The following is a 55,477-nucleotide window of genomic DNA, read 5'->3' on the forward strand; positions in this document are numbered from 1 at the left end:
CGGCGCGTACCGCGGCGTTGGCGCGCGCAAGCTGCGGGAAATGCGCTTCGTCCCGCGTCGCGACGGTCTGCGCGGCGCGGGCGCGGTGCGGCAACTTGCGGTCGCGGCCCAGCCCGAAATCCCCTTGCAATTCGCGATTTCGCCGCGCCGCTCGCATTGACTTGCCGGCGAAGCCGATGCAAGGCTGGCCCGGTGCCTGGACGGCACGGGCGGGACGAAACACCGACGCGGCGATCGCGCCGCTCCGTCCATCGGGGTCTTCAGGCATGCAAGGAAGTGTCCTCGTAACGTACCCGAACCAAAAAGCAGTGCGTGTCATGCACGATGGCGATCTGGTCGCAATGGCGAATCCATTTCCATGGGACCTCCATCTGCTCGGGGGCGGCACGATCCAGTGCCGCCGAATCGTTGAATTCCGATAATGCTCCACAAGGAGAAATCGTTATGGCGATGGATAAGCAAGCCGCGGATCTGACGATCGCGTGGCGCAGTCAGGCCGGCGCCGATCACCCGGCCGGGCCGTTGTTCTCGAGCGGCGAGTTCGCGCAGGCGGACCTGGTGTTCGACAGCGTGGACGGCTGCACCGCGTCCCTCTGCACCGGGTCGTGCACGGTCATGTGCTGCATCTTGGGTTGATGTGGCGTCGGTAGCGGACACACGCGGTTTCGAAGCATCGCTGGGCTGCCTGACCTCGTCCGCGCTGGACGATCTGGCAGCCCAGCTTCGTTCCAGCCCCGGCCTGCGCACCGACGAAGCCGAACGGGTGTTGCGGGCGACCCGCGAGTCGTTGACCGCGGTGGTGCACGCCAAAGTAGGGCGGTTGCTGCTGCTGGAGCTCAACGCCGCGCGCGTGACCGGCCGGCTGGGCGAGGACGGCAGCGCGCAGGAACGTTGGGAGCGCTTCATCGAACTGGCGTCGCAGCGCGGGTTCTGGGACGGGCTGCGTCCGCACTATCCGACCCTGTTGCCGCGGGTGCGGCGCATCGTCGAGCATCGCTGCGCGGCCTCGCTGTCGTTCGCTCGGCGTTGGAGCGAAGACCGGTCGCGCCTGGCCGAACTGTGCGGAGGCGACCCCGGCGAATTGCAGTCGTTGCGTTTCGGCGCCGGCGACAGCCATTGCCAGGGGCTGACCGTGGCCGTAGTGGCGTGCGAGAGCGGCCAGGTGGTCTACAAGCCGCGCTCGTTGGCGATCGACATCGCGTTGCGCGGGTTCCTGCAGACGCTCGAGCGCGCGCACGGCGAAGCCTTGCCGATCGCGGTGCCGCGGGTCGTGGATCGCGGCGGGCACGGCTGGAGCGAATTCGTCGCCCATCGCCATGCGGCCGGCGAAGACGAACTGTGCAGTTTCTACCGGGGCATCGGCCACTGGCTGGCGGTGATGCGCCTGCTCGGCGGCACCGATCTGCACGCCGAAAACCTGATCGCGCACGGCGGCCGTCCGGTGGTGGTGGATTGCGAAACCCTGTTCACGCCGAAGCTGCCGGCGATGGCCTCGGGGCTGGGCGATGGCCACGACCGCGCCGTCGACCTGGTCTCCGGGACGGTACTCAACATCGGCCTGCTGCCCATGCGCGGCGCGGGCCTGGGCTGGCGCGGCATCGACAATTCCGCGGCCGGCATGCTGCCGGGCCAGCAGCCGATGATGAGCCTGCCGGGCATCGTCGACGCGGGATCGGACCAGGCCCGGCTGGGCCGGCTGCTGGTGGCCGCGCCGGTCGCGCAGAATCACCCCAGCGCCGAGCCGGTGCTGCACCGTTATTGGCCGCAGGTGCTGCAAGGCTTCGACGCTTCGACTTCGACGCTGCTGGAAATGGATGCGCGCGGCACGCTGCGCGCGGCGCTGGCGGCATTCGCCGATTGCCAGGTGCGGGTGGTGCCGCGCGCCAGCGAGGCCTATGCCGAGATCGGCCGCATGCTGTGGCATCCGGTGTCGTTGCACGACGAAGCCAAGGCGCGGCGCACCGCGCACGAACTGCTGGCCAAGATGGCCGCCAACGTCTCGGTCGCGCCCGACGATCCGCACGTGATCGACGCCGAGATCGACGACCTGCTCGACGGCGACATTCCGCTGTTTTCCACCCGGGTCCGCGAGGGGCGCCTGCAGGGGCCGCGCGGCACCCGGTGGCTGGCGCCGAGCGATCTGGCGGAGGAATCCTGGCGGCGCTGGAAAGCGGCGGATTTCGAGATGGAGCGGCGCTTCATCGGCGCCTCGCTGATCAGCGCCTACGCCAACGATGGCTGGATGCCCGACACCTCGCAGCTGCGGGTCGAGCCCCGCGCCGAGGATCTCGACCGGCGCCGGCGCGAACAGGCCGCGCGCATCGTCGGCCGCATGATCGACAACGCCATATTCGGCGACGACGGCACGGTCGCGTGGGTCGCGCCGGGTTTCACCGCCGCCGGCTGGGCGGTGCAGCCGCTGGGCACCGATGTGTACAACGGCGTTTCCGGCATGGCGCTGCTGACGGGCGCCTATTTGCGCGAGGTTGCGGCGGGACGGGCGGGCCGGCTCGAAGGCGTGGAACCCCTGTTCGCCGCGAGTGTGCGCACGCTCGCGTTCGCCGAAGCCCGCCGCGCCGAGCAGCGGCGCGGACGGCTGAAGCTGCGGCCGCGCACGCCGGGCGCGTACGTCGGCCTGGGTTCGCAGATCTGGACCTGGCTGCAACTCGCGCGCTGGGGGCTGGACGATGGCGAAGGCCTCGCGCGCGCACGCACGCTGGCCGAGGAAATTCCCGAATCGGTCGCGGCCGACGACGTCAACGATGTGCTGATGGGGACCGCGGGCGCGATCGCGCCGCTGCTGATGCTGGCGCGCGCCAGCGGCGACGCCGGCTACGCCGATCTGGCCAGCGAGCTGGGCCGGCGCCTGGTCGAGCGCGGGCGACGCCAGGACGGCCGCCTGTTCTGGACGCACGAGCGCTGGCCGCAAGGCCTGGGCGGGTTCTCGCACGGCGCCAGCGGCATGGGCTGGGCGCTGACGCGGCTGGCGCGCGAGACCGGTCGCGCCGAGCATCACGACGCCGCGCAGGCCGCGTTCGCGTTCGAAGACGCCTTGTTCGACGCGCAGGAAGGCAACTGGCGCGACCTGCGCATGCTGCCGGGAGTGACCGCCTCGACCGCGTGGTGCCACGGCTCGGCCGGCATCGGCTTGGCGCGCGCGGACCTGGATCGGCAGTGCCGGCAGCCGCAGACGCGCGAAACCTTGCGCGCGGCCGCGGCGGCGACGTGGCGCGCAGGCCTGGGCTGGAACCATTGCGCCTGCCACGGCGATGCCGGCAACGGCGAATTGCTGGCGCAGGCGATCGATGCCGGCGTTGGCCCCGAGGGCGTGAGCAGGACCGACCTGCTCGCCGCGCTGGTGACCGGGCTGGAGCGGCACGGCGCGTACTCGGGCGGTCCGCGCGAGGTGTTCTCACCGGCGCTGTTGCCCGGCATCGGCGGCATCGCGTATCAGTTGCTGCGCGCGCATCCGGCCAGCGATTTGCCGACGATCCTGCTGCCGGCGGTCGATTAGCGCAGCGGACGCGACCGGCGCCCGCGAAGCGCACGGACGCGGCTGCGTCAGTGCGCGATGCGCATCACCAGATCTTGATCCGCTGCTCCGGCGCCAGGTACAGCCGCTCGCCCGGCTTGGCGCCCCAGGCGTCGTACCACGCGTCGATGTTGCGCACGGTCTGCGCGCGCTGCGCGGCGGGGGCGTGGCCGTCGGTCAGGATGCGCTGGCGCAGGGCGGCGTCGCGGATCTTGCTGCGCCAGGTCTGGCCGTAAGACAGGAAGAAGCGCTGGTCGCCGCTGAGGCCGTCGATCACCGGCGCGTCCTTGCCGCCGAGCGACTTGCGGTAGGCCATGTAGGCGATGGTCAGGCCGGAGACGTCGGCGATGTTCTCGCCGGAAGTCAGCTTGCCGTTGACGTGCAGGCCCGGCAGCGGCTCGTACGCGCTGTACTGGGCGGCGAGCTTTTGGGTGGCTTCGGCGAAGTGCTTGCTGTCTTCCGGCGTCCACCAGTTGTGCAGGGTGCCCTGGCCGTCGAATTCGGCGCCGGTGTCGTCGAAGCCGTGGCTGATCTCGTGGCCGATCACCGCGCCGATCGCGCCGTAGTTCGCGGCCGGATCGGCGGCGGGGTCGAAGAACGGCTTGTCGAGGATCGCCGCCGGGAAGTTCATCGCGTTCTGCAGCGGCAGCTGCACCGCGTTGACGGTCTGCGGCGTCATCCACCATTCGCCGGCATCGACCGGCTGGCCGAGCTTGCCGATCTGGTGGCGGTATTCCTGCAGTTCCGCGCGCAGGCGGTTGCCGAGCGCGTCGTCGGCGCGGATCTCCAGCTTGGCGTAATCGCGCCAGCGCTCGGGATAGCCGACGCCGACGCGCATCGACTTGGCCTTCTCGCGCGCCTTGGCCTTGGTCTGCGCCGACATCCAGGCCAGCGAATCCACGCGCTCGTCGAACGCGGCGAGGATGTTGTGCACCATCTCCTCGACCTTGGCCTTGGACGCGGCCGGGAAATACTTCTCCGCGTAGAGCTTGCCGACCGCGTCGCCGAGCGCGGCGCTGGTCGCGTCGAGCGCGCGCTTGCCGCGCTCGCGCGCCTGCGGCGTGCCGGCCAGGGTGGTGCCGTGGAAGCCGAACGCCAGGTCGGTGTAGGCCTTGGGCAGTTCGCCGGGGCCGCGCAGGGGTTCGTTCCAGGCGGCGTGGTCGAGCGCGTGGAAGGTCAGGTAGTCCTGCCACGCCGGCAGCGGCTCGCTGCCGACCAGGCGGGCGATGCCGGCGATCGCGCCGGGCTGCCAGGCGACGATGGTCTTCTGCGGCGCCAGCCCGGCCGCGTCGAAGAACGCGGTCCAGTCGATGCCCGGCGCGCGCTGCGCGAACGCGGCGGCCGGCCACGGGTTGTTCGACTTGTGCACGTTCTGCGAATCGATCACCGGCGCGTGCGCCTTGGCGATCTTGGTCTCCAGCGCGAGGATCGCCTTGGCCTTGGTTTCGGCCTCGGCGACGCCGGCCTGCTTCAACAGCGCGGCGACGTAGGTTTCGTAGGCGGCGCGGGTCGCCGCCATTTCCTTGTCCTGCGACAGGTAGTACTCGCGGTCGGGCATGCCCAGGCCGCCCTGCATCAGGGTGGCGACATACTCGGGCTGTTCCAGGCCCTTGGCGACGAACACGCCGAACAGGTTGTCGGTGTGGAAGTTGGTCGCGTTGAGCGGATCGGTGTCGGCGCGCACGCCGGCGCCGAGCACGCGCGAGAGGTCGGCGCGCGAGGCGATCGCCTTGATCGCATCCAACTGCGGCTGCAGCGACTGCAGGCCGCGCTGCTCGATCCCGGCCTCGTCCATGTAGGCGGCGTGGAAATCGGCGATGCGGCGCGCGTCGCTGCCCGGCGCAGGCTTGCTCGCGGCGAGCTGCGCGATCAGTTCGGCGTTGCGCTTCTCCGCGGTTTCCAGCAGCACGGTGAAGGCGCCGTAGTTGGAGCGGTCGGCGGGGATCTCGAAGTTCTTGCGCCAGCCGCCGTTGGCGAAGGCGTCGAAGTCGTCGCCGGGCTTCACCGACTTGTCCATGCCGGCCAAATCGACGCCCGACACCGGCGTCGCCGTGGCGGCGGCTGCGGCCGCGGGCTTGGCGGGCTCGGGCGCGGCCGCTTCGTTGCCGGCCGGCTTGCACGCGGCGAGGCCGCCGGCGAGCGCCAGCGCCAGGCCGAGGGAGAGGAGGTTGGGACGCAGGGACATGGGCGTGATTCCGTGGCGGAAGCGTAGGGACGCGGCCGACGGCTCCGGCCGGCGTGTCGCCGCCGTCCGTGCGGACGGCGCTGGGCCGGCGGTCGGCGCGCGGCCGGTCGCGGGGAACAGGCCGACAGGCGACGGCCTTCGAATAGCCGGCGCATTGTGCGCCAGCCGGTCCCGCGGCTGGAAGTGCACGAAGTCTCCAGGCCTTTTGCCGCCGCGCAGGCGCGACCGGCGGCCGGCGTTGCGCGGGCGCCGGCGATGGCCCCAGCGACGGCCGTGGCGCGATGAGGCGGCCTCGCTGCGACTCCGGCGACGGGCGCGGGCGCCGCGGCGAAACGGACAGACCGGGCAAACTGCGGGCCTGCCGATTCGGGTTCCGGCGACACGACCGCAGCCGCCGTACGCGCGACAAGACGCCGCCGGCAAGCGGCGGCCGACACCATGCAGCGCCGAGGCATGCGAGCGCGCCGGGCCGGCGACGATCCGCCGCCGCGCCCGGCGCGACCGCGGGCTGCGGCGTCAGTCGCCGTCGGAATCCTGCGACAGATCGCAGAAGCCGCCCTGGGCGTCGCACAGGTTCGGATACCACTTGCTGGCGGTGCCCTTTTCTATCTCCGGCCGCATCTCGGCGATCACGCTGTCGACCAGTTTCTTGATGTTTCCGGACTGGGTCAGGTCGAGCTTGCAGTCCTGGCCGTCGTTCTTCTTCTTCATGTAGCGCGCGTCGATCTCGGCGTTGTACTTGATGTGGCTGCCGCGATGGATCGGCAGTGGGGTGGCCATCGCGCTCTGGGTCGCGGCGTCGGACGGCAGGGCGATCAGGTTGGCGGCGCTGTCCGAATTCCAGACCTGGTTGAGCGGCGTCTTGTACGCATCGGGCAGCGCCCGCACCTGCGCCATCGGGAACACGTGGTGGGCCTGCATCTTGTCGTTGACGCTCAGGCCGAGCAGGGATCTGCGCCGCTCGCCGCTGGTCATGAGGTTGGGATAGCCCTGCAGGCCGGCGTTCTGCTCGGAATCGCCGAGCGGCCCAACCTGCGCGCGAGCGCGCGAAAGCGACGCTTCGCGCTCGAGCAGCGCCTGTTCGGCTTCGAGCACCTTCAACGGCGTGGGATCGCCGGTGTCGGGCCAGGCGGCGCAGTCCACCTGGGCCGGGGCGGCCGTGGCCGCGACGGACAGGGCGATGGCGACAACGAGGGCAGCGGTGGTGCGGTGGGTGAGGGTGGCGCGCATGTGATCTCCTTTCACATCGGGTCGGTGGCGAGCCGGAGCATCGCATCGGCGACCGCTTCGCGTCGGCGTTTTCGCAGCCCGCGCGGACGCGGCGCATGCAGCCCGGCCGAAGCGGCCGGCCGAAGACGGATTCGCGCCGCGATGTGCGGTGCGCGATGGCGTCCGGCGATTCGTTATCGGCAAGCGCGCGGCGAATGGCAACGACGCAGTTCACTCATTGGCGATCGGCATCATGAAGATCATGACTGCCGCGGCATTGCGAGCGCATTCAGCCGTGCCGGCGATGTTCGCGCGGGCTTCGCTTCATCGAGCTGAAGACGCGGCGGCCGTGGCGTCCACGGCAGAACGCGCACGATGCCGACCTGCGCGCTCGTGCGTGCAGGCCGGGTCCGTCACTGCGGATGAGAGGACGAAACGCGCGCGGCGCTCAACGCGCCGGATGCGGTCGTTCCGCTCGCGGCGGCGCCGAACGGCGCAGGCGCATCGGCTCGTACGGCGTCCAGTCCACGCACATCAAGCTGAAGTCCTGGTCGGCCGGCACCAGGGTGGCGCCCTGGTTGGCGGCGAAGGTGCGCACGGTGTAGACGATGTTGGCGTCGTAGTCCGCGCCGACGATGTCGAACATCGCCTTGGGCTTGACGCTGGGCTGGATCGAGATGCTCGAGGCCTGGGCGGCGCCGTCGCTGAGGCTCGCGTTGCAGATGCCCTGGGTGAACGAGTAGGTGTAGACGCCGGATTCCTCGTCTATCTCCGAGTCCAGCGGATAGCCGACGCCGACCCGATAGACGCCGGGGGCGACGCGGGTGGACGAAGTGCCGGCGTAGCAGTCGGCGCCGTTGCGGTAGGCGCGGACCGAGCCGTCAGCATTGATGTACGCCGCGCACTTGGCGTGCGCGAACGGCGCGGCGGCGGCGATGAGCAGGGCCAGAACGATCCGCGTGCGTAGTCCGCGGCCGCTGCGTCGCGGCGTCGCCGCCGGTGTGGTGTGCATGGTCGTGAGCCTCCTGGCCGAAGCGGCGCCGGATCGTCGGCCGGCGCGCGGCGTCAGTTGATGCAGAGCATCGAGAAATCCAGGTCGGCCGGAACCAGGGTTGGCCCCGGCCCGGCGGCGAAGGTGCGCACCGTGTAGGTGACCCGGCCGTTGTGCGTCGACGGAACCGGTTGCGGCGACGAGGTCGGCTTGAAGTCCGGGTACATCTTCACGCTCGCCGCGCCGGCGTGGTCGCTGCCGGCGCTGATCGTGCAGATGCCGGGGTTGAACGTGCGGATCGGCGCGCCGGTGATCGGGTCGGTGTCGTCCATGAGCGGATAGCTGACCCCGACCGTGTAGACCCCGGTGGCGATGCGCGCGGGCCAGTCGATCCAGCAATCGCCTTCGCCGCGCACGGCCTGGACGGTGCCGTCGGCGTTGAGGTAAGCGTTGCAGGTGCCGTAGGCGGACGCGAATGCCGGCATCAGCGCCGCCAGCGCAAGCGCGCATGCGGCGACGCGGCGCAGGCCGGCGCTGCCGGCTTTGCGCATCGGCCCGGGTGTGGCGTGCGTGGTTTTCATGCGCGCGTATCTCCCATCGATGTCGCCGCATCGACGGCGTCGGCGCGGCCACCAAGGTGCGCGGCGATCATGGTCGCGGGCGTCGCCCGTGTCTGTGATCGAGCGCCTCGTTGTCGGCCGCGGATTGCGCGTTCTGGGAGAGCGCTCGCCGTTTCTCTACGTCTGCCGATACGTCGGTCGATGCGTTTGCCGTTGCGTGCGCGCGCTGTGCGAGCGCCACAGCGCGGCGAATCCGCAAGCGCCCGCATCGCCGCACGCCGCAGCGACGTCAATCCGGCACGATCTGGTGGATCTCGAACCAGTTGTCGAAGCCGTTGTCCTGCGCGGCCGGGAAATCCGCGGGCAGGTCGGCCAGCACTTCGCCGCCGGTGGCGTTGTCCGCCGGCAACACGTGGCGGCCGTACATCGGCGTGGGCAGCGCGGGCAGGCGCAGGTCCGAGGGAAACGTCGCCACCGACTGCAGCGGGTAGCTGTCCATGTTCTCCAGCGCCTGCAGCGGCGTCTGGTCGTCGGGCTTGACGATGCGCACCGCGCACCAGTCGATGCGGATGAATTCCGGCGCGTAAGCGTACAGGTGCACGTCGTCGGTCTCGGACGGATCGGACAGCGGGCTCTTCGAGGCGCGCACGCAGTAGTACACGCCGTACCAGTGATCGCGCTGGATCTTTTCCTCGTAGCGGCGGCAGGCGTCGAGGTAGTTGTCGATGTACTGCTCGACTGTGGCGTGGTTGGGATTGGCGATGGTGGTCAGCGGCACCAGATTGCGCCAGGTATCGCCGCGCCCGTGCCAGCGGCCGTTGACCAGATGGCCGCGGATCCAGCCGGGCGGGCGGTCGTCGACGAAGGTGTCGGGCGGGCCGCCGGCCAGCGTGCGGTCCCAGGGCGCGCCGCCGACCGAGGGATAGTTGGTCTGCTGCGCGTCGGGCATCTTGAGGTCCGGTCCCAGCACCGCCGCCGCCCAGCTCGCGCCGAAGTCGGCGATCCGGCGCTGCGCGAGCGGGCCGGCGCCGCTGCGGATGTTGAGGAAGATCGGCGTGTTCGGGCTCCAGCGCTTGCGGTCGTAGACGATGCGGCTCATGGCGTCACCTGGGGTCGTGGGCGATCGGCCCGGCGGGCGATCGGCGCGGTTGGCCGTGCGCGGGAAACAGCGCGCCGCCGGCGGCGCGCGGCGCATCGCCGCGGACCCCGGGCCAGCCCGCGGGTCCGGCGGGCCGGCACAGGGAAAACGCGTGGGACGCCGCGGCGTGAAAACGGCCGTGCCCGGCGCCGCGTGCGGTCGCGGTTCGGGTCGCCGGCGGGGTCCGGCGCGGGCGCCGGTCGCGGCGGGGATGACAGCGCGAAGCCCGCCACTACAATGCCGCATCGCCTCCCTGGAACGCCGCAATGGAACCCCATGTCGACCCTGCCGCGGCGCCCGGCCCCGGCGCCGCTTCCACGCTGGCGGCGGTGTCGCTGAAGGCGCCGCCGGGGCGCATCGCGGCCTGGCTGTTCACCGCGGCGGCGCTGTTCCTGGTGCTGAAGTTCGGCCTGCTCAGCGCGCTGCTGTCGGGATTGCTGGTGTTCCAGCTGGTGCACACGCTCGCGCGCCTGGCCGACCGGCGGATCAAGGGGCAGTGGGCGCGGCTGTTCGCGGTGATGCTGATCGCGGCGCTGGTGGTCGGCGGCCTGACCCTGGCGACGCTGGGCCTGATCGCGTTCTTCCGCGCCGACACCGGCGGCGAACAGGCGCTGCTGGCGCGGCTGATGGACGTCATCGACGCCTCGCGCGCGCAGGTGCCGGCCTGGGCCCAGCCCTACCTGCCGGAAGACCTCAGCGACTTGCAGCGCGCGCTAAGCGCGTGGCTGGACGAGCACCGCGGCGAGCTGAGCCTGGTCGGCGCCGAAGCGGTGCAACTGGGCGCGCGGCTGGTGATCGGCATGGTGCTGGGCGCGATGATCGCGCTGCAGGACGAGCTGCAGCCGCTCAAGCTGGGGCCGCTGGGCTCGGAAATGCTGGCCCGCGCTGCGCGCCTGTCCGACGCGTTCCGCCGGGTGGTGTTCGCGCAGATCAAGATCTCCGCGCTGAACACCGCGTTCACCGCGATCTTCCTGCTGATCGTGCTGCCGCTGTTCGGCGTGCACCTGCCGATGGCCAAGACCCTGGTGGTGCTGACCTTCGTGGTCGGGCTGCTGCCGGTGGTCGGCAACCTGATCTCGAACACCCTGATCACCGTGGCCGGCCTGTCGGTATCGGTCTACGTCGCCGCGGCGGCGCTGCTGTACCTGGTGCTGATCCACAAGCTCGAATACTTCCTCAACGCGCGCATCGTCGGCGGCGAGATCCAGGCGCGCGCGTGGGAATTGCTGTTGGCGATGCTGATGATGGAGGCGTTGTTCGGCATGCCGGGGCTGGTGGCGGCGCCGATCTACTACGCCTACGTCAAGCGCGAGCTGGTCGAGCAGGGCTGGATCTGAGGCTGGCGCGGCGCGGGTCGCGCCTGCGCGGCGATACGGCGCCGAGCGGCCCGCCGATGAGGCGCGCGCCTGCGCCGGCAGGCGGTTTCATGCGAAACGAACCGCGGCGCGCGGGCGTGCGCGCTTGAGCGAATCGCGCTGCGCGCTGCGCGCACAGGAACGCTTCGAATCGCCACGGCGTTCAGTTTCTGTTTCGCAAAAGCCCCCTCATTCGAGTGGGGTATCGCGCAGAAAAAACGTTCTGGATATAAGACGGATCGCAATTTGTGATCTTCGTCGCTGGTACGCGCGGCCGATCGGCGGCGCAAGTTCATCGCGTTGCGCCGGCCGCACGATCCGTGCGGCGCGGCCGTAAGGAGATGCAGTGAATCCGAAAGCGCTCATCGCAGCGAGGGCGGTGCGGACCGGTGCGGCCGCGACGCGCGCATTCGCGGCCGAATCGGCCGCGGTCCGGACGATGGCGGCGGCGCGTTCGCGCGAGAGCGGCGGCGAACGCGCGCAGCCGCGCGCGGCGCAGGCGCGGCTCGACGACGCGCAATGGCGGGCGATCGCCGCGCGCCTGCCGCCGACGCTGATCCGGCGCGCGCAGCGCAACGCCGAGCGCTACCGGCGCTTCGTCGAGGACGTGTTGCAGGTCGCCGCCGGCGACCTGCGCTGGCGCGAGCTGGAGCCGAACGCCGGCAGTTGGCGGACCGTGTACATGCGCTTCCTGCGCTGGTGCGAGGACGGGGTCTGGGACGGCGTGATCGATGCCTTGCAGGCCGAGCCGGAGCTGGCGCGCGCGCTGCGCCGGCGCGTGGACGAGCATCGGCGCGCGAGCGGACGGCGGCGGCAGGATGCGGCGCCGAAGCCCGGCGAGGCGTCGCGCGCGCGTCGCGGCGACTGCGCGCGCTGACGCGCGGCTCGGCGGCGACGACGCGCATGCGCCGCGTATCGCGCAAGCAAATGTTACCCGGAATACATTTGCGCGCCGATGGTGGGGAGCGCACGGAGCCGGCGCGTTTCTAATCAGGACAACGCGCGCTTCGCCGGCGCGAGTGGTCCGGTCCGCGCTGGCGGCACCGTCCCGACAAGCGCCGACGCGCGCTGCGATGCGCAGCCGCGGCGCGGATACCATCCTCTGGAGATTACGAATGAAGCGTGCTTCCGCAATCGCGTTCGCCCTCGCGCTGGCCGTGCCCGGCTCGTGTTTCGCCGCCGACGGTACGATCCACTTCGAAGGCTCGGTGATCGCGCCGACCTGCGTGCTCACCAACGGGCCGTCGCCGGCCGACATCCGGGTCAAGCTGCCCGCGGTCGCGGTGTCGGCGCTGTCGGCCGCCGGCGAAGTCGCCGGCCGCACGCCGTTCATCATCCGCGTCGCCGATTGCGATGCCACCACCACCCAGGTCCAGACCTTCTTCGAGCCGGGCCCGACCATCAACACCAGCAACAACAACCTGACCCTGCAAGGCGGCGCCGGCAACGCCGGCAACGTCGAACTGCAGCTGCTCAACGCCGATTACTCGCAGGTGCTGCTCGGCAATCCGCTCGCGCTGCAGAACAGCCAGCAGGTTGCGGTCGATACCGGCGGCGCCGCGCTGCGCTACTACGCGCAGTACTTCGCCACCGGCGCCGCGACCGCCGGGGCGGCGAACAGCAGCGTCACCTTCACCATGATCTACCAGTAAGTCCCCCATCCCATCTGCGTGCCGCCCACGCCGGCCGGAGCGACGCTCCGGCCGCGACGGGCGCGGCATGTCCGGAACAACCCGAGGAGTTGGCGGTATGCGACAACATTGGAACAGGAAGACGGCGTTGTGCGTGGCGACCCTGGCCGCACTGTCGGCCGGAACGGCGCAGGCGCAGCGGGGCGATCCGCTGTATCGGTATCAGTGGCACCTGATGAACTACGGCCAGCAAGTGATCGGCGATACCCGGCCGGTCTCGGGCATCGACATCGGCATCGACGACCTGCACGACTACAACATCCGCGGCAAGGGCGTGATCGTCGGCGTGCTGGACCGCGGCATCGAGATCGCCCACCCCGACATCGCCGCGAACATGGTCCCCGACGGATCGTGGAACTTCATCAACCAGACCCACGATACGACCCCGGCCAACGGCGAAGCCCACGGCATGGCCGTCGGCGGCATCATCGGCGCGGTCGGCTGGAACGGCATCGGCGTGCGCGGCGTGGCGCCGAGCGCGCGGCTGAAGAGCTTCAACTTCCTCGATGCCGGCGGCTCCACCGACCAGGTCCGCTATGCATGGTGGGACGGCGCGCTGGCGAAGGACCTGGACGTCTCCAACAACAGCTGGGGGCCGACCTATCCGATCTTCCTGCCGTCGATCTCCGAGAACGAGCTGGCGGCCTGGGAAAACCCGATGTCGGCCACGCGCGGCGGACGCGGCGTGGTGTACGTCAAGGCGGCGGGCAACAGCTTCGCCTACGTGGGCGGGTCGTCCTTCCGCAACGGCGAGAACCTCTGCGCCGCGAACCGCCCGGCGGTGGGCTGCAGCCAGTCGATCTTCGCCAGGGAGTCCAACTTCTTCAACGTCATCACCGTGGCCGCGGTCAATGCCGCCGGCCGGCGCTCGAGCTATTCCACGCCGGGCGCATCGATGTGGGTCTCGGGCCTGGGCGGCGAGAGTGGATGGGAGCGCGCGACGCTGGCGACCCAGGCCACGCCGGCCCAGCTGGCGGGGCTGGGGGCGGACAGCTTCGATCCGGCGATCATGACCACCGACCTGTCCGGTTGCGCCAGGGGCTACAACACCAATCCGGTCCAGCCGGTCAGACTGTGGTCGCATTTCAATCTCAACCGACTGGAGTCGGATCAGTCGGCGATCGACAACACCTGCAACTACGCCGCCACCATGAACGGCACCTCGGCCGCCGCGCCGACGGTGTCGGGCGTGGTCGCGCTGATGCTGCAGGCCAATCCCAAGCTGAGCTTCCGCGACGTCAAGTACATCCTCGCCACGACCGCGCGGCAGATCGATCCGCAACAGGCGCCGGTGGTCGACGCCGACGGCAACGTGCTCGCGGCGGGCTGGACGCTCAACGCCGCCGGACGCCCCTTCAGCGCCTGGTACGGCTTCGGCCTGGCCGACGCGACGATGGCGGTGACCCGCGCCACCGGCTTCAAATCGCTGGGGCCGTTGGTCGACAGCGGCTGGCAGCGCGCGGCGCTGGCCCAGGCGCAACCGATCGGCAATGCCGCGGCGCCGGCGCGGGCGACCATCCGCATCGCCGGCGGCGCCGCCCGCATCGAAGGCGTGCAGATCGGTTTCGACAGCAGCGTGCCGGCCCGCGACGCGTATCCGTATGTCGCCACGACCGTGCGGATCACCTTGATCTCGCCGAGCGGAACGCGCGCGATCGTGCTGCCGCCGGGATCGCTGCCGGTCGGCAGCGGCGGCACCTTGAGCACGTCGCTGGCCTCGGTCAACGCCTTCCTCGACGAGCCCGGCAACGGCGACTGGACGCTCGAAGTGGCCGACACCGCGTTGGCGGCCAATGCCGCCGCCAACGCCAACCTGTCTTCGTTCAAGATCCGAGTCCTGGGGCGCTGAACATGAAAATCCAAACTCAAACCTTGTGCGGCGCGTTGCTGGCCGTCGCGTTCGCACCGGCCCTGGCCCAGAACGCCGCGTCGCCGGCCGAACTGACCCAGGCGGCGACCGGCCGGGCGTTCACGGTCGGCTCGACCGAGTTCCGTCTGGCGCCCTCGGCGGTGGTGCGCGCGGCCGACGCCAGCGCCGCCGGCGCGGGCATCGGCCTGCCCACCGCCGGCTACACCGTGGACCTGCCGGCGCCCGCGCCCGCCGCGCGCGCGCAGGCGCAGTCGGCCAAGAACCCGGCGGGGCTGGCGTCCGCGGCGCCCGCGGGCGGCGGCGAGAATCTCGCCGTCGCGGTGTCCGCTTCGGGCGGCACGGTGATCGTCAAGCCCGAGCTCGATGTCTACATCACCCACATCGGCGTGGTCGATGCCTTGGTCAAGGACAGCGGCGGCACGCTGCTGTACTCCTCGGACATCGGCGGCAAGGCGACCATCGGCTTCGGTTCGGTCGACCAGGCGATGGCGGCGCGCGAGCGGATCCTCGGCCGCGCGGGCGTCAAGGACGCGGCCCCGGTCTTGCTCGAGCAACGCCAGGTCGCCTGGTAAGGCGCCGTCCGCGGCGCCGGCCGCAGGGTCGGCGCCGCGATAACGGCAAGGCGTTCGCGTTCCGCCGGCAACCGCCCGCGCCCCGGTCATGGCGCGCGGGCGTGCGATGGCGCGGCTCGTGTGCGCGGCGAAGAGATCGATCGAGATGCATCGTCCAATCCAAATGCATGGCCCGCTCGAGAGGCAGGCCGAACCGCGCGCCGCGGCGCGAACGGGCGCCGACGATGAAGCCGGATTCGTCCGCCTGGGCGACCAGGAATGGGCGCAGTTCGTGGAGGTCGCCCGCACCGTGATCCACCTGCGCCCGGCCGAGGAGGACAACACCCGCCGCTTCGTCGAAGCGGTGCTGACGGTGATGTCGGGCCGGCGCTTCTGGGCGCAGCTGCCGAGCGAACGCTTCGGCAAGTGGTACCTGCACCATCATCGCAACCTGCGCTGGCTGGAGCGCGGGGTGTGGCTGGCGCTGGCGCAGCGCGAGGCGTTCGGCTCGGAGCGTTCGCGGCAGATGATCGGGTTCGTCGAGCGCCAGCGCGCCAGCCTGCAACGCCAGCGCGCGCGCAGGCGGGCGCGGCTGTTGTCGAAGGACGGTTGATCGCCGGCGTCGCTGCGTTGCGGCGTCGTCCATGCGCGCACCGGATGGCCGGGCGCGCGGCGTTCAGCACCCCAGGTTGCACGAGGCCGCGCAGTACGCGGCCTTCTGTGTGCGCGTGTAGAACGTCGATGCGCAAAAGCCGTTCGCGTTCCAGGTGCCGCAGCGGCTGTCCTTGTCCTGGCAGGCCGGCATCGGGTTGGGCAATTGCAGCCACGGATAGCCGCCTTCGGCGGCGTCGGCGGACGCATGCGCCGGCTGGTTCATGGCGGTCGCACGCGCGCCGGCTTGGGCCGGGCCGATGCGGTACGCCTGGCGCTGGCCGGATGCGGTGGTGGACACGCCGACGATCCAGGCGCCGTTCGGGCTCATCGCCGCGGGCAGGTTGGTGTGGCCGCCGAGCGTACCGAGATCGCGCATGTCGTCCGCCGGCATCCACCAGAACCCGATCTGCGCGCCCTGCGCGGTGTCGGTCATGCCCAGGATGCGGCCGTCGTCGGCGATCTGGCGCGCATAGGCCTGGCTGCCGCCGAGCAGGCCGAGGTCGAGGCCGTCCTCGAGCGCCGGCGCATCGGCCGGCGCCCACACGAAACTGCGCGCGCGGCCGTCGCTGGCGATGTAGTTGCCGGCGACCACGCCGGCGGCGTTGATGTCGGCGGCGAACACCTGTTGGCCCAGGGCGGCGTCGCGCGGCAGACCGCGCAGCAGCGCCGGCGCGGCCAAGGTCGGACGCCAGCGCACCGCGGCCATGTCGCCGGCGGCATCCTCGCAGGTGCCGGCGATATAGCCGGACGCGGCCACCGCGGTGGCGATGCAGCCGCCGCCGCCGGCGATGCCGGGCAGCATCGCGACGCCGTAGCCGCCGAGCGCGTTCGGCGCCCAGCGCACCGCGATCGTGCCGCCCTGGCGCAGGTCGCAACTGCCGGCCGCGACCGGCGTGGGCGCGGGGTCCAGCGCCATGACCCGGCACTGGGTCACCGGCGACAACAACGGCGGCAGCGTCCCGGGCACGGGCAGCGCGGTGGCGGCGGTGCGGTCGCTTTTCCAGATCACCGGGACGTCGCGACCGCCGGGGCTGGTGCTGACGCCGACGACGGCGCCGGCCGGGTTGATCGCGGTCGCCATCGCGCGGTCGTCGCCGATGCGGCCGTTCAACAGTTGCGGCAAGGCCGCCGGCAGCGACGGCGTGCGCCACACCACCGGCCGCCGTTCGCCGGCATCGCCGAACTCGCAATTGCCGGCGATCTGCCCGTCGCGGGCGATGCCCAGCGCTTCGCAGGGGCCGTCCAGTTCCAGCCCGCGCAGCGGCAACGCCACCGCGCTGCCGGCGGCCCAGTAAGTCGGCAGGAAATCGCCGGCGGCGTTGCGGCATTGGCCGGCGGCGGCGCCGCTGTCGTTGACGCCGGCGGCGGTGCAGGCGCCGCCGCCGAGGCCGCCCAGGCCCGCCGGTGCCGCCTGCGCGGCGGGTGCGGCGAGCGCGGCCAGCAGCGCGGCATGGACGAGAGGACGCGAGGCGAATCGGCGCATGGATGGTTCTCCAGCGAAGCCGGGTGCGGGCGTGGGGCCGGCGGTCGCAGCCGCACGTGCTGCGCACCGATGCTAGCCGGCGTCGGCGCGCGCGCTCGAAATCGCATCACAAGGTGAGGGTGGGTGAGTTGCGCACGCGCATCGGGCGGCCGTGCGGCGGCGCGGTCGCATCGCGGCGGATGCGCGCATCGGCGCGAACTCCGGCATGGCCCGGTTGCGCGGTTGCGCGAGCGAATGCGTGCGCTCGCACATGGCGGCGCACGCGCCGCGTCGCGGCATCGCGACCAACGCGCGGCGGCGCGCGTTTTGCTTGCGCTCAGCATGCGCCGCCGCGTCCGGCCGTCGCCGCGTCTGCGAACGATTCAGCCTCGCCGGCGCTTTTTCGCGCCGCGCTAACGCCGGCCGCTCCAGTTTGTAGCGGCAGACTTCGAACGCGCCCCAGGCGGGCGCCCATTACGGCTTCGACCGGTTCATTGAAGGAGAAATGGCATGACCATGCGCATTGCGGGCATTGCGGTTCTGGCGTTCGCGCTGGCCGGCACCTTCGCCGCCCAGCCCGCCCGCGCCGCCGGCGCCGAGACCAAGTGCCACATGACGTTCGACACGTCCGGCTGGGCGGTCATCTACAAGCACATCAACGGCAGCGGCCGCGTTACCTGCGACAACGGCCAGACCGCCAAGGTCAAGATCCACATCCGCGGCGCCGGCCTCACCGCGGGCAAGTACAGCATCGAGAACGGCAAGGGCGAGTTCACCAAGCTCAACAACGTCAGCGAGATCTTCGGCACCTACGTCACCGCCGGCGCCAATGCCGGCGTGGTCAAGAGCGCCGAAGGCCTGGTCATGACCAAGGGCCAGGTGTCGCTGGCGGTCAGCGGCACCGGCCGCGGCTTCAATCTCGGCGTCGATGTGAGCGGCTTCGAGATCGTGCGCGCCAAGTAAGGTCGGCGCGCACGTCCGGCGACGCGGCCGCGTAGGCCGCGTCGCCGGACGCAGCGAACGAGGGCGCCGCGAGGCGCCCTCGTTCGTTTGCGCGCGCGCGAGCGCGGCCGCGCTCGGCGCGGGCCGCCGAGCGGCTTGCGCCGGATCGCCGCAGCGGGCGCGCCGCACTCGCCGCGCGCTCGACGAATACTGTATCCGCGCCCGACGTGCGCTCGCCCGCGTTTGTTTCAACGCCGCGCCGGGGTTGCGCGCGCACGGCGATATTGCCCAGCAACATCGCCCCGGCCCCAGCCCAATCGCCTTCACGCCGCGAGCGTGCGCGCGTCACGCATCGGCGCGAAAACCGCCGAACTGCGGCGGGGTCGCGCGCGCCCGGCCGCGCGCTCGCCTAGGATCGGAACCCTCCAGCGCGCCGGGGACAGCGTCGCCGGAGGAAGGCGGGAACCGCCATCGCGAATCCTTCCGGTGCGTTCGTGCGCCGCACATCGTTGCGGCGACGCGGCTGCGTCGTGTCCCGCCTGCGTGGGGTGTCCACCACCCCGCAAGGAGAAGAACCATGAAACAGCTGATGCGGGTCGCCGCATTCCTGGTCGCGTCCCTGTTCGCCGGCGGCGCCTGGGCGCAGAACTGGCAGTTGGTGTGGAGCGACGAGTTCAACGGTTCGATCGGCCCGGACTGGGCGTTCGAGACCGGCAACGGATCGGGCGGCTGGGGCAACAACGAGCTGGAGTACTACCGGCGCGAGAACGCCGGCATCGAGAACAACGCGCTGGTGATCACCGCCCGGCGCGAGGACTTCGGCGGCTTTCGCTACACCTCGTCGCGGATGAAGACCCAGGGCATCCGCAACTTCCGTTACGGCCGGATCGAGGCGCGGATGAAGCTGCCCTCGTTCATGGGCGCGTGGCCGGCGTTCTGGGCGCTGGGCTCGAACCTGCCGCAGGTCGGCTGGCCCGACTCGGGCGAGATCGACATCATGGAGCACGTCAACAACGAAGACCGCACCTACGGCACGATCCACTGGCGCGACCACAACGGCAACTACGCCCAGTACGGCGGCAACACGCCGGTCAGCGTCGCCGACTGGCACGTCTACGCGATCGAGTGGGACGCCAACGCGATCCGCTGGTACGTGGACGGCAACAAGTTCCACGAGGCCAGCATCCAGGGCAGCGTCAACGGCACCGAGGAATTCCACCGCGACTTCTTCCTGCTGCTGAACTTCGCCATCGGCGGCAACTGGCCGGGCTTCAACGTCGACGAGAGCAAGCTGCCGGCGAAGATGCACGTGGACTACGTGCGCGTGTACAGCGGCGGCGGCAGCAACCCCGGCCCGAGCACGACATTGGAGGCGGAGAACTTCAGCGCGCAGAACGGGGTGCAGGTCGAGGCGTGTTCGGAAGGCGGCTACAACGTCGGCTGGATCGAGAACGGCGACTGGATGGCCTACAACAGCGTCAACTTCCCCAGCAGCGGCAGCTACCGGATCGAGTACCGCGTGGCCAGCCCCGGCGGCGGCGCGCTGTCGGCCGATCTCAACGCCGGCGCCACCGTGCTGGGACAGGTGAACGTGCCGGCCACCGGCGGCTGGCAGAACTGGACCACGGTCTCGCACACGGTCAACGTCAACGCCGGTACCTACAACTTCGGCGTGTTCGCCCAGCAGGGCGGCTGGAACCTCAACTGGATCCGCATCACCAAGCTGTGAGCGCGATGCGGCCTTGCGGCTAGCGCAGCGGGCGCCGCCTCGGCGGCGCCCGTGGTTGCGCGCCGGTCAGTTCCAGGGTTCGCGGCGCAGGAAATACATCTGCCCGTAGGTCGGATCGTTGCGCACGAACGGGCAGCGGCGGCCGCCTTCTTCGAGGAAGCCGATCGGCTCCATCTCCGGGTACAGGTCGGAGGTGTAGAAGCAGATCCATTGGGTGGTGGCCGGCTGCGCGGTCTGCGCGCCGGCAGCGCCGGCGAGCGCGACGGTGGCGGCGGCGAGCAGCAGCGCGGCGGTACGGGTCAGCATCGTCATGACGGACGTCTCCTTGTGCGTCGATACGCCGGATGGCGCGTCCGGCGTTCGATGGTGGGAAGACGGCGGCGCTGGCGTCCGCGACTGCAGTCACGGGAATGGCGGGCAGGGCGCACAGCCGTCCGGGGGCAAGGACGTCGGGACTGCAATTCCCCCAGCTGGCGCCTTGCGTGCGTTATCGTAACTTCTATGGTTACATGTTAATTCCGGTTCCCGCCGAAGCCCCCTGCCAGCGCATGAACGCCTCCGACTCCACGTTTTCCGATGCCGCCGCCGTGTCCGGCTACGCCGACCGCACCGCGCGCCTGGTCCCCGGCCTGCGCGACCTGCAGCGGATGGCCGCGCTGCTGCTGGCCGAGCGCGCGCCGCAGCGGGCGCGGGTCATGGTGCTCGGCGCCGGCGGCGGCCTGGAATTGCAGGTGTTCGCGCAAGCGCAGCCGCAGTGGCGTTTCGACGGCATCGACCCGTCGGCGGAGATGCTGCGCTTGGCGCGCGCGGCGCTGGGGCCGCTGGCCACGCGGGTGGCGTGGCACGAGGGCTATGTCGACACCGCGCCGGACGGGCCGTTCGACGCGGCCGCCTGCCTGCTGACCCTGCATTTCCTGCCCGAGGACGAGCGCCGCCGCACCGTCGCCGAAGTCCATCGCCGGCTCGCGCCGGGCGCGCCGTTCGTCGTGGCTCACCACAGCTTCCCCAACCACGGCCCGGCCATGGACCGCTGGCTGGCGCGCAACGCCGCGTTCGCGATCGCCAACGGGGTCGCGCCGGCGCAGGCGCTGGCCGGCGTCGAGGCGTTCAAGCAGCGCTTGCCGGTGCTGCCGCCGCAGACCGACGAGGCGATCCTGCGCGAAGCGGGATTCGCGGACGTCGAGCTGTTCTATGCAGGGCTGACGTTCAAGGGCTGGGTCGGCTACAAGGCCTGAGCGCGGCTCGGTGCAGCGGCCGCGCGTCATCGGCGGTCGGCCGCGGTGCGGTCGCCACGATCCGGTCGCGCCGTCGACGTGCGGCGGCGGCGCAGCGCGGCCGCAGCCCTCGGCTATCCTGCAACGCCACACCCACCCGGCGGGAACCCAGGATGGACAAGCCAGCGCCGCCTGCCACCGATGCGGGCGAAGACAGCGCCCGCGCGCGCAGCGGCGCGAACGCGGAACCCGGGGCGACGCGGCCGGCGGCCTGGATCGCGCCGTTGGCGTATGGCTTCTTCGGCCTGCTCGCGGCCGGCGCGTTGGCGTTCGCGGCGGCGCTGGCGCCGTTCCAGGCGCAGCACCTGCTGGCGAACCTGTCGATGTCGCCGACCATCGAGCCCAGCGACAGTTTCCTGGTCTCGCGCCTGGCTTATCTGCGTTCGCCGCCGCAGCGCGGCGACGTGATCGTCTTCGCCGTCGCGCCGCGCGACAACGGCAAGCGCTACTACGCCGGGCGTATCGTCGGCGTGCCCGGCGACCGGGTGCAGCTGGTCGCCAGCCGCCTGCAGCTCAACGGCCGCGCCGTCGCGCGCGAGCCGGTGCGGCCGCCGGGCGCGCCCGGGGCCGATTCGCCGAGCTATCGCAACAGCTTCCGCGAGACCTTGCCCGGCGGCGCGTCCTACGAGATCTACGACGCGTTCGACGATGCCGCCGGCGACGACACCGCCGCCTATCCGGTCCCGCACGGCTGCTATTTCGTGCTCGGCGACAATCGCGACAACGCGGTCGACAGCCGCGATGCGCACACCATCGGCTGCGTGCCGCGCGCGGCCATCGTCGGCCAGGCGAGCTACATCTACGACGCGATCTGGCGGCCGCGGGTGGGTCGGAAGATTCGTTGAGCGCGCGCCCGCGCCGCGACGCGACGGCCGGACGGCGGCCGCGCATGGCGCGGCGCCGTCGTCGCGCCGCTCAGAGCGTCAGCCGCCAGTACTTGAGCGGATTGGGCACTTCGGTGAAGTCGCACGCGTATTGCTTGAGCCCGCTGCCGTTGTGGCCGGGCACGATGTCGACATAGCGCGAGACCACGCACAGGTTGCTGTAGTGGTTCTTGACTGTGCGCCGGTCGTACGGCGCGCCGGTGTTGAACAACACCCACTGCTGGGTGGCGGCGCCGTTGCACGCGGCCTGTTGCAGGCCGATGCCGACCGCGGTCGACGCCGATTGCAGGTCCAGGCACAGGCCGCTCTTGACGTTGACCAGGCGCACCACCGCCGCCGAGTTGTCGCCGGTGCGCGTGGACACGCCGATCATTTGCGTCTCCCATTGCTGGCTGGAATCGCCCGCGCAGGGCCACAGGTACACCGTCGCGCCGGGCGCGGTCGAGCCGCCGGCGGCGCTGAAGCAGATGCCGTTGCCGCTGGGCGTGGCCGCGACGATCGCGGTGGAAGGCGCGGCGGCCGCATCGCCGCCGGATGCGGCGAAGGCGAGTACCGCCGCGGCCAGGGTGAGCGCGGTGCGTCGCAGGCAAAGTCCGTCTGTCATGTCCGTCTCCGAAACGTGAGTGGAAGGGCGGCCGCGCGGCGGCCGCCTTGGCATGACTCGCAAAACCGCGGCGGATCGGCTCACGCGGCGCGCGCGCGTCGGCGCGCCGCGCTCATCCGGCGAGGTCGGGCTCGGGAATGCGCGCGACGACCTTGATCTCGAAATCGAACCCGGCCAGCCAGTTCACCCCGATCGCGGTCCAGTTCGGGTACGGCGGCTCGCCCAGTACCTGCATGCGCACGTCCTGGACGAGTTCGAGCTGGCGCTGCGGATCGGTGTGGAAGGTGGTGACGTCGACGAGGTCGTCGAAGCCGCAGCCGGCGGCGGCGAGCACCGCGGCGAGGTTGTCGAAGGCCAGCCGCACCTGCGCGGCGAAGTCGGGCTCCGGGGTGCCGTCCAGGCGGCTGCCGACCTGGCCGGAGACGAACAGGAAGCCGCCGCTGCGGATCGCCGGCGAATAACGGTGCTGGCGATAGAGGTCGTGGCGGGTGGCGGGGAAGACGGCGTCGCGTCGGGACATGCTGCGGTTCCAGTGGGGGAGGGCGCTGCGCGGGGCTTGCCCGCAGGCTGCAGCGCGGTCACTGTAATTCGTGCGATCCATGGCGATAATCGCCGTCAGCGCCAATTGACTGATGCATCCCATGCACGAACGCAACGGCAGCGAACTGCAGCAGATCGAAGCCTTCGCCGCGGTCGCCGAGCACGGCGGCTTCGCCGCGGCGGCGCGCGCGCTCGGCCGCGACGCCTCGGTGGTGTCGCGGCGCATCGACGCGCTGGAGGCGCGGCTGGGCGTGCGCCTGCTCGCGCGCACCACCCGGCGCGTGGCCCTGACCGAAGTCGGCGCGACCTACCTGCACCGGGTCCGGGCGATCCTGGGCGAGTTGTCGGCGGCCGACCTCGAGGCGCGCGAGGCCGCGGCCGCGCCGCAGGGCCTGCTGCGGCTGGCCTTGCCGGCGGCGTTCGCGCAGCGCTGGATCGCGCCGTGGCTGCCGCGCTTGCTCGCCGCCTATCCGAAGCTGCGGCTGGAGCTGTCGCACAGCGATCGCTTCGTCGACCTGGTCGCCGACGGCTTCGATGCGGCGGTGCGCATCGGCGAGCTCGCCGACAGCCGGCTGGTCGCGCGGCGCCTGGCCGGGTTCGAGACGATGCTGTGCGCGGCGCCGGCGTACCTGGCCCGCGCCGGCGAGCTGCAGCGGCCGGAGCAGCTCGCGCGCCACGCCTGCCTGGGCATGCCCAAGGCGCGGTTCTGGCCGGAGTGGAAGCTGGTCAAGGGCCGCCAGCGCCATGTCCACCGCATCGACGCGGCGATCGTCTCCGACGACGGCGAAGGCCTGCTGGCGGCGTGCATCGAAGGCGCCGGCATCCTGCCTGCGCCGCAATGGCTGGTCGGGCCGCAACTCGCGCAAGGACGGCTGGTACGGGTGTTGCCGCAGTGGCGCATGGACTACGACGGCGCGATCCACGTGGTGCTGCCGCCGGGGCGGCTGGTGCCGGCGAAGACGCGCGCGTTCGTGGACTGGCTGGCGAGCGAATTCGAACCGCAGCCGCCGTGGTTGCGCGCGCAGCCGGGGCGCGGGCGCGCCGGCGATTGAATGCCGGCTCGGCGCCGCGCGTTCTGCGCGGCACGGCTGAACGGCGCTTTCGTTCAGGCGAATGAATGCGATCGGATCGCGGAATCCGGGCGCAATTTGCGCTGTGCAGCGCGCCCAATGGTTTTCCCTAGGATGGACCTGGCGTGGCCGCGTGACTACGCTCGGATGCGGACGCTCGCGTCCTGTGTGCATGAGCGAACGCGGCGCGCGCAACGGCGTCCCGCTTCAGCCGGCTGCGGCATTTCCGATGGAGCAATCAATCATGGCCGATCCCCGCCAACCCTCGTTTCCCCCTGGATTCCTGCCGCCCGGTTACGACAACCGGCGCCAGCTGCTGTACGACCTGGCGCGCAACGACATCGCCTCGGCGATCACCAACGACAGTTTCGACCCACAAGAGCGCGTGCAACTGGTCAAGGACCTGGCGCGCCGCGAGCCGGGCTTCCTGTTTCCGCCGGGCAAGTTCTTCGGCGATTTCAGGAGCGACGAGCAGGTCGGGCGTGACCGCCACAACGTCGGCAAGGCGCTGGACCAGGCGATCCGCGATCCGTCGATCGATGCCGCCGATCTGAAGGCGATCGCCGGCGGCGGCGGCCCGAACGGGCAGCAGCGCTTGCTGTCGCTGCTGCAGGAAGGCGGCGGCGGCCCGGGCAGCGGCGTGGAGAAGTACGCCGACACCTTGTGGCAGAAGCGCAACGAACCCGGCAACGGCAACGCCGCCGCGGTCGCGGCGATCGCGTACATGTCCGATCCGAAGCTGCGCGACGGCAAGCTCGGCAGCGCCGCCGAGCGGCGCGAGGCGTTCGAGGCCCTGGTCGCGTTCAACGAGCAGGCGCCCTACGCGAAGATGAGCGAGCCCGAGGCCAGCCAGATGAAGCGCCAGTCGCTCGCGGCGGCGGCCACCTTGTTCGCCCAGCACGGCCCCGAACTGATCGACGCCTACACCACGACGCCCGGCGCGACCACGCCGTTGTCGAAGTTCTTCAGCCAGACGATGTACAACCCCGACGCCAAGGACGTGACGGTCCAGGCCAAGGCGGCCGACGGCTCGACGGTCGCCAAGGACATGCAGAGCGCGATCGGCGACGTGCTCAAGCAGGCCGCCACCGACCGGATCAAGGGCGCCGACGTGTCCGACCGGCAGGGCCAGGACGGGCCCTCGCGCACGCAGGAGCTGGAGCTGACCAAGCTGGCGCGACTGGGCGCGGCGGTCACCGGCGGCGCGGTGATGGCCTGGGACACCTACAAGGACAAGATCCAGGCCAACGAGGAATCGCGCAAAGGCTTCATGGACGCGGTCGGCAAGGGCATCGGCCTGATGCCCGGCGGCGGCTTGGCCAAGGAAGTCGGCGAGGGCGCGGCCAAGCTCGCGCTCGACAAGCTCAGCCGCGTGTACGTCACCGATCCCAAGACGCCCGAGGTGGCGATGTCGGATACGTTGAACCAGTACTACGCGGGCCTGGTCGAGGGCTTGGCCAACAAGCGCCAGCAAAGCGGGCTCACCACCGACACGTTCGGCCAGGCATACCAGCAGGAAATGGACCGGATCAACCAGAAGCGCGCGCTGACCCACGGCAAGAGCGCCGAGGCCGACGTGCGCGGGGTGGACGCACCGGTGCAGCTGGCCGGATTGGACGCGGTGGATCGGCTCAGCGCGGCCATGCGCAACGGCGACCGCAGCGCCTACCGCCAGGACCTCGCCGCGCTGGCGGCGGGCGACGGCGGGCAATTGCGCGACAACGCCGCGGCCACCGTCGCCGAGCAGGACAAGCGCGCCAAAGACGCGCCGGCGCCGAACGCGGACCAGAACGTGCAGGTCGCGCAGGCCGAAACGGCGCCGGCGATCCGGCGCGGCTGAGGCGCGGGCCGCGCGGGCCCGCCGCGTATCCGCCCACGGCGGCGCGGCGGGTCGGATGGTTTTTATGTCGGAGTCGGCTTGCGCCGCGGCCGGGTTCGGGCCGCGGCGCAAGCGGTCGTCGCTGCGTGGCGCGCTGACGGCGCCGCGACCGGCTTCGCCGCGCGTGCGGCGAAGCCGCGGCGGCTCAGCGCTTGGACACGCTGCTGCCGATGCCGGTCACCGACGAGGCCGGGCGGCCGTTCTTGGTCGGCGCCGACTTGTAGTAGACCTTGGTGTTCGCGCCGGTGATCTCGACCCGCTTGACCGCGTCCACCTGCACGATGTTGCCGGCGCCTTCCACGCTGACCGAGGTCAGCGGGCCGGTCACGGTGATGCGGTTGTTGGAGCCGACGATCTGCAGCTGGCCGCCGGTGCCGACGAAGCTGCGCTCGACGTTGGTGCCTTCGATGGAGATGTTGCCGTCGGATTCGACGACCTCGCCGGTGTCGCCCGCGCCCGCCGGAGCGGCGTGCAGCAGGCCGGACGCGCCGAGGGACAACAGCAGGGCCAGCGAAGCGATCTGGTTCTTCATGAATTCCTTCCTTGAGTGGGTGCGCTGCATCGCGCGGCCGTGCGGCGCACGGCCTGGGGGAGCGCGGAGGCCCGGCGATTCTAGCCAGCCCGCGGCGACGGATTTGCGACCGGCGTTGCGCGCCCGCCGCAACCGTTAAGCCGGCAGCGCGGCGACGCGCCGTGCGGTGGACGGCCCTCAGGCCCGACGGCCGTTGTGGAAGGCTCCACGGCCGTTGTGGAGGGCCCTCAGACCCGACCGCTGTTGCGCAACGGCCTCAAGGCCCGGCGGCTGTCGTGGCGGGGCCTTCAGGCCCGATGCTTTCGCATCCGCTCGCCGCGCCCCAGCCGCCTCAATGCGCCTGTTCGCCGCCGCGGTGCCGCAGCCCCGCCAGCTTCTGCGCCACGCGCCGCACCAGCAGGTAGAACAGCGGGATGTAGAACACCGCCAGCACCGTCGCGGTGAGGGTGCCGCCGACCACCGCGGTGCCGATCTCGATGCGGCTGTTGGCGCCGCCGCCGGTCGACAGCGCCAGCGGCAGCGCGCCGAAGATGAAGGCGAAGCTGGTCATCAGGATCGGCCGCAGGCGCAGGCGCGCGGCTTCCAGCGCGGCCTCGACCGTGCCGGTGCCGCGACGCTCGGCCTGCTCGGCGAACTCGACGATCAGGATCGCGTTCTTCGCCGCCAGGCCCATCGTGGTGATCAGGCCGATCTGGAAATAGACGTCGTTCTCCAGCCCGCGCAAGGTCACCGCCAGCACCGCGCCGACCAGGCCCAGCGGGACCACCAGCAACACCGCGATCGGGATCGACCAGCTCTCGTACAGCGCGGCCAGGCACAGGAACACCAACAGCAGCGCCAGCGCATACAACAGCGGGGCCTGGCCGGTGGACAGGCGCTCCTGGTAGGACAGGCCGGCCCAGGCCACGCTCACGCCGGGAATCGCGCGCGCCAGTTCTTCCATGCGCGCCATCGCCGTGCCGCTGCTGACGCCGGGCGCGGGCGTGCCCTGCAATTCGGTCGCCGGCACGCCGTTGAAGCGCAGCAGCGCGGTCGGCGCCTGCGCCCAGGCGGTGGTGGCGAAGGCCGAGAACGGGGTCATCTGCCCGTCGGCGCCGCGCACGTGCCACTGGTACAGGGTGTCGGGGCTGTTGCGGAACTGCGCGTCGCCCTGCACGTACACGCGTTTGACCCGGCCGCGGTCGACGAAGTCGTTGACGTAGGTGCCGCCCCAGGCGGTGGACAGGGTCGAGTTCACCGCGTCCTGGGTCAGGCCCAGGCTGGAGAGCATCTGCGCATCGCTGTTGACCCGCAGCGTCGGCGTGTCCGGCAGCAGGCTCGGACGCACCGAACCCAGCAGCGGGTCGCGCTGGGCCGCGGCGATCAGCTGATCGCCGGCCGCGGCGAAGTCGGCGCGCGACATGCCGCTGGTGTTCTGCAGCTCCAGGGTGAAGCCGGTGGTCTGGCCGAAGCCGCGGATCGGCGGCGGCGCCAGCACGAACACGGTCGCGTCGCGCAGGCCCGACAGCGCCTTGGTCACGCGCCCGATCAGCGCGTCGGCGCTGCCGGCGTCGGTCTCGCGCTGCGACCAGTCGACCAGGCTGACGAACCCCTGGCCGGAGTTCTGCGACGCGGTCGGGCCGCCGCCGCCGGCGACGATGAAGGCGGCGCTGATGAGTTCGGATTCGTTCTTGCTCAGGTAGGCGTTGACCTGGTCGCGCACCTCGCTGGTGCGGCCCAGGGTGGCGCCGCCGGGCAGGCGGAATTGGATGTTGACCCGGCCCTGGTCTTCCGACGGCAGGAAGCCGGTCGGCAGGCGCAGGAACAGCAGCGCCAGCGCGGCGGCGATGACGGCGTAGACCAGCAGCGCGATCCAGCGGTGGCGGAACATCGCCTGCACGCTGCCCAGGTAATGGCCGGTGGTCGCGTCCAGGGTGCGGTTGAAGCCGCGGCCGATGCGGCCGGGCAGGGCGGCCAGCGCGGGCGCGCGCCGGGCGATCCAGCCCGGGCCTTGCGCCGCCTGCGCGTGCGGCGACTTCAGCAAGGTCGCGGTCAGCGCCGGGCTCAGCACCAGCGCCACCAGCACCGACAGCGCCATCGAGGAGACGATGGTCAGCGAGAACTGGCGGTAGATCACGCCGGTGGAGCCGCCGAACATCACCATCGGCAGGAACACCGCCGACAGCACCAGGGCGATGGCGATCAGGGCGACGTTGATCTCGCGCATCGAGGCGATGGTGGCCTGGCGCGGGGTCATGTTCGGGTTCTCGTGCATCAGCCGCTCGACGTTCTCGACCACGACGATGGCGTCGTCGACGAGCAGGCCGATCGCCAGCACCAGCCCGAACAGGGTCAGCGTGTTGATCGAGAATCCGGCGGCGTAGATGATCCCGAACGTGCCCAGCAGCACCACCGGCACCGCGATCGCCGGGATCAGCGTGGCGCGCCAGCTCTGCAGGAACACGAACATCACGATCACCACCAGGACGATCGCTTCGATCAGGGTCTTGACCACCTCGCCGATCGACAGCTTGATGAAGTCGGTGGCGTCGTTGAGGTAGGCGACCTTCCAGCCCGGCGGCAGGTTCGCCGACAGCCGGGTCACCTCGGCGCGGACCAGTTCGGCCGACTCCAGCGCGTTCGCGCCCGGCGCCAGCTGCAGCGCCATGCCGGCGGCGGGATGGCCGTTGAGCAGGCTGGAGGAGTTGTAGTTCTCCGAGCCGATCTCCACCCGCGCCACGTCCTGCAGCCGCACCGAGGCGCCGTTGGCCTGGGTCTTGAGCACGATCTGGCGGAACTGGTCGGCGCTCTGCAGGCGGGTCTGCGCGGTGACCAGCGCGTTGAGCATCTGCGTGGCCGGCTGCGGCTGGTCGCCGACCTGGCCGGCGGCGACCTCGGCGTTCTGGCTGCGGATCGCCGCGACCACGTCGCTGGGCATCAGCTGGAACGAGGCGAGCTTGTCCGGGTCCAGCCACACCCGCATCGCGTACGGGCTGCCGTAGACGTTGGCGTCGCCGATGCCGGCGATGCGCGAGATCGGGTCCTGGAAGTTGGTGGTGAGGTAATCGGCGATGTCGCGGTTGGTGACGGTGTTGTTCTCGTCGAAGATCGCCACCAGCATCAGGTCGTCGGGATTGGCCTTGCGCACCACGATGCCCTGCTGCTGCACCTGCTGCGGCAGCCGCGGGATCGCCTGCTGGACCTGGTTCTGCACCTGCACCTGGGCGATGTCGGGATCGACGCTGGTGTCGAAGGTGACCGAGATGGTGACCTGTCCGCGCGAGGTCGAGGTCGAGCTGAAGTACAGCATGCCGTCGATGCCGGTGAGCGTCTGCTCGATCACCTGGGTGACGCTGTTCTCGATGGTCTCGGCCGAGGCGCCGGGGTAGTTGGCGCGGATGCTGACGTTGGGCGGGGCGACGTTGGGATACTGCGAGATCGGCAGCGAGCGCATCGCGAACAAGCCGCCGAGCATGACTACGATCGCCAGCACCCAGGCGAAGATCGGGCGCTCGATGAAGACGCGGGAGATCATGCGCGGCCCTCAGCCTTGCTTGGTTTGCTTGGCGGACGCGGCGCCGGGAGGTTGCAGCTTCTGCGGAGTCGAGGCCGGCACCGCGCGCACCTGCGCGTCGCGGCGCAGCGAGCCGATGCCCTGGGTGACGACCTTGTCGCCGGGATTGAGGCCGGTGGTGACGATCCAGTCGCTGCCGTCGACGCGGTCGGCGCCGATCGGGCGCTGCACCGCCTTGTTGTCGGCGCCGACCACCCAGACGAAGGCGTCGCCGGTCGGTCCGCGCACCAGCGCCTGCTGCGGCAGGCGATAGGCCGAGGCCTGGGTGGCCTGGGCCAGGCGCGCGCGCAGGAACATGCCCGGCAGCAGGGTGCCGTCGGGGTTGGGCACGCGCACGCGCAGGGTCACGGTGCCGGTGGTTTCGTCGACCAGCACCTCGGAGAACTGCAGCGTGCCCGGCTGCGGATAGGGCTTGCCGTTGGGCAGGAAGATGCGCGCGTCGGCCTGGCTGGCCTGGACGTTGCCCAACGACAGCTGCTCGCGCAGCGCCAGCAATTGCTGCGCGGACTGCTGCACGTCGACGTAGATCGGGTCCAGGCGCTGGATCGTCGCCAGCGGCGCGGCCTGGTCGGGAGTGACCAGCGCGCCGACGGTCACCAGCGAGCGGCCGATGCGGCCGTCGATCGGCGCCGGCACGGTGGCGAAGCGCAGGTTGATGCGCGCGGTCGACAGCGCGGCCTCGCGCTGGGCGACGTTGGCGCGCGCCTGGTCGGCGGCGGCGACGGCGTTGTCGTAGTCCTGGCGGCTGATCATCTGCGCGCCGACCAGCGACTTGTTGCGCTGGGCCAGCAGATCGGCGGCGTTGAGCGCGGCGCGCGCGTTCTTCAGGTCGGCTTGCGCCTGCTCGACCGAGGCGCGGTAAAGGCTAGGATCGATCTGGTAGAGCGGCTGCCCGGCGCGCACCTGGCTGCCTTCCTGGAACAGCTGGCGCTGCACCAGCCCGCCGATCTGCGGGCGCACTTCGGAGCTTTGGAACGCGACCGCGCGGCCGTTGAATTCGCTGGTGATCGCCACCGTGGTCGGCTGCATCACCACATAGCCGACCTCGACCGTGCGGTCCTGGCCGTTGCCGGGCTTGTCCTTGGCGCCGCCGCCGCAGGCCGCCAGGGCCAGGCAGGCGGCGGCGATCAGGGGCAGGCGATGGGGCGATCCGGCGCGGTTGGCGGCACGATGGGCAAGGGGTGCGTCGAACAAGCGGGTGTCCATGGGTCCGAGGGGCGCCGTGTCGGCTAAATCGTCGCCGACCTTAGCATTCTCACCCGGTCGCGACGCTGACATGAAAATGACAACGCGCGGTCGGCGGATCGGTGTACACGGCGCGGGCGCGCAGACCTTGCCGGATCGGGCCGAATGCGGGCGAACCGGGTCGAGCGGGGCGCAACGGCGACAGCGCCGAACGCAGCGAGCGGGCCGGGCGGCCCGGCCGCCAGGCCACGCAAGCCGGCTCCAATGCTGGCCGCGGCGCCGGCGTATCGGCCGGCGCCGTCGCGGCTGCGGTCGTATCCAATCTGGTTCTGTCTATGCAGAGATGGACATGAAGCGAAACTTCGTCGGCTGGACGGCATTGGCCGTGTCGATGTTCGGCATGGCTTCGGCGCATCGGCCACCGTGGCGGACCCGCAGGACTTCCTGGATTCGTGCCATTACTGGTTCCAGCCGTGCAGGCTGGAGGGCCGACCGCTCAGGACCTGCTTCCAGGAGCAGCGGCGCTGCATACGCACGTGCCCGCGGGTGTGCGGCCAGGGCGGCTGAGGCGGCGCGCGCCGCCATCGGCCATCGCGCACCAAAACGGCCGCAGCGATCCCGCGGCCGTTTTCGTTGCGCGCCGGGCCTGTCGCGGCGCGGTTGTGCTCGTCGCGCCGGCTTCGTTTCGAGTCCGCTCAACTACATGAACGCGGGCACTTAGGGGCGGCCCTAGTTATCGCCGCGGCGCTGCGCGGCTACCGTGCGCTCAAACTGATCGCAGGGCGCCGCCATGACCGACATCCAGCAGAAAGCCAACGAAATCCTCGACAAGGGCTATCGCTGGCTCATCGCCGACAACTACGAGCAGCGCATGGATTTCTTCGCGCAGGAACTCGACAAGCTCGATCCGTCGACGCGCGAGTCGTTGTTCCAGGAGATCCTCAAGCAAGATTCCGGCGCGACCCATTCCTGGCTCACCGTCGACCGGCTCAACTCGCTGGTCGGCGAGGGCACCATCACCGACCGCGAGCGCCAGTCGATCTTCGACTCGTTCGGCCAGGCTTATGTCGACGGCAAGGTGTCGTTCGAGGATGCGTTGTCGTTCACCAACATCTACGGTTCCGGCGCGGTCGCCGGTGCCGGCATGCTCACGCCCGGTCCCGAGCAGCTCAACGACCTGATCGGCACCCTGACCTCGAACAATTCGCCGTCTTCGACCGCCTTCATCGAGAAGTTCGCCGGCGACATGTTGACGCAGCGCCTGTACGTGGACGGCCGGCCGCAGATGCCGGAGACGCAGGCCTACGCCGGCATCCTGCTCAACGCGCTGGACCAGTCCGGCGGCTCGGACGCGGTCAACGCCGCGCTGGGGCGGCTCAGCCCGGAGCAACGCAACCAGCTGCGCGACGACGTCTCCCAGTACGGCATGGGCATGCAGGCCAAGCACGACGCCGACGGCAGCAACGTGCGCGACCCGATGGCGATCCTGATCGAGAACACCTCGCGCCACGGCACGCCCGAGCAGGTGCGCGAGCTGGTCGACTATGTCGGCGAGCACTCCAAGGGCGACGGCCTGGAGAACCAGTACTACAGCTACGACAACAAGCCGCTGGACGCGCGCGCCGAAGCCCTCGGCGAGCTGATGCAGACCCACGGCGACACCATTCTCAAGGACGCGCTGGTGCCCAATCCGCAGCAGACCGCCGGCTCCAGCAACGAGAAGAGCACGGTGATCGGCGAAAACCTCGCCGCGTTGTCCAACCTGGTGCGCCTGACCGGCCTGAACCCGGACAACAGCCACGGCGCCGCGATCATGGACAAGCTCGGCCAGTTCACCGCCAACGACGTGCGCGTGAGCAACCGGGCCGAGGGCACCGACGTCACCGGCGACGGCAAGATCGACGAGGCCGACATCGAGGCGGTCGATCTGAGCACCACCCGCCTGGCGATGATCGGCGCGGTGATGCAGGACGCGGTGTCCTCCGGTTATGTCGACCTGCGTCAGGACCAGGCCGCGCGCGATGCCTTCGTCGGCTATCTGATCGACCTGGGCGTGTCGGCGATCCCGGTCGGCGGCGACTTCGCCGCCAAGGCGATCACCAACAAGCTCGACGGCGTGCTCGGCGGCCTCAGCGAACAGGCCAAGAGCGCGGTCGAGGACGCGCTGACCGCGATTCCCAAGCAACTGCTGACCGACGGCCAGGGCCAGCTCACCGACCAGGCCAAGCAGGCGATCATCGATGCCCTGCCCGAGGACTACCAGTACCTGGAAGGGCTGAAGAACGAATCCAACAGCTTCATCCAGGACGCGATCCTGAGCTCGTCGGCGCGCGACGGCGAGATCACCACGCAGATGGACAGCTACAAGAACTACATCGCCGGCGCCAAGGGCGAGTAAACGCGCTTGGCGGCGCTGCGCGATAGCGCGCCGCCGCGTTCGCAGGCGGGCCGCGGCGGCGACGGCGAAAGCGGCGCCGCCCGACGCGGCGCCGGTTAAAGCCGCAGCGCCTCGGCCGCGGCCTCGCGCAGCGCCGCGCCGATGCGCTGCAACACCGACGACCGCACCGCCGCGTGCTGCCAGTACAGCGGCACGTCGAGCGAGCGGCCGGGATCGACCAGCACGATGCGTCCGCCGCGCAAGGCCGCGCCGGTCAGCGACTCCGGCGCCAGGCACCAGCCCAGGCCGAGCGCGGAGGCCTCGACGAAGCCGGTCGAGGTCGGCACGTAGTGCACCGGCGGCGCCAGCCGCGCGCGGGTGATCCGGCGCACGTAGCGCCATTGCAGTTCGTCCTTGCGGTTGAACACGATCATCGGCGCGCGCGCCAGCGCGGCGGCGTTCATGCCGTCGGCGAAGTGGCGCGCGGCGAACGACGGCGAGGCGATCGCGCGGTAGCGCATGACCCCGAGCGGATGCACGTTGCAGCCCTGCAGCGCGTTGGCCTCGGCGGTGATCGCGCCGAGCGCGGTGCCGTTGCGCAGCAGGTCCAGGGTGTGGTCCTGGTCGTCGACGCGCAGGTCGAACAGATAACCGTGCTCCCGGTGCAGGCGCGCCATCGCCGCCAGGAACCAGGTGTCGAGCGAATCGTCGTTGACCGCGACCACGATCGGCCGGGTCGGTGCGGCCTCGCGGTCCTCGGGCAGGAAGTCGGCCAGCGCCTCGGCCTCCAGCGCCTGCATCGGCCGCACCCGGCGCAGCAGCCGTTCGCCGGCGCGGGTCGGCCGGCACGGCGCCTGGCGCACCACCAGGACTTGGCCGAGCCGGTCTTCCAGCGCCTTGATCCGCTGCGACACCGCCGAGGCGGTGACCGACAGCCGCCGCGCCGCGGCTTCGAAACTGCCTTCTTCGAGCACGGCAGCGAACGCGGCGAGTTGCGGATGGAGCAGGTCCATGGCCGGCCCTACATTAGAAATTCTTCATAGAGTAAAGGAAAATTAGCTGGCCTTAAGCGGGGCGCGGCGGCAGGATGCCGCGTCCCCCAACGTTTTCCCGGAGTCCCGTCATGCTGTCCGCCGCCGCCCTCGCCGGTTTCCTCGCCAGCGCCGGCCTGATCATCGCCATCGGCGCGCAGAACGCCTTCGTCCTGCGCCAGGGCCTGGCCCGTCGCCATGTCGGCCCGGTGGTGGCGATCTGCGCCTTCAGCGACATCGCCCTGATCCTGGCCGGCGTGGCCGGCATCGGCGCGCTGGTGCAGGCCTGGCCGACCCTGTTGCAAGTGCTGCGTTTCGGCGGTGCTGCCTTCCTCGGCATCTACGGCTTCCTGGCCGCGCGCCGCGCCTGGCAGGGCAGCGGTGGGCTGGCCGCGTCCAACGCCCAGCGGCAGACCCTGCGCACCGCGGTGCTGACCTGCCTGGCCTTCACCTTCCTCAACCCGCACGTATACCTGGACACCATGGTCCTGCTCGGCAGCCTGTCCACCCGCTACGACGGCGAGCTGCGCTGGGCCTTCGCCATCGGCGCCTGCGCGGCCAGCATCGTCTGGTTCGCTTCGCTGGGCTTCGGCGCGCGCCTGCTGCAGCCGGTGTTCCGCAACCCGCGCGCGTGGCGGGTGCTCGACGGCGGCATCGCTTTGTTCATGTGGGCGCTGTGCGCGATGTTGCTGTGGCAGCCGCTGGGCTGAGCGTCGCGGCTGCGCAACGGAACCCGCGACGAAAGCGGCGCGCCCCGGGGCGCGCCGTTTTCGTTTGCGCGGCGCTCAGGCTTGTGGCTACGGCCGAGCGCAACTGAGGAAACACCTGAGGCGCCGGCACGACGATGCTGCCGCCAACGCCGCGCCGGAGGCGGGCCGCGCAGCCAGCGACCGCGGCCGAGCCGGTAGCGCTTACAGCACCTGGTAATCGACGCTGACCACGCCCTGGTCGGGATGGGCGATCTGCAGGAACGCGCCATATGTCAGGTCGATGCACACCGGCCAGCCGAAGCCGCCGCGGTCGTTGATCCGCACCGTCACCGAGCGGCCCTGGTAAGTCACGCGCACGTTGGTGCCGAACGGCAGCGAGTTGTGCGCGGCGGCCAGGGCGAAGCGGTGGAACGGCTCGCCGCTGGCGGTCGGCCAGCCTTCGGGGATCTCGCCCTCGGCGCCGTACCAGGTGGCGCTGCATACCGCCATCGTGCCGCTCTGGGCGGCGGCCTGCGGTTGCAGCAGTTGCGCCGGCGCGGACGCGGAGGCGGCCAGCGCGGCGAGGACGAATGCGAGACGGACGGCGGGACGCAGTGCGGTAGCGGGCATCGCGACTTCCTCGAAAGCGGGAGGGCGAACGGCGCGCGCGCGGTGCCGCACGATCGCGACACCGCGCGCGGCCGCGCGGACGCGCGTCCACGCCGCATGGGGGAGGTCATGCATGAGGCCGGCGCGCGGGGCCATTGGACGTTCGGTTTGTTCAAGGGCGCGCGAAGCCGCGCTGGCATTCGCTCGCAGTTTTCCTTCGCCGTGGATCACGCGCGGTGAGCGTCGGTGGCGCGGGCGTGGCCTTGTGTGGCGGGGCTCGCACCGCTGCAGGTGCGCGCGTCACAGACCGCGTTCACGATCATGACGCGATTGCGCCCGCGGCGCCCCGCGCAGGGGCGCCGCGGGCAGGAGCGAAGTGGGCGTTGCGGCGTGGTTTGCGCGGATGGCGCACGAGGCGCCGTGGTTTGCGCACGGCTGCCGACGCCGGCAAGGGCGGCGTCGGCTTGCCGTTGGGTTGCGGACGCGCGCGGTGGCGGCGATGCGTGGCGGTCGGCTTCGGACGATGGCGTCGTTGCCAGCCGCGTGCGGGCCGGCGTCGCACGCTGGCGATGGCCTGCCGGCCGGCTTCGGATGCCCGCGCCGGCGTTCGAGGTTCTGCGCCGGGGCTCAGAGGTCGAGCACCCAGTCGTTGTAACCGGGGAAGTAGGTCGGGTGCTTGTCCATGTACTCCTTGACCTCGTCCATGTGCTCCTTCTCGCGCTTGAAGTCGGCCTTGCGCTTGTCGGGATCGAGGAACTCGACATAGGTGTCGGCGCCGCGGTCCTTCTCCCACTTGCCCTTGAAGTCGGCGAATTCCTCGCGGTGGAAGTCGAAGATGCTGCGGTCGCCCGGCGCCTGGCGGCCGCCCCAGTCGGCGCCGCGCAGCTCGCGCAGGTTGTTGATGTAATCGCGCGCGTTGCCGAAGCTGTTGAGCGTGGTCACCGCGTAGTCGTACTTGAGGTTCCAGTCGCCGTGGGTGACGCCGTCGTCGCCGAGTTGCTTGAACCAGTCGTACTGCTCGCCGGCTTCCTTCTTATCCTTGGCGTTGTTGACGAACACCGAAACCAGTTCGGAGGCCACGCTGAGCAACATGCCGACCGGGCCCAGGCCGCGGGTGATCGCGCCGACCACGCGCTCGGCCACCGCGCCGGCGGCCTGGCCGCCGACCGCGGAGACGAAGCGGCTGCCGGCCTTGAGCACGTCCGGCGCGAGGTCGAGCGTGCCCGAGACCACGTTGAGCACCGCCTCGGCCTTCTCCGCGCCGGAGCTGTCGCCCTTGAACGCTTCGGCCGCGCCCATGCCGCCGGTGACCACGCCGAGCACGCCGCCGGCCTTGCCGGAATAGTCGGACAGCACCTTCAGCGTCGACTGCGAGATGCGCGAGAGATTGCTCTTGGCCGGGTCGCCCGCGCTCTGCTCGATGCCCTCGACGATCTGGTCGCGGTTGCCGATGTCGGTCGGCGGAATGTCGGCGGCGCCGACGTTGTCGCCGATCGCCGACACCGCCTGGTTGCCGTAGCGCGTCTCCACGCCGATGTTGTCCTTGACCGCCTTGTCCACGTCGAGCAGGTCCAGGGCCGAGCCGTCGATGCCCTTGCCGAGGTTGGACAGCAGCTTCTTCGCGTCGGGCAGCGAGCCGACCATGCCGATGATGCCGCCGGCGACGGCGAGCTTTTCCTCCGGCGTTTCGCCGAACCCGTCCTTGACCAGGCCGCGCACGGTCGAGGCGATGCCGATGGCGCCGCTCACCGACGGCAGCAGGCCGCTGGAATCCAGGTTGCTGATCAGGCCGCGGATCGTGTCCTTCTTGTCGCTCTTGAAGTCGACGTTGGCGAAGGCCTTGTCGATGTCCTCCGGCGCGTAGCCGTTCTCGCGCAGTTCCTTGGCGACCTGGGCGAAATCGCGCTTGGCCTCGTCGCCGCCCTTGTCCAGGAACTCGTGGACGCCTTCGGTCAGGTCGACCGGCAGCTTGGCCTTCTCCATCGCGTTGGTGACCGCGCCGAGGCCGGCCTCGACGCCGTCGACCTCGGCCTCGGGGGTGAATTCGCCGTCGGCGAGGCCGGCGTCGATGTCGCGCGCCAGCGCGTTCATCGCGAACGCCTGCCCGGCGGACTTGGCCCGCTCGGGATCGAGCAGGCCCAACTGCGAGACCGCGTCTTCGACGTCGGCCTGCGCGCGCGGCTGGTCCCACTTGGGCAGCTTGCCGATCTCCTGCACGTAGTCCGGGCTCTCCACCACCTTGGCCAGCCGGTCGGCCATCGACTTGCGCTCGTCCTCCGGGACCTTGCCGATCGCTTCCTTGAGGCTCTTCTCGTACAGCGACGACACCTGTTCGTCGCGCATCAACGCGTCCAGGCGCTGGTTGATCTTGCCCTCGTCGAGCATCTCCTTCATGTCGGCCGGCTCGAGCTTGAGCAGGTTCTCGGTCTCGGTCTTGGTGCGGCCGCCGACGTTGATGTGGCGGTTCTCGTAGACCGGATGGACGAACTTGCCGTTGGTGACCGCGCTGCGCGCCTCGACCATGCGCAGGAATTCGGCCTGCGGGCTGCCGTCGTAGAGGTCCTTCTTGCCCTTGATCTCGTCGATCATCAGCTTCATCGCCGCGTCGCCGACCTTGAGCTTGTGGCCGTCGACTTCCTCGCTGGTCTCCAGCGAGAACACGTCGGTCTTGGCGGTCGGGTCGAGCTTGGCGCGGTCGCGCGCGTTGTCGATGGTCTGCTGGCCGGCGTCGAGGTAGTTGCGCTCGGCCAGCGCGTACACGTCGGGCGCGCTGGCCTTGTCGACCGCGAACTTGCCGCCGTCCTTGGTTTCGAAACGCAGCCAGCCGTCCTTGTATTCGCCCGGATAGGACACGTTGCGGATGTCGTCGTAGACGACGCGGTCGTCCTTGCCGAACTCGCGGAAACCGTCGTTGAGGATGTCCTTCGGCGGTTCGGTCGGCTTGTCGTCCTTGGGCGCCTCGGGCTCGGGCGCAGGCTCGGGCTTGCGCGCGGTGTCGATGAATTCGGCGGCCTTGTCCTTGGGGATGTGGTCGTCGCCGAAGCCGCGGCCGACGCCGTCGAGCAGGCGCTTGCGGTCGCTGTCGTCGAGCCGGCCGTTGTCGACGAGCTTGTCGAGCCGGTCCTTCTGCAGCCACGAATCCAGCGCGCCCTTGTCCTTTTCCATCACCGTGCCGATGAAGCGGCCGCGGTCTTCCGGGCTCAGGGTGGGCAGGAACTCGCTGGCCAGCGATTCCAGGCGGCGGTCGTAGTCGTCCTTCTTGGCCTTCTTCTCGCCGACGTCGTGCAGCTTGTCGGCGAGCTCCTCCAGTTCGGCCTTGGTCGGCGATTTGTAGTCGCCGCTGCCGGGCACGTAGGTGGCGGCCTTGTTTTGCAGATTGAGGGCGGGAACGGACATGGGCGGGCTCGCGGGTCGATTCGAGTGGGGTTCGGATCGCGGGCGCCGTGCGGTCGCAGGGACCGATGCGCGGCGGCGATGCGCGTGCGTGGGATGCGCCTCCAACATGGAACCGGCGTGCGCTGCTTTGAACTGGGGCAAACCCGAGGTCGGCCGCAGCGAACTGCAAACCCGACGCGCAGATTCGCGATCATGCAGGCGTATACGCTTGCGCGTGGCGGCGGCGAGGCGATCAATCTTTCAACGCCCGCGTCGCAGCGGTCGCAGGCGCGGCGCCGCGCGAGGGCGACGCCGCAAGCTCGATGCGCGCTCAGCGCGCGGGTTCCCAGAACGCCATCGAACCGTACTCCCAGCGATACGGCGCGCCGGTGTCGCCGAGCGCGAACGCGACCAGGTGCGCGAACGCGGGCTCGGCGCGCACGTCGTTGGACAGCAGCACCACGCAGCGGCGGCGGCGTTCGATGCAGACCAGGGTGTTGCCGGTGTTGTCGTCGTGGCCGCCCTTCATGAAGCCCGCGCCCTGCGGCCCGCGGAAGCTCACCACGCCCAGGCCGGCGGCGAGGTCGGGCCGGCGCTGCGCGGCGGGCAGGTCGGGCTGCAGCACCGGGAACTGCGAGGCGCTGGCGATCGGCAACTGCGCGCGCGCCATGTCCTTGCGCGCGCGCGCCGACAGGCCGTCGCCGCGCACCAGCGCCGCGGCGAAGCGGGCCATGTCGGCGATGCTGGTGTCCATCGAACCGGCGGCGCGCACCCGGCTGCGCTCGTCGTGCGCGACCGCGGCGCCGTCGCGGGTCCAGCCGTCGGCGAGGTTGGCGGCGAAGCGCGGCTGCCACAGCATCGCGGTGTCGCGCATGCCCAGCGGCGCGAACACGCGTTCGTCCATTTCCCGGCCCAGGTCCAGGCCGAGCCCGCGTTCGAGCGCGAACTGCAGCAGGATCAAACCTTCGCCGGAATAGGAATAGCGCGTGCCCGGTTCGAAATGGATGCGCAGGCGGCGGTCGGGTTCGAGGAAGGCGAAGTTGGCGAAGCCGCCGGAGTGGGTGAGCAGGTGGCGCGCGGTGAGCCGGCGCCAGCGCTCGTCGCCGGCGAGGTCGGCGTAGGGGCCGTACTTGCGGTCGGCGGGGTAGTCGGGCAGCGGCCGGTCGAAGTAGCCGGCGAGCGGCCGGTCGAGTTCGATCGTGCCGGCATCGACCAACTGCAGCACGGTGTAGGCGAACACCGTCTTGGTCAGCGAGGCGGCGTACATCACCGTGTCGGTGCGCAACGGTTCGCCGCGCGCGTTGCGCTCGCCGTAGGCGCGGACCTGGACGACGCGGCCGTCGTCGACGATCGCGACCGCCAGCCCGCGCGCGCCGGTCGCGGCCATGGCGCGGGCGACTTCGGCGTCGAGCGCGGCCGGCCCCGGCAGCGCATGGGGACGGGCGGTGGCCATGGGCAGCGCGGCGGCGAGCAGCAGGGCGGCCGCGGCGGCGCGCGGGCGGCGGAGCATGAAAGCGAGCGAGGGCATGGCGCGTTCTCCTGGGATTCACCACACTCGACGCCCGGGGCCGGCGGAACTTACATCGCCGCGATGCGATGCAACGGGCGGGGGACCGGCGCGGCGATGTAAGTTCCGCCGCGCCGGCGCGTCTGCTGTGTCGAGACCCACGAACGGATCCCGATCCATGACCTTCCTGAGCGCCCGCATCCAGAGGAGCGAGCCGATGAGCGCAAGCGAGCAGTCCCGGTTGGCCGAGTCGCTGGCGCGGCAGTACGGGCGGCTGGTGTTCCAGGCCGCCTACCGCGTGCTCGGCGACGCCGCCCAGGCCGAGGACGTGCAGCAGGAGGTGTTCCTGCGCCTGCTGCAGTCCGGCGGCCAGGACGCGGTGGAGTCCTGGCCGGCCTACCTGTCGGCGGCGGCCTCGCGCGCGGCCATCGACGTGCTGCGCCGGCAGCGACGCTGGTGGCGGGCGCTGCCGCTGTGGCGCGCGCAGCAGCCCGGCGCGGCGGAGTCGGCCGAACAGGCCAGCCTGCACGACGAACGCGCGCGCCGCCTGCGCCAGGCGCTGGCCGGGCTGCCGCGGCGCGAGGCGCAGTGCTTCGGCCTGCGCTACCTGGAAGGGATGGAGATCGCCCAGATCGCCGAATGCCTGCGACTGAGCGCCAACAACGTCAACGTCGTCCTGCACCGCGCCCGCCGCCGGCTCGAAGCCGAACTGGGCGAGCGCGGCGACACCACGGAGATCGCGCCATGAGCCGCCACGAACACGAACTCTCCAAGCCGCTGGCCGACGCGGTGCGCGCCGTGCAGGCCGCGCCCGCCGATGCGGCCGACGCCGTCCAGGCGCGCTTGCTCGAACGCCTGCGCGCGCAGCCGCGCCCGGCCGCCGGCGCGCGTCGCCCGGCGCTGCCGCGCTGGCTCGCCGCCGGCGCGGTCGCGGCGCTGGCGATCGTCGCGGTCCTGGCGCTGCCGCTGCTGCCCGGCGGCGGCGACGCCTTCGCCGCCGTGCAGCAGCGCCTGCGCGAGGCCGCCGTGCTCGACCTGCAGGTGGTCCAGCGCATCGACGGGCGGGTGCTGCAGACCTCGCGCACCGTGGTCGACCGGCGCGGCGTGCTGCGCACCGATGTCGGCGCGCAGCTGAGCGTGATCGTCGATCCGCCGCGCCGGCGGGTGCTGACCCTGCTGCACGATTCGCGCGAAGCCCTGGTCGTGCCGCTGAGCGCGCAGGCCGCGGCGGCCGCCGGCGACCTGGGCTGGTTGCGCGAACTGCGCGAATTCAAGGGCCGCGCCGAGCGCCTGCCCGACCAGCGCGATCGCGACGGCCGCGCCGTGCAGCGCTGGTCGCTGCGCCTGGGCGGCACGCCGGCGCAAGTGTGGGCCGACGCCGCCGGCCTGCCGCTGCGGGTGCGCCGGGCCGGGCCGGGCGGGCTGCAGATCGATTACCGCTTCACGCTCGACCCGCCGCTGGCGCCGGGCTGGCTCAGCAGCGAGCCGCCGGCGGGTTATGCGCCGGTGCGCGCGCAGCGCTGAACTACGCGGCGCCTACGGCCTTGGGTTTTCTTGCGCGCCGGCCCGCTTGGGCAGGTACGGCAGCGCGAACAGATACAGGCCGGTCAGCGCCAGCAGCGCGAGCGGCGCCAGCGGCACGTAGGACATCCACAGCAGCGGCCGCTCCTGCGCCAGGGCGATGGTGGTGGCGATCACGCTGAGGAAGAAGGCGACGGACGTCCAGCGGTGGAACTGGCGGACCCACGGGGTCGGGCGCATGGCGTTCTCCAGGAAGGATGGCCGGGCGCGGGCAAGCCGCGCCCGTGCGGCCGCCGGACGCGGCCGCTTGCGGAAGTTCGGGAGGTTCCGGGACGCGGCCCGGGAAGATTGCGCGGCGCCGACGCGATGCGCCGCCGCGCGGGCGCGGGCTCAGCCGCGCGACGCAGTCTGCTGGATGCGGATCAGGTTGCCGGCGGGGTCGCGCACCGCGCAATCGCGCAGGCCGTAGGGCTGGTCGACCGGTTCCTGCACGATCTCGGTATCGCCGGCCTGCAGCTTGGCGAAGGTGCCGTCCAGGTCGGGCGTGGCCAGGTTGAGCATGGCGAAGCTGCCCTTGGCCATCATCTCGGCGATCGCGCGCTGTTCGGCGTCGGTGAGGCCGGGCGTGGCCTGCGGCGGGTACAGCACGATCGCGGTGTCGGGCTGGCCGGCCGGGCCGACGGTGATCCAGCGCAGGCCCTGGTAGCCGACGTCCTTGCGCACTTCGAAGCCGAGCGCGTCGCGGTAGAAGGCCAGCGAGGCCTCCGGGTCGGTGTGCGGAAGGAAGCTGGAATGGATGCTGAGGTTCATGGCGGTGTCCTGCGGTGGGTGGCGGGTGAGGCCATGCTAGGCGGGCGTGCGCCGCTACGCTTCTCGATTCCTGATCGGTCGCGTCACCTGCTTGGCGACGCAGGCCGGCATGCCGTCGGTGGCGTCGGCCTGCTGGCGCTGGTAGACGCTCGGCGGCATCCCGACCAACTCGGCGAAGCGGGTGCTGAAGGTGCCCAGCGACGAGCAGCCGACCGCGAAGCAGACCTCGGTGACGCTGAGCCCGCCGGCGCGCAGCAGCGCCATCGCCCGTTCGATCCGCCGGGTCATCAGGTAGGAATACGGCGATTCGCCGTAGGCGGCGCGGAACTGCCGGCTCAGGTGCCCGGCCGACATGTGCGCGCCGCGCGCCAGCGCTTCCACGTCCAGCGGCTGGGCGTACTCGCGGTCGATGCGGTCGCGGACCTTGCGCAGGCGCGCCAGGTCGCGCAGGTGGACCGGGTCGAGGGGGCTGTCGTTCACCGCGGCGATGCTGCCACTGTCGCCGGATGCGCTCAAGCCGGCGCCGGCGCGAAGGCCGCGCACGCCGCGGGCATGACAGCGCAGGTGACAGCGGACGCGACCGATGGCACGGGCCGGGCCCGACGCGGCTTGGCAGCATCGGCGCCATCGCCCGCCGATGGCCGTCGGCCTCGCGCGCGGCCGGCCCCGCGTCGTCCAAGGAATCCGCACATGCCAGGTCTTCGTTCCGCGCTCGTCGCCGCCGCGCTGCTCGCGACGGCGTTGCCGGCCGTCGCCGCCGACACCGCGTCCCTGGTCGGTACGTGGCGGGTCGAACGCATCGTCGATACCGACGCCGACGGCAAGCAGCACTATCCCTACGGCGAGCGACCCAAGGGCTACATCGTCTACGACCCCAGCGGCCACCTGCACGTGCAGATCATGCGCACCCCGGCGCCGCCGCCGTTCGCGGCCGGCGACGACGCCAAGGGCAGCGATGCGGAAACGCGCGCGGCGTTCCTGGGCTATGCCGCCTACTTCGGCACCTGGCGCGTCGATGCGGCCAAGGGCGTGGTGACGCACTGGGTCGAGGGCAGCCTGATGCCCAGCTACACCGGCACCGACCAGCCGCGGCCGTTCCGGATCGACGGCGACGTGCTGACCATCGAGGGCGACAGCGACGGCGTGCACTTCCTGCGGCGATTGCGCCGGGTGCGCTGAGCGCGCTCAGTCGGGCGACGGGCTGGGCGACAGTTCGCCGTTCCAGTCGTTGAACAGGAAGCCGCCGGTGCCCTCTTGCAGGGTCGATTGCACTTCGATCAGGGTGTTCATCTCTTCCAGGGCTTCGTCGAGGTCGTCGATGGCGATCTCGAAACGCGCGTCGCAGCCGCGCAACGCGTCTGCGTAGGCGCCGCCGGCGGCGATCGCGGCCGCCTCCTGCGCGACCTGCGCGCCGTGGACGAAACCGATCCGCAGCACCGGGCCGTCTTCGTCCCAGCTCGCGTTCAAGCCATGCGGCGCCGGCTCGACGTTCAAGCCCTGCGCCGACAGCGCCTGCCGCGCCCAGTCCAGGTCGAAGGCGGCGCGGGCGAAGAGCACCAGCGAAACGGCGTCGGTCACGTGCGGCTCCTTGCGCGGGCAGGCCCCGATCCGGGGCGACGACCACGATAGCGCGTTCGTGCGCGCGCGGCGCGGGCGAAGGCGCGGCGCCGCGGCGGGATCGGACGCGGCTCCGACAAGGCGCCGCGCACACTGCCGGCGTACGGGCCCAGCGCCCGGCGTTCGTCCGCCGCCGCCCACGCCAACGAGTTCCGCCTCCGCGCCATGAACGCCCCGACCGTCGCGCCGTCCGCCTCCGCCTCCGCCTCCGTCGCCGCCTCCGCCGCAACGCTGAGCAAGGTGCCGCAGGTCACCGCCGCGTTCTGGGCGGTCAAGATCCTCGCCACCACGCTGGGCGAGACCGGCGGCGATGCGGTGTCGATGTCGATGGGCCTGGGCTACCTGCTCGGCAGCGTGGTGTTCGCGGCGCTGTTCGCGCTGGCGGTGTGGATGCAGATCCGCGCGCGCGCGTTCCACCCGTTGCTGTACTGGGCCGCGATCCTCGCCAGCACCATGGTCGGCACCACCCTGGCCGATTTCGCCGACCGCTCGCTCGGAATCGGCTACAGCGGCGGCGCCGCGCTGCTGCTGGCCCTGCTGCTGGCCGCGCTGTGGGCCTGGCACCGCAGCCTGGGCTCGATCGCGGTGGAAAGCGTCGCCGGGCCGCGCGCGGAAGGTTTCTACTGGCTGACCCTCATGTGCTCGCAGACGCTGGGCACCGCGCTGGGCGACTGGGTCGCCGACACCGCGGGGCTGGGCTACCTGGGCGGGATCGGCGTGTTCGCGCTGGCGCTGGCCGTGGTGGCGGCGCTGCACCGCTGGAACGCGGTTTCGCGCACCGCGTCGTTCTGGGCCGCGTTCGTGCTGACCCGGCCGCTGGGCGCGGTGTTCGGCGACTTCCTCGACAAGCCGCTGGCCAGCGGCGGGCTGGCACTGAGCCGCTACAGCGCCTCGCTGGTGTTGGCGGGGCTGATCGTGGCGCTGCTGTGGCTGCTGCCGCAGCGCGCGGCGCAGCGGACGCTCTGAACGCGCCGGCGGCTGCGGCGGGGCCGGCTTCGTCGCTGCGCAGCCGGTTTCGTCGCCCCGCCCGCGGTTTCGTCGCAGCGCGCTTGCCGCGCCGGCGCGCGCCGCCGCAGTCTGGCCCTGCGCCGGCTCCGCGGCGTCGTCCTGGAAGGAAGCCGCCCCGTGAAGACGCTGTTCGTCCTGCTTGCCTGGTGCCTGCTGTTCGTGCTGTGTTGGCCGCTGGCGCTGCTCGCGCTGGCGCTGTGGCCGCTGGTGTGGCTGCTGTCGCTGCCGCTGCGCCTGGTCGGTATCACCCTGGGCGCGGTGTTCGCATTCCTGCAGTCGCTGCTGTACCTGCCCGCGCGCCTGCTCGGCTGGCGCCCGGCGGCGCCGCAGTACGCGCCGTAAGCCGCGCGCCGCGGCGTCGTTCTCGAGCGGGCTTCGCGCTCAGAACGCGTAGAGCCACTGCGAGAGCGCCTGCAGGAAATAATCCGGTGGCTGGTGGTCGCGCAGCCCGCCGCCGCCGGAATACTGGCCGCCGGCGTACAGGGTGAAGCGCACGCCGGTCTTGCAGCCGCGGTAGACGCGGGTTTCGCCGCTGCGGTCGTAGTCGCGCGAACACTGCTGGCGCGCGGTCCAGAACGCGTCGTGTTCCTCGCCGAACAGCCCGTCCGGGCTGGCGTCGCCGAAGTGGTCGTCGTCGCGGCCGAAGAAGGTCCACACCGCCGGCATGCCGGTGCAGTCGCCATCGCTGGTCGGCGAACCGAACCAGTACGGCCGGTTCGCCGCCACCGGCGCGATCGCGCGGAAGTGCGCGCCCAGGTAGCAACCGACCACCGCGGCCATGTCGCCGCCCCAGGAATGGCCGGTGGCGAAGACGCGCTCGGTGTCGATCGAATAGTCGCGCTCGGCCTGGGCCAGCAGTTCCTCGGCGAAGCGGATGTCGTGCCAGCCGTCGTAAGGCCGGGCCTTGGGGCCCAGCGCCCAGCCGGCGACATCGCCCCAGGCGTAGGCCTGGTCGGGATAGACGAATACGGTGTCGTGCATTCGCGGCTCCAGGCCGACGACCTGCGGCGGCCGCCAGCCCGCGCCGAACCATTCGTGCATCTCGCGGCCGCGGGTGTCGGTGCCGGCGAACACCATGACCAGCCGGTAGCGCTTGCTGCGGTCGTAGTTCGCCGGCAGCGCGACGTAGTAGCTGCGTTCGCCGCCGGCGGCATCGGAAAACACGTGCGAACGCTGGCCGCTGGGCGGCGCCGGGTCCGCGGCGGGCGCCGGGCCCGGCAGGCCGGCGACGGCGAGCAGCGCGAGGATCGCGGGGGCATGCAGGGGCGAGCGCATGGTTCGGCTTGTGGTGAGGAAAAATGCGGTGGCGGTGGCGGTGGCGGTGGCGGTGGCGGTGGCGGGCGCGGGCGCGGCGCCGGGCGCGATCCGGCCGGCAGGCGGGAATCGGCGCGCGGCCGGGGGAATCGGCGTTCGCCCCCGTAGGCAGCCCCAGGCGGGGCGTACCCACCTTGGCGCAGCGCGCGCGGCGCGTCTTGAGCGGTTTGCGCGGCGGCGATGCGGATATGGGCCGAGTGCGGGTCCAGGCAGCGAATCCGCCGCGAGCGCGGCCGCAATCGCCGCAATCGCGCGCCCTCGGCGGTCTTGGCGCGGCCTGCGGCCAGCACATCGGCGCGGCCGCGTCAATGCGCCGCGGCGGTTTACCCGGTTCAGCCGCGATGACCGCCGGCCCAACCGCGATGCCGCGCGAACCGCGGGCGGTCGCACCGCGCGTGTAAAATGACGAACTTTTAGCCAGACCAGTTTGATAGTGGAAGCTTCTCGACGGGCGGCGGTCCGTGGTCCGACCTTCATCCGCCTGCTCGCCCGCCTCGCCGATGCCGACGCCGCGCCCGATGCGCAACCGCTGTCGGACCGGCTCAGCCAATGGATCGAATGGACCCAGACCCTGGCGCTGTCGGCAGCGCTGGACGGTGCCCCCGCGGTTGCGGGTTTCGGCGCGGCCGGTACGGTCCAGGCCGAGGCGGACGAGTGCGCGCGGGTACGGCGGATGCTGGCCGCGGCCATCGACGGCGATCGCGCGTTCGCGCCGCCGCGCGCGGGCGCGGGCGCCGCTGCGGCGCGCTCCGCGGCCACGGTCGAGGACACCGGCGACTACCCGTTCTTCCGCCAGCGCTACCTGGCGCTGCAGCAGACCCTGGAAGCCGGCGCCGGCCGCCTGCGCGAGCGCTTGCGCGAGCGACTGACCGTGGCCTCGCCCGGACTGGCCCGGCTGGCCGCGCTGGACGCGGTGATGGAACGCGCCCTGGGCCGGCGCGAACGCAGCCTGCTCGGCGCCGCGCCGGCGCTGCTGGGCCGACGCTTCGAACGCCTGCGCCAACGCGCGCAGGACGCCGCCGACGGCGGCGAACCCGACCGAGAGACCTGGCTGGCCCGCTTCCGCACCGACATGCGCGAGGCCTTGCACGCCGAACTGGATCTTCGACTTCAACCTTCGCAGGGCCTGCTCGACGCCCTGCGCGCACGCGCAAACGACTGACATGCTCAACAAATCGCTTCACGCCGCCGTCTTCGTCGCCGGCCTCGTCCTCGTGGCCTGGGTCGGCGCCGGCACCCTGGGTTCGCATCCGCTGGCGCTGGCGGTACTGGCGCTGATCGCCGCTGGCTACCTCGCCGGCGGGCTGGAACTGCGCCGTTATCGCCAGGCCACCGCGACGCTGCAGCGCGCGCTGGACGAGTTGCCCGCGCCGGCGGACCCAGCCGACGGCGACGACGGCCGGCTCGATGGCTGGCTCGGCCGCCTGCATTGTTCGCTGCGCAGCGCGGTGCGCCTGCGCATCGAAGGCGAGCGCGCGCCGCTGCCGGCGCCGACGCTGACGCCGTACCTGGTCGGCCTGCTGGTGCTGCTGGGCATGCTCGGCACCCTGCTGGGCATGACCGTGACCCTGCGCGGCACCGGCCTGGCGCTGGAAAGCGCCAGCGACCTGCAGGCGATCCGCGCCGCGATCGCCGCGCCGGTCGCCGGCCTGGGCTTCGCCTTCGGCACCTCGATCGCCGGCATCGCCGCGTCGGCCATGCTCGGCCTGCTCGCGGCGCTGTGCCGGCGCGAGCGCGCCGCCGCCGTACAGCGCCTCGACGCCGCCGCGGCCGGCGCGCTGCGCACGCATTCGCGCGCCTACCGACACGAACGGCGCCGCGCGCAGGCCTTCGAACTGCTGCAGCGCCAGACCGAGACCATGCCCGCGCTGGTCGCGCAGTTGCAGTCGGCGATGGCCGCGCTGGAACGCCACAGCGACAGCGCGCACGAGCGCCAGCTCGAACGCCAGGACGCGTTCCACCAGCGCAGCGAAGCCGCGTACGCGCGCCTGGCCGAATCGTTCGAGCGCTCGCTCAAGGACAGCGTCGGCGAAGGCGCGCGCGCCGCGGGCGCGGCGCTGCAGCCGGTGGCGGACGCGACCATGGCCGCGCTCGCGCGCGAGGGCGCGGCGCTGCACGAACGCGTCGGCAGCGCGGTGCAGCAGCAGCTCGACGGCCTCGCGGCCGGATTCGCCGGCGCCGCGGGCGCGGCCGCCGAAGGCTGGAGCCGCGTCCTGGCCGACCACCGCGGCGGCAACGAAGCGCTGCTGCGCGAGCTGCGCGGCGCGCTGGAAGGATTCGCCGGCACCTTCGAGCGCGGCGCCGCCGGCTTGCTCAAGGACGTCTCCACGCAGTTGGAAGCCAGCCACGGCCGCAGCGCGCAGACCTGGGACGAGGCCCAGGCGCGCCAGGGCGATGCCAACCAGGCGCTGGCCGATCGCCACCAGCAAGCGCTGGGCGGCGCCGCGGCCGCGTTCGAACAACACGCCGCGGCGTTGGTGGCGGTGGTCGAGCGTTCCCACGCCGACCTGCAGGATGCGCTGCAATCGCGCGACCGCGAACGCCTATCGGCCTGGACCGAATCCTTCGGCGCGATGAGCGCTGCGCTGGGCGAGCGCTGGGAGCAGTCGCAGACGCTGACCGCGCAGCGCCAGCAGGACATTTGCGCGACCTTGGCGCGCACCGCCGACGAGATGTCGGCGCAGGCGCAGGCGCACGCGCGCGACACCGTGGCCGAGATCGAGCGCCTGGTCGACGCCGCCGCGCAAGCGCCCAAGGCCGCGGCCGGCGTGGTCGCCGGGTTCCAGACGCACGCGGCCGAACTGGTGGGCATCGTCCGCGACTCGCACGCGCAGCTGCACGCCGCGCTGGAATCGCGCGACCGCGAGCGCCTGGCGATGTGGACCGAGGCGTTCGGGGCGATGACCGCCGAACTCGGCCAGCGCTGGCAGCAGGCCGGCGAAGCGGTCGCCGGCCGCCAGCTGGAGGTCTGCGACACCCTCGCGCGCACCGCCCAGGAGGTCTCGGCGCAGAGCCAGGCCCAGTCCCGCGACACCATCGCCGAGATCTCGCGCCTGGTCGATGCCGCTGCGCAAGCGCCCAAGGCCGCCGCCGAAGTCGTCGCCGAACTGCGCCAGAAGCTGTCCGACAGCATGGTCCGCGACACCGCCATGCTGGAAGAACGCAACCGCCTGCTGGCGACGCTGGAAACCCTGCTCGACGCGGTCAATCACGCCTCCGGCGAGCAGCGCGCCGCGGTCGATGCGCTGGTCGCGTCCTCGGCCGAACTGCTCGAACGCGCCGGCGCGCGCCTCAACGAACGCGTCGAAGCCGACGCCGGCAAGCTCGACGCCGCCGCCGCGCAACTCGGCGCCGGCGCGGTCGAGGTCGCCAGCCTCGGCGACGCCTTCGCCGCGCTGGTGCAGCAGTTCGGCGACACCCACGAGCGCCTGGCCGACCGCCTGCAGGGCGTGGAAGTCGCGCTGGACAAGTCGCTGGCGCGCAGCGACGAGCAACTGGCCTACTACGTCGCGCAGGCGCGCGAAGTGGTCGACCTCAGCGTGCTGAGCCAGAAGCAGATCATCGACGAACTGCAGCGCGTGGCCGACGGCCAGGCCGCGGCGCACGGCGGCCCCGGAGCGCAGGCGGCGTGAGCGCGGAGATCGAAGACGACGCCGGCATCGACTCCGGCGCGCCGGTATGGGCCGCCTTCGGCGACCTGATGTCGGTGCTGCTGGGCGTGTTCGTGCTGATCCTGGTCGGGGTGATCGGCGCGCAGATGCAGCTGTCCAGCCGCCTCGACGAGGAAGTGAAGCAGCGCAAGATCGAAGCCCAGCGCCGCCAGACCCTGGAGCGCGCGCTGGCCGCGCCGCTGGCGAGCGGGCGGGTGACCCTGGTCGACGGCCGCATCGGCATCAGCGGCAACGTGCTGTTCGCGCTGAACTCCGATCAGTTGCAGCCGCAGGGGCGCGAACTGCTCAAGACCCTGGCCGGCCCGCTGACCGAGTACCTGCGCTCGCGCGACGAGATCCTGATGGTCAGCGGCTTCACCGACGACCGCCTGGTGCGCGAGAGCAACCGCCAGTTCGCCGACAACTGGGAGCTGTCGGCGCAGCGTTCGCTGACCGTGACCCGCGCGCTGATCGCCGCGGGCGTGCCGCAGACGGCGGTGTTCGCCGCCGCGTTCGGCGCCCAGCAGCCGGTGGATTCCAACGCCGAGGAAGCCGGGCGTGCGCGCAACCGGCGGGTGGAGATCGCGCCGATGCCGCGTCCGACCCAGGCCGCCGCGCCGCCGCGCGGGTCGCGATGACTCAGGCCCGTGCGAACGCGGGCGGGCCCGATCCGCGGGCCACGCTGGAAGCCTGGCGCGCGCAGGGCGAAGACCGCCGCGATCGCGCCGGTTTCGCCCGCATCGACGCGCTGGAGCGCCGCGCCGCGGCGCAGGACGGCGAACTGCGGCGGGTGCTGGATGCGCGGGTGCGCGAGATGATGATCGCGTACGCCGGCGAACTGGAGCGCAGCGCGGTGCGGGCGCGCGAGGCGGCCGTTGGCAAGGCGGACGCTGCCACCGCGGCCTCGCCCGCCGAGGCCGTCGCGCGCAAGGGCGGCAAGCGCAAGCCGCGGGCGGGCGCGGAAACCGCGCCGGCGCCGGCGCCGACCTTGGCCGAACTGACCCAGCGCCTGGAGGCGTTGGTGGCGACGCGCGAGGCGGCTTCCGCCGATGCGCCGCGGGCCGCGTTCCCGCAACTGGCCGCGCTCGACGAATTCCGCATGCGCTTCTCGCGCCTGCGCATGGACCGGCAGCTGCGCGAGTCGCTGGAACCGTCGTCCACCGACGCCGGCCCGCTCAATTCCGGCCGGCTCGTGCACCGCGCGCTGAGCACCATGCAGGCGCTGGCGCCGGAGTACCTGCAGCAGTTCATGGCTTATGTCGATGCGCTGGCGTGGATGGAACGGCTCGGCGGCGTGGCCGAGGCCGATGAACCGGCCGTGGCCGCGGGCGGCGGCAAGCGCGGGCGCAAGCGCCGCGAATAGCGCGGACGTTGCGTCCGCGACGACCCTTCAGCGCCGCCTGACCGAACGCAGGTAGGCGCAGAACATGTCGGCCATGGCTTCGGCGTAGGTTTCGATCTCCTGCGCGCTGCGCGGGGTTTCCGAAAATTCCTTGCCGACCTGCGACAAGGTGGTGATGACCAGGTCGCCGGCGACGGTGCGCGCCGCCTCGTCGGCCTGCGGCAGCGCTTCGCGCATGAACGCCTCGAACGCGCGCTCGCTGGCGGCATGGGCCTGGCGCGCCTCGGGCGCGTCGCGGTACAGCGGCGCGGCGTCGGCCAGGGCCACCCGCATCGCCGCTTCCTCGCATTCCGAACGCACGAAGGCATGCACCAGCTCGCGCAGCCGGCGCAGCGGCGGCCTGCGCGCGTCTTCCAGGATCGCGCACAGCAGCGCGGTGGTCTGGCCCCATTCCTGCGTCTGCAGGCGGAACAGGATCGCCGCCTTGTTGGGGAAATATTGGTACAGCGAGCCGACGCTGACCCCGGCGCGCTCGGCCACGCGCGCGGTGGTGAAGCGCTGCGCGCCTTCCTTCGCCAAAACCTGAGCGGCGGCCTCCAGGATCACCGCGACCGAGTCGCTCGAGCGCGCCTGCCGGGGCTGTTTTCGCTGGGAAATCTGCGGTTTTTTCGGGTCGGTCATGGGGGCTGCGCCAATGCGAATAGCGAACCTGACGAATCAGTCGCATTCTGATTCTACCCCCAACGACGCCCGCATACGGGCCGGAGACACCGCAATGAATACCTCCGTTGCCAGCCATGGCGCGACCAATACGCTTACTGCCGCGCCGCTGTCGGCGCTGATCCAGCGCCTGTTCGACGAGGCCGACGCGACCTCGCCGATGGACGTGCCCGCGCTGGCCGCGATGCCGCGCGAAGAACACGAACGGCTGATGCGCAGCACCACCGAATACCTGGGCTTCTACGGCCAGCTCAAGGACATGCCGCTGGCGGTCTCGCGCGAGACCGGCGTGCTGCTGTACCAATTGGCGCGCAGCGCCGGCGCGCGCAACATCGTCGAGTTCGGCACCTCGTTCGGCATCTCGACCCTGCACCTGGCGGCGGCGTTGCGCGACAACGGCGGCGGCCGCCTGGTCAGCAGCGAGTTCGAGCCGTCCAAGGTCGCGCGCGCCCGCGCCAACCTCGCCGCCGGCGGCCTCGCCGACCTGGTCGAGATCCGCGAGGGCGATGCGCTGCGCACGCTCGCCGCCGACCTGCCCGAGTCGATCGACCTGGTCTTGCTCGACGGCGCCAAGGCGCTGTATCCGCAGGTGCTGGACCTGCTGGAACCGAAGCTGCGCGCCGGTGCGCTGATCGTGGCCGACAACGCCGACTACAGCCCCGACTACCTGCAGCGGGTGCGCTCGCCGCAGCGCGGTTATCTGTCGGTGCCGTTCGGCGGCGACGTGGAACTGTCGATGCGCCTGGGCTGAGCGGCGCCGCGTCCGGCCGGCGCGGCGTCAGCGCCGGCCGATGCGCACGTCGTGGAACACGCCGTCGGGATCGCAGCGGCGGCGCAGTTCGCGCAGCCGCGCCCAGTTCGCCGGGGCGAAGCAGCGTTCGACCTGGGCCGAGCGTTCTTCCAGGTCGAACTCGTTGATGTAGGCGCCGCTGGCGACGCCGGCCAGTTCGTCGTACAGCGCCTTGAGCCAGCGCCGGTTGGCCTCGTCGTCGCGCTCGGCGTCCCATTGCGCGTAGGTCGAGACGAACCAACGCCCGCGCGCGGAGAACGCCGCGTCGGGCAGTCGCGGTTCGCCGCGCCAGATCAGCAGCGGCACGCTCGCCGGCGACGGCCGCAGGGGCAGGTGCGCGGCGAGGATGCGCGCGGCCTCGGCGCCGCGGTCGGTGAGGACGTTGTCGCAGCGGTAGCGGCGCGACACCAGCATCGCCTCGCTCTGGCGGTAGATCGCCTCGAAGCTGCTGGGCTGGTCGCGCGCGAGCGGTTCGACCAGTCCGGCGGGCAAGCGCGAGAACAGCGCGGCGTGCAGCGCCTGTGCCTGTTGCGCGGTGTCGGCGAAGGCGAGCGTGCTCAGCGCGGCCTGCAGGCCGTCGCCGTGGGGCACGACCGCGATCATGACCTGGAGCGCCGGCGGCGGGTCGGCGCGCTCGACCGCCTGCAGCAACGCGCCGAGCCGGTCCAGGCCGGTGTGCGCGCTGCTGCCGGTGATGCAGGCCGGCAGCGGCTGGCAGTCGAGGTAGAACTTCACCGCCACGAAGCCGAGCCCGGGGCCGCCGCCGCGCGCGGCCCAGAACAGTTGCGGATGATGTTCGGCGTCGGCGTGCAGCAGCTCGCCGTCGGCGCCGATCAGGTCCAGCGCGCGGAGGTTGAACGCGCTCATGCCGCCCCAGGCGCGGAAGTTGATGCCGAGCCCGCCGCCGAGCAGGAAGCCGCTGAGCCCGACGTCGCCGCCGTGGCCGGTCGGGAACGCGAGCCCGTGCGGCGCCAGCGCCTGGGCCAGTTGCCGGGCGCTGACGCCGGGCTGGACCGCGGCCATGCGTGCGGCCGGATCGACGTCGATCCGGTCCAGCGCGGACAGGTCCAGCAACAGGCCGTTGTCGCGCAGGAAACAGCCGGCGTAGCTGTGGCCGCGGCCGCGCACGCTGACCGACAGGCCGTGGCGGCGGGCGAAGTCGATGCTGTGGCCGACGTCGGCGATCGATTGCGCGCGCACGATGTACTCGGGGAAGCGCTCGAAGCGACGCCCGTTCCAACAGGCGTCGCGATGCCAGCCGGCGTATTCGGCGTGGTGGCGCGAGCGCGCCTTGCCGTCGAGGTGGCGCGGAAAGACGCGGAAATCGTCGGCGTCGATGGGATCGGGGCGCAGGTCCATGGCGGGCGTCCTGTCAGTCGGTGACGGCGGAAGCGAGCGCATCGGCGGCGCGCCGGTGCGGCGGCGCGGCCGGCTGCGGCGGCGCGATGCGGGCGACCGCGCAATGCAGCGGCACGGGCGACAGCCCCAGGCGCCGCTTGATCCGGTCGTTGAGCCGGCCGCCTTCGAAACGGCGCAGCCCTTCGGCGAAGGCGTGGCGGCAGGCGGCGGCGAAGCAGATCGTGTACGGGCTGAAGTCGCTGCGGTCGTAGGCCATGCCGGCCGACCACATGCAGAACGTGTCGCGTTGCTGGAAGAAGACCATGCCGCTGACCAGGCGGCCCTGCGCCTGGATCACCACCAGCCGCGCCAGATCGCCGCACAGGCGC

At 71.5% G+C, this 55,477-nt stretch carries 51 protein-coding genes (2 of these 51 only partly in view); 27 read left to right on the plus strand and 24 right to left on the minus strand.

Features of this window, described 5'->3' with window-relative positions; genetic code table 11:
- The 3 genes from BLV01_RS26275 to BLV01_RS12030 all read left to right on the plus strand — a co-directional run.
- Positions 1 to 160, plus strand: the 3' portion of a protein-coding gene (locus tag BLV01_RS26275) for a hypothetical protein (protein WP_091799450.1). The gene continues 92 nt to the left of window position 1, outside the view; only the last 160 of its 252 coding nucleotides appear in the window; the start codon falls outside the window, past its left edge; it ends in the stop codon at positions 158 to 160.
- Between the two features lie 284 nt (positions 161 to 444).
- The gene (locus BLV01_RS12025) at positions 445 to 636 is read left to right on the plus strand and encodes a DUF6229 family protein (RefSeq protein ID WP_091799453.1); all 192 of its coding nucleotides are present in this window, start codon (positions 445 to 447) and stop codon (positions 634 to 636) included.
- A gap of 1 nt (position 637) precedes the next feature.
- Positions 638 to 3,514, plus strand: coding sequence for a type 2 lanthipeptide synthetase LanM family protein (locus BLV01_RS12030; protein WP_091799456.1), 2,877 nt, complete (start codon positions 638 to 640; stop codon positions 3,512 to 3,514).
- A gap of 64 nt (positions 3,515 to 3,578) precedes the next feature.
- Here the strand turns inward: BLV01_RS12030 and BLV01_RS12035 are convergent, their stop codons facing one another.
- The 5 genes from BLV01_RS12035 to BLV01_RS12055 all read right to left on the minus strand — a co-directional run bounded on the left by BLV01_RS12035 (position 3,579) and on the right by BLV01_RS12055 (position 9,576).
- Entirely contained in the window at positions 3,579 to 5,717 is a 2,139-nt protein-coding gene (locus BLV01_RS12035) for a M13 family metallopeptidase (protein ID WP_091799459.1), read from the minus strand.
- A gap of 516 nt (positions 5,718 to 6,233) precedes the next feature.
- Complete coding sequence (locus BLV01_RS12040) at positions 6,234 to 6,947, minus strand: AHH domain-containing protein (protein ID WP_091799462.1); 714 nt, start codon at positions 6,945 to 6,947, stop codon at positions 6,234 to 6,236.
- A gap of 427 nt (positions 6,948 to 7,374) precedes the next feature.
- A complete protein-coding gene (locus tag BLV01_RS12045) occupies positions 7,375 to 7,938 on the minus strand; it encodes a hypothetical protein (RefSeq protein WP_091799465.1) in 564 nt (187 codons plus the stop codon).
- Positions 7,939 to 7,991: 53 nt separating this feature from the next.
- Positions 7,992 to 8,498 carry a hypothetical protein gene (locus tag BLV01_RS12050; RefSeq protein WP_139178643.1) on the minus strand — a complete coding sequence of 169 codons (507 nt, stop codon included), beginning with the start codon at positions 8,496 to 8,498 and terminating at the stop codon, positions 7,992 to 7,994.
- Between the two features lie 268 nt (positions 8,499 to 8,766).
- Positions 8,767 to 9,576 carry a hypothetical protein gene (locus tag BLV01_RS12055; RefSeq protein WP_091799471.1) on the minus strand — a complete coding sequence of 270 codons (810 nt, stop codon included), beginning with the start codon at positions 9,574 to 9,576 and terminating at the stop codon, positions 8,767 to 8,769.
- 305 nt (positions 9,577 to 9,881) lie between these two features.
- Here BLV01_RS12055 and BLV01_RS12060 point away from each other — a divergent pair, with 305 nt between their 5' ends.
- From BLV01_RS12060 to BLV01_RS12085, 6 genes are all read left to right on the plus strand, one after another.
- Positions 9,882 to 10,952 carry an AI-2E family transporter gene (locus BLV01_RS12060; protein ID WP_091799474.1) on the plus strand — a complete coding sequence of 357 codons (1,071 nt, stop codon included), beginning with the start codon at positions 9,882 to 9,884 and terminating at the stop codon, positions 10,950 to 10,952.
- Between the two features lie 457 nt (positions 10,953 to 11,409).
- Entirely contained in the window at positions 11,410 to 11,847 is a 438-nt protein-coding gene (locus tag BLV01_RS12065) for a transposase (protein ID WP_139178644.1), read from the plus strand.
- Positions 11,848 to 12,085: 238 nt separating this feature from the next.
- Positions 12,086 to 12,622, plus strand: coding sequence for a fimbrial protein (locus tag BLV01_RS12070; protein ID WP_217633495.1), 537 nt, complete (start codon positions 12,086 to 12,088; stop codon positions 12,620 to 12,622).
- A gap of 97 nt (positions 12,623 to 12,719) precedes the next feature.
- Positions 12,720 to 14,510 carry a S8 family serine peptidase gene (locus BLV01_RS12075; protein ID WP_091799483.1) on the plus strand — a complete coding sequence of 597 codons (1,791 nt, stop codon included), beginning with the start codon at positions 12,720 to 12,722 and terminating at the stop codon, positions 14,508 to 14,510.
- Between the two features lie 2 nt (positions 14,511 to 14,512).
- On the plus strand, positions 14,513 to 15,103 hold the full coding sequence (locus BLV01_RS12080) for a hypothetical protein (RefSeq protein WP_139178645.1): 591 nt from the start codon (positions 14,513 to 14,515) through the stop codon (positions 15,101 to 15,103).
- Positions 15,104 to 15,191: 88 nt separating this feature from the next.
- A complete protein-coding gene (locus BLV01_RS12085; protein WP_091799489.1) occupies positions 15,192 to 15,695 on the plus strand; it encodes a transposase in 504 nt (167 codons plus the stop codon).
- Between the two features lie 63 nt (positions 15,696 to 15,758).
- On the opposite strand, the gene BLV01_RS12090 is transcribed toward BLV01_RS12085, so the two are convergent.
- A complete protein-coding gene (locus tag BLV01_RS12090) occupies positions 15,759 to 17,219 on the minus strand; it encodes a hypothetical protein (protein WP_091799491.1) in 1,461 nt (486 codons plus the stop codon).
- Positions 17,220 to 17,708: 489 nt separating this feature from the next.
- Here BLV01_RS12090 and BLV01_RS12095 point away from each other — a divergent pair, with 489 nt between their 5' ends.
- Both BLV01_RS12095 and BLV01_RS12100 read left to right on the plus strand, forming a co-directional pair.
- Positions 17,709 to 18,161, plus strand: coding sequence for a hypothetical protein (locus tag BLV01_RS12095; RefSeq protein ID WP_091799493.1), 453 nt, complete (start codon positions 17,709 to 17,711; stop codon positions 18,159 to 18,161).
- Positions 18,162 to 18,717: 556 nt separating this feature from the next.
- Positions 18,718 to 19,869: a carbohydrate-binding protein gene (locus BLV01_RS12100; RefSeq protein ID WP_091799495.1), complete on the plus strand. Its 1,152-nt coding sequence runs from the start codon at positions 18,718 to 18,720 to the stop codon at positions 19,867 to 19,869.
- A gap of 66 nt (positions 19,870 to 19,935) precedes the next feature.
- Here the strand turns inward: BLV01_RS12100 and BLV01_RS12105 are convergent, their stop codons facing one another.
- Complete coding sequence (locus BLV01_RS12105; RefSeq protein ID WP_091799497.1) at positions 19,936 to 20,181, minus strand: hypothetical protein; 246 nt, start codon at positions 20,179 to 20,181, stop codon at positions 19,936 to 19,938.
- A 236-nt stretch (positions 20,182 to 20,417) separates the two neighbouring features.
- Between BLV01_RS12105 and BLV01_RS12110 the strand changes: the two genes are divergently transcribed.
- Together BLV01_RS12110 and lepB are read left to right on the plus strand one after the other, a co-directional pair.
- A complete protein-coding gene (locus tag BLV01_RS12110; protein ID WP_091799499.1) occupies positions 20,418 to 21,104 on the plus strand; it encodes a class I SAM-dependent methyltransferase in 687 nt (228 codons plus the stop codon).
- A 152-nt stretch (positions 21,105 to 21,256) separates the two neighbouring features.
- Complete coding sequence (gene lepB, locus BLV01_RS12115; RefSeq protein ID WP_091799501.1) at positions 21,257 to 21,988, plus strand: signal peptidase I; 732 nt, start codon at positions 21,257 to 21,259, stop codon at positions 21,986 to 21,988.
- 70 nt (positions 21,989 to 22,058) lie between these two features.
- Here lepB and BLV01_RS12120 read toward each other — a convergent pair whose 3' ends face one another.
- The gene (locus BLV01_RS12120) at positions 22,059 to 22,631 is read right to left on the minus strand and encodes an RICIN domain-containing protein (RefSeq protein WP_175485889.1); all 573 of its coding nucleotides are present in this window, start codon (positions 22,629 to 22,631) and stop codon (positions 22,059 to 22,061) included.
- Between the two features lie 112 nt (positions 22,632 to 22,743).
- Complete coding sequence (locus BLV01_RS12125) at positions 22,744 to 23,151, minus strand: RidA family protein (RefSeq protein ID WP_091799505.1); 408 nt, start codon at positions 23,149 to 23,151, stop codon at positions 22,744 to 22,746.
- A 121-nt stretch (positions 23,152 to 23,272) separates the two neighbouring features.
- On the opposite strand from BLV01_RS12125, the gene BLV01_RS12130 reads away from it, so the two are divergent.
- Positions 23,273 to 24,223 carry a LysR family transcriptional regulator gene (locus BLV01_RS12130; RefSeq protein WP_217633496.1) on the plus strand — a complete coding sequence of 317 codons (951 nt, stop codon included), beginning with the start codon at positions 23,273 to 23,275 and terminating at the stop codon, positions 24,221 to 24,223.
- 262 nt (positions 24,224 to 24,485) lie between these two features.
- Positions 24,486 to 26,081 carry a hypothetical protein gene (locus BLV01_RS12135; RefSeq protein WP_091799512.1) on the plus strand — a complete coding sequence of 532 codons (1,596 nt, stop codon included), beginning with the start codon at positions 24,486 to 24,488 and terminating at the stop codon, positions 26,079 to 26,081.
- 184 nt (positions 26,082 to 26,265) lie between these two features.
- Here the strand turns inward: BLV01_RS12135 and BLV01_RS12140 are convergent, their stop codons facing one another.
- From BLV01_RS12140 to BLV01_RS12150, 3 genes are all read right to left on the minus strand, one after another.
- On the minus strand, positions 26,266 to 26,652 hold the full coding sequence (locus BLV01_RS12140) for a DUF3060 domain-containing protein (RefSeq protein WP_091799515.1): 387 nt from the start codon (positions 26,650 to 26,652) through the stop codon (positions 26,266 to 26,268).
- A gap of 331 nt (positions 26,653 to 26,983) precedes the next feature.
- Positions 26,984 to 30,166, minus strand: coding sequence for a multidrug efflux RND transporter permease subunit (locus BLV01_RS12145; protein WP_091799518.1), 3,183 nt, complete (start codon positions 30,164 to 30,166; stop codon positions 26,984 to 26,986).
- Between the two features lie 9 nt (positions 30,167 to 30,175).
- Positions 30,176 to 31,411: an efflux RND transporter periplasmic adaptor subunit gene (locus BLV01_RS12150; RefSeq protein WP_091799520.1), complete on the minus strand. Its 1,236-nt coding sequence runs from the start codon at positions 31,409 to 31,411 to the stop codon at positions 30,176 to 30,178.
- 769 nt (positions 31,412 to 32,180) lie between these two features.
- On the opposite strand from BLV01_RS12150, the gene BLV01_RS12155 reads away from it, so the two are divergent.
- Positions 32,181 to 33,788, plus strand: a complete 1,608-nt coding sequence (locus BLV01_RS12155) for a hypothetical protein (RefSeq protein WP_091799523.1) — start codon at positions 32,181 to 32,183, stop codon at positions 33,786 to 33,788.
- Between the two features lie 95 nt (positions 33,789 to 33,883).
- On the opposite strand, the gene BLV01_RS12160 is transcribed toward BLV01_RS12155, so the two are convergent.
- A complete protein-coding gene (locus BLV01_RS12160) occupies positions 33,884 to 34,780 on the minus strand; it encodes a LysR family transcriptional regulator ArgP (protein ID WP_091799526.1) in 897 nt (298 codons plus the stop codon).
- 110 nt (positions 34,781 to 34,890) lie between these two features.
- Between BLV01_RS12160 and lysE the strand changes: the two genes are divergently transcribed.
- On the plus strand, positions 34,891 to 35,508 hold the full coding sequence (gene lysE, locus BLV01_RS12165; RefSeq protein WP_091799529.1) for an L-lysine exporter: 618 nt from the start codon (positions 34,891 to 34,893) through the stop codon (positions 35,506 to 35,508).
- A gap of 201 nt (positions 35,509 to 35,709) precedes the next feature.
- Here the strand turns inward: lysE and BLV01_RS12170 are convergent, their stop codons facing one another.
- The 3 genes from BLV01_RS12170 to BLV01_RS12180 all read right to left on the minus strand — a co-directional run bounded on the left by BLV01_RS12170 (position 35,710) and on the right by BLV01_RS12180 (position 40,999).
- Positions 35,710 to 36,117 (minus strand): septal ring lytic transglycosylase RlpA family protein, encoded by a 408-nt coding sequence (locus BLV01_RS12170; protein WP_091800000.1) that lies wholly within the window; start codon positions 36,115 to 36,117, stop codon positions 35,710 to 35,712.
- A 606-nt stretch (positions 36,118 to 36,723) separates the two neighbouring features.
- Positions 36,724 to 39,492, minus strand: a complete 2,769-nt coding sequence (locus tag BLV01_RS12175; protein WP_091799532.1) for a hypothetical protein — start codon at positions 39,490 to 39,492, stop codon at positions 36,724 to 36,726.
- A 310-nt stretch (positions 39,493 to 39,802) separates the two neighbouring features.
- The gene (locus BLV01_RS12180) at positions 39,803 to 40,999 is read right to left on the minus strand and encodes a serine hydrolase domain-containing protein (RefSeq protein ID WP_254782626.1); all 1,197 of its coding nucleotides are present in this window, start codon (positions 40,997 to 40,999) and stop codon (positions 39,803 to 39,805) included.
- 157 nt (positions 41,000 to 41,156) lie between these two features.
- On the opposite strand from BLV01_RS12180, the gene BLV01_RS12185 reads away from it, so the two are divergent.
- Complete coding sequence (locus tag BLV01_RS12185; RefSeq protein WP_175485891.1) at positions 41,157 to 41,726, plus strand: RNA polymerase sigma factor; 570 nt, start codon at positions 41,157 to 41,159, stop codon at positions 41,724 to 41,726.
- Entirely contained in the window at positions 41,723 to 42,502 is a 780-nt protein-coding gene (locus BLV01_RS12190) for a hypothetical protein (protein ID WP_091799541.1), read from the plus strand. Before BLV01_RS12185 ends, BLV01_RS12190 begins: the two co-directional genes overlap by 4 nt.
- A gap of 12 nt (positions 42,503 to 42,514) precedes the next feature.
- Here the strand turns inward: BLV01_RS12190 and BLV01_RS12195 are convergent, their stop codons facing one another.
- The 3 genes from BLV01_RS12195 to BLV01_RS12205 form a co-directional block, all read right to left on the minus strand.
- Positions 42,515 to 42,739, minus strand: coding sequence for a hypothetical protein (locus BLV01_RS12195; protein WP_091799544.1), 225 nt, complete (start codon positions 42,737 to 42,739; stop codon positions 42,515 to 42,517).
- Between the two features lie 150 nt (positions 42,740 to 42,889).
- Complete coding sequence (locus tag BLV01_RS12200; RefSeq protein WP_091799548.1) at positions 42,890 to 43,309, minus strand: VOC family protein; 420 nt, start codon at positions 43,307 to 43,309, stop codon at positions 42,890 to 42,892.
- A 54-nt stretch (positions 43,310 to 43,363) separates the two neighbouring features.
- Positions 43,364 to 43,789, minus strand: coding sequence for a helix-turn-helix transcriptional regulator (locus BLV01_RS12205; RefSeq protein WP_091800002.1), 426 nt, complete (start codon positions 43,787 to 43,789; stop codon positions 43,364 to 43,366).
- Positions 43,790 to 43,999: 210 nt separating this feature from the next.
- On the opposite strand from BLV01_RS12205, the gene BLV01_RS12210 reads away from it, so the two are divergent.
- Entirely contained in the window at positions 44,000 to 44,488 is a 489-nt protein-coding gene (locus BLV01_RS12210; RefSeq protein WP_175485893.1) for a lipocalin-like domain-containing protein, read from the plus strand.
- A gap of 6 nt (positions 44,489 to 44,494) precedes the next feature.
- Here the strand turns inward: BLV01_RS12210 and BLV01_RS12215 are convergent, their stop codons facing one another.
- Complete coding sequence (locus BLV01_RS12215) at positions 44,495 to 44,887, minus strand: hypothetical protein (protein ID WP_217633497.1); 393 nt, start codon at positions 44,885 to 44,887, stop codon at positions 44,495 to 44,497.
- Between the two features lie 204 nt (positions 44,888 to 45,091).
- Here BLV01_RS12215 and BLV01_RS12220 point away from each other — a divergent pair, with 204 nt between their 5' ends.
- On the plus strand, positions 45,092 to 45,892 hold the full coding sequence (locus tag BLV01_RS12220) for a COG4705 family protein (RefSeq protein ID WP_091799553.1): 801 nt from the start codon (positions 45,092 to 45,094) through the stop codon (positions 45,890 to 45,892).
- A 159-nt stretch (positions 45,893 to 46,051) separates the two neighbouring features.
- Positions 46,052 to 46,276, plus strand: a complete 225-nt coding sequence (locus BLV01_RS12225; protein WP_091799556.1) for a hypothetical protein — start codon at positions 46,052 to 46,054, stop codon at positions 46,274 to 46,276.
- A gap of 39 nt (positions 46,277 to 46,315) precedes the next feature.
- On the opposite strand, the gene BLV01_RS12230 is transcribed toward BLV01_RS12225, so the two are convergent.
- Positions 46,316 to 47,209 (minus strand): CE1 family esterase, encoded by an 894-nt coding sequence (locus BLV01_RS12230; RefSeq protein WP_091799559.1) that lies wholly within the window; start codon positions 47,207 to 47,209, stop codon positions 46,316 to 46,318.
- Between the two features lie 469 nt (positions 47,210 to 47,678).
- On the opposite strand from BLV01_RS12230, the gene BLV01_RS12235 reads away from it, so the two are divergent.
- Genes BLV01_RS12235 through BLV01_RS12250 form a run of 4 tightly spaced genes read left to right on the plus strand, consistent with a single transcriptional unit; the run spans position 47,679 to position 52,261 of the window.
- On the plus strand, positions 47,679 to 48,410 hold the full coding sequence (locus BLV01_RS12235; RefSeq protein WP_091800008.1) for a DUF3348 family protein: 732 nt from the start codon (positions 47,679 to 47,681) through the stop codon (positions 48,408 to 48,410).
- A gap of 1 nt (position 48,411) precedes the next feature.
- A complete protein-coding gene (locus tag BLV01_RS12240) occupies positions 48,412 to 50,880 on the plus strand; it encodes a DUF802 domain-containing protein (RefSeq protein ID WP_091799563.1) in 2,469 nt (822 codons plus the stop codon).
- Positions 50,877 to 51,536, plus strand: coding sequence for an OmpA family protein (locus BLV01_RS12245; protein WP_091799566.1), 660 nt, complete (start codon positions 50,877 to 50,879; stop codon positions 51,534 to 51,536). The genes BLV01_RS12240 and BLV01_RS12245 overlap by 4 nt, the downstream gene beginning before the upstream one ends.
- Positions 51,533 to 52,261 (plus strand): DUF2894 domain-containing protein, encoded by a 729-nt coding sequence (locus tag BLV01_RS12250; protein ID WP_091799569.1) that lies wholly within the window; start codon positions 51,533 to 51,535, stop codon positions 52,259 to 52,261. The genes BLV01_RS12245 and BLV01_RS12250 overlap by 4 nt, the downstream gene beginning before the upstream one ends.
- Before the next feature lie 27 nt (positions 52,262 to 52,288).
- Here BLV01_RS12250 and BLV01_RS12255 read toward each other — a convergent pair whose 3' ends face one another.
- Positions 52,289 to 52,921 (minus strand): TetR/AcrR family transcriptional regulator, encoded by a 633-nt coding sequence (locus BLV01_RS12255; RefSeq protein ID WP_091799572.1) that lies wholly within the window; start codon positions 52,919 to 52,921, stop codon positions 52,289 to 52,291.
- Positions 52,922 to 53,015: 94 nt separating this feature from the next.
- On the opposite strand from BLV01_RS12255, the gene BLV01_RS12260 reads away from it, so the two are divergent.
- The gene (locus BLV01_RS12260) at positions 53,016 to 53,711 is read left to right on the plus strand and encodes an O-methyltransferase (protein ID WP_091799575.1); all 696 of its coding nucleotides are present in this window, start codon (positions 53,016 to 53,018) and stop codon (positions 53,709 to 53,711) included.
- A 27-nt stretch (positions 53,712 to 53,738) separates the two neighbouring features.
- On the opposite strand, the gene BLV01_RS12265 is transcribed toward BLV01_RS12260, so the two are convergent.
- Entirely contained in the window at positions 53,739 to 55,109 is a 1,371-nt protein-coding gene (locus tag BLV01_RS12265; RefSeq protein ID WP_175485895.1) for an FAD-binding oxidoreductase, read from the minus strand.
- A 13-nt stretch (positions 55,110 to 55,122) separates the two neighbouring features.
- A protein-coding gene (locus BLV01_RS12270; RefSeq protein WP_139178647.1) for a GNAT family N-acetyltransferase crosses the window boundary here: on the minus strand, positions 55,123 to 55,477 show its end. The gene runs 725 nt beyond the window's last position; only the last 355 of its 1,080 coding nucleotides appear in the window; its start codon lies off the right edge, out of view; the stop codon is at positions 55,123 to 55,125.

This window comes from Lysobacter sp. yr284, assembly GCF_900107375.1.
Taxonomy (GTDB): domain Bacteria; phylum Pseudomonadota; class Gammaproteobacteria; order Xanthomonadales; family Xanthomonadaceae; genus Lysobacter.

Bases quoted from the DNA above. Each gene is read 5' to 3' on its own strand.
- BLV01_RS12065 (WP_139178644.1), top strand. From the start codon at position 11,410: ATGGCGGCGGCGCGTTCGCGCGAGAGCGGCGGCGAACGCGCGCAGCCG.
- BLV01_RS12145 (WP_091799518.1), bottom strand. From the start codon at position 30,166: ATGATCTCCCGCGTCTTCATCGAGCGCCCGATCTTCGCCTGGGTGCTG.
- BLV01_RS12125 (WP_091799505.1), bottom strand. From the start codon at position 23,151: ATGTCCCGACGCGACGCCGTCTTCCCCGCCACCCGCCACGACCTCTAT.
- BLV01_RS12135 (WP_091799512.1), top strand. From the start codon at position 24,486: ATGGCCGATCCCCGCCAACCCTCGTTTCCCCCTGGATTCCTGCCGCCC.
- BLV01_RS12085 (WP_091799489.1), top strand. From the start codon at position 15,192: ATGGCGCGCGGGCGTGCGATGGCGCGGCTCGTGTGCGCGGCGAAGAGA.
- BLV01_RS12140 (WP_091799515.1), bottom strand. From the start codon at position 26,652: ATGAAGAACCAGATCGCTTCGCTGGCCCTGCTGTTGTCCCTCGGCGCG.
- BLV01_RS12250 (WP_091799569.1), top strand. From the start codon at position 51,533: ATGACTCAGGCCCGTGCGAACGCGGGCGGGCCCGATCCGCGGGCCACG.
- BLV01_RS12100 (WP_091799495.1), top strand. From the start codon at position 18,718: ATGAAACAGCTGATGCGGGTCGCCGCATTCCTGGTCGCGTCCCTGTTC.
- BLV01_RS12195 (WP_091799544.1), bottom strand. From the start codon at position 42,739: ATGCGCCCGACCCCGTGGGTCCGCCAGTTCCACCGCTGGACGTCCGTC.
- BLV01_RS12265 (WP_175485895.1), bottom strand. From the start codon at position 55,109: ATGGACCTGCGCCCCGATCCCATCGACGCCGACGATTTCCGCGTCTTT.
- BLV01_RS12130 (WP_217633496.1), top strand. From the start codon at position 23,273: ATGCACGAACGCAACGGCAGCGAACTGCAGCAGATCGAAGCCTTCGCC.
- BLV01_RS12070 (WP_217633495.1), top strand. From the start codon at position 12,086: ATGAAGCGTGCTTCCGCAATCGCGTTCGCCCTCGCGCTGGCCGTGCCC.
- BLV01_RS12240 (WP_091799563.1), top strand. From the start codon at position 48,412: ATGCTCAACAAATCGCTTCACGCCGCCGTCTTCGTCGCCGGCCTCGTC.
- lysE (WP_091799529.1), top strand. From the start codon at position 34,891: ATGCTGTCCGCCGCCGCCCTCGCCGGTTTCCTCGCCAGCGCCGGCCTG.
- BLV01_RS12180 (WP_254782626.1), bottom strand. From the start codon at position 40,999: ATGCCCTCGCTCGCTTTCATGCTCCGCCGCCCGCGCGCCGCCGCGGCC.
- BLV01_RS12055 (WP_091799471.1), bottom strand. From the start codon at position 9,576: ATGAGCCGCATCGTCTACGACCGCAAGCGCTGGAGCCCGAACACGCCG.
- BLV01_RS12040 (WP_091799462.1), bottom strand. From the start codon at position 6,947: ATGCGCGCCACCCTCACCCACCGCACCACCGCTGCCCTCGTTGTCGCC.
- BLV01_RS12095 (WP_091799493.1), top strand. From the start codon at position 17,709: ATGACCATGCGCATTGCGGGCATTGCGGTTCTGGCGTTCGCGCTGGCC.
- BLV01_RS12190 (WP_091799541.1), top strand. From the start codon at position 41,723: ATGAGCCGCCACGAACACGAACTCTCCAAGCCGCTGGCCGACGCGGTG.
- BLV01_RS12220 (WP_091799553.1), top strand. From the start codon at position 45,092: ATGAACGCCCCGACCGTCGCGCCGTCCGCCTCCGCCTCCGCCTCCGTC.
- lepB (WP_091799501.1), top strand. From the start codon at position 21,257: ATGGACAAGCCAGCGCCGCCTGCCACCGATGCGGGCGAAGACAGCGCC.
- BLV01_RS12175 (WP_091799532.1), bottom strand. From the start codon at position 39,492: ATGTCCGTTCCCGCCCTCAATCTGCAAAACAAGGCCGCCACCTACGTG.
- BLV01_RS12035 (WP_091799459.1), bottom strand. From the start codon at position 5,717: ATGTCCCTGCGTCCCAACCTCCTCTCCCTCGGCCTGGCGCTGGCGCTC.
- BLV01_RS12075 (WP_091799483.1), top strand. From the start codon at position 12,720: ATGCGACAACATTGGAACAGGAAGACGGCGTTGTGCGTGGCGACCCTG.
- BLV01_RS12260 (WP_091799575.1), top strand. From the start codon at position 53,016: ATGAATACCTCCGTTGCCAGCCATGGCGCGACCAATACGCTTACTGCC.
- BLV01_RS12080 (WP_139178645.1), top strand. From the start codon at position 14,513: ATGAAAATCCAAACTCAAACCTTGTGCGGCGCGTTGCTGGCCGTCGCG.
- BLV01_RS12200 (WP_091799548.1), bottom strand. From the start codon at position 43,309: ATGAACCTCAGCATCCATTCCAGCTTCCTTCCGCACACCGACCCGGAG.
- BLV01_RS12090 (WP_091799491.1), bottom strand. From the start codon at position 17,219: ATGCGCCGATTCGCCTCGCGTCCTCTCGTCCATGCCGCGCTGCTGGCC.
- BLV01_RS12045 (WP_091799465.1), bottom strand. From the start codon at position 7,938: ATGCACACCACACCGGCGGCGACGCCGCGACGCAGCGGCCGCGGACTA.
- BLV01_RS12230 (WP_091799559.1), bottom strand. From the start codon at position 47,209: ATGCGCTCGCCCCTGCATGCCCCCGCGATCCTCGCGCTGCTCGCCGTC.
- BLV01_RS12060 (WP_091799474.1), top strand. From the start codon at position 9,882: ATGGAACCCCATGTCGACCCTGCCGCGGCGCCCGGCCCCGGCGCCGCT.
- BLV01_RS12255 (WP_091799572.1), bottom strand. From the start codon at position 52,921: ATGACCGACCCGAAAAAACCGCAGATTTCCCAGCGAAAACAGCCCCGG.
- BLV01_RS12210 (WP_175485893.1), top strand. From the start codon at position 44,000: ATGCCAGGTCTTCGTTCCGCGCTCGTCGCCGCCGCGCTGCTCGCGACG.
- BLV01_RS12150 (WP_091799520.1), bottom strand. From the start codon at position 31,411: ATGGACACCCGCTTGTTCGACGCACCCCTTGCCCATCGTGCCGCCAAC.
- BLV01_RS12025 (WP_091799453.1), top strand. From the start codon at position 445: ATGGCGATGGATAAGCAAGCCGCGGATCTGACGATCGCGTGGCGCAGT.
- BLV01_RS12110 (WP_091799499.1), top strand. From the start codon at position 20,418: ATGAACGCCTCCGACTCCACGTTTTCCGATGCCGCCGCCGTGTCCGGC.
- BLV01_RS12155 (WP_091799523.1), top strand. From the start codon at position 32,181: ATGACCGACATCCAGCAGAAAGCCAACGAAATCCTCGACAAGGGCTAT.
- BLV01_RS12120 (WP_175485889.1), bottom strand. From the start codon at position 22,631: ATGACAGACGGACTTTGCCTGCGACGCACCGCGCTCACCCTGGCCGCG.
- BLV01_RS12050 (WP_139178643.1), bottom strand. From the start codon at position 8,498: ATGAAAACCACGCACGCCACACCCGGGCCGATGCGCAAAGCCGGCAGC.
- BLV01_RS12170 (WP_091800000.1), bottom strand. From the start codon at position 36,117: ATGCCCGCTACCGCACTGCGTCCCGCCGTCCGTCTCGCATTCGTCCTC.
- BLV01_RS12185 (WP_175485891.1), top strand. From the start codon at position 41,157: ATGACCTTCCTGAGCGCCCGCATCCAGAGGAGCGAGCCGATGAGCGCA.
- BLV01_RS12105 (WP_091799497.1), bottom strand. From the start codon at position 20,181: ATGACGATGCTGACCCGTACCGCCGCGCTGCTGCTCGCCGCCGCCACC.
- BLV01_RS12160 (WP_091799526.1), bottom strand. From the start codon at position 34,780: ATGGACCTGCTCCATCCGCAACTCGCCGCGTTCGCTGCCGTGCTCGAA.